The 57,671-nt window shown below is 68.1% G+C and carries 46 protein-coding genes (2 of these 46 cut by a window edge); 20 read left to right on the top strand and 26 right to left on the bottom strand.

Annotation, left to right across the window (positions count from 1 at the left end; all coding sequences use genetic code 11):
* Positions 1-289: the 5' portion of a GNAT family N-acetyltransferase gene (locus QFZ61_RS13725; RefSeq protein WP_307036920.1), read on the bottom strand. The gene continues 2,414 nt to the left of window position 1, outside the view; 289 of the gene's 2,703 nt are visible here — the first part of the coding sequence; it begins with the start codon at positions 287-289; its stop codon lies beyond the left edge, outside the window.
* A 122-nt stretch (positions 290-411) separates the two neighbouring features.
* Here QFZ61_RS13725 and QFZ61_RS13730 point away from each other — a divergent pair, with 122 nt between their 5' ends.
* Positions 412-2,946, top strand: a complete 2,535-nt coding sequence (locus QFZ61_RS13730) for a DNA topoisomerase (ATP-hydrolyzing) subunit A (RefSeq protein WP_307036923.1) — start codon at positions 412-414, stop codon at positions 2,944-2,946.
* A gap of 584 nt (positions 2,947-3,530) precedes the next feature.
* Here the strand turns inward: QFZ61_RS13730 and QFZ61_RS13735 are convergent.
* On the bottom strand, positions 3,531-3,914 hold the full coding sequence (locus tag QFZ61_RS13735) for a VOC family protein (RefSeq protein ID WP_307038211.1): 384 nt from the start codon (positions 3,912-3,914) through the stop codon (positions 3,531-3,533).
* Positions 3,915-3,978: 64 nt separating this feature from the next.
* Here QFZ61_RS13735 and QFZ61_RS13740 point away from each other — a divergent pair, with 64 nt between their 5' ends.
* Positions 3,979-4,497 (top strand): DinB family protein, encoded by a 519-nt coding sequence (locus QFZ61_RS13740; RefSeq protein WP_307036925.1) that lies wholly within the window; start codon positions 3,979-3,981, stop codon positions 4,495-4,497.
* Between the two features lie 65 nt (positions 4,498-4,562).
* On the opposite strand, the gene QFZ61_RS13745 is transcribed toward QFZ61_RS13740, so the two are convergent.
* From QFZ61_RS13745 to QFZ61_RS13760, 4 genes are read right to left on the bottom strand one after another with little or no spacing between them, the layout of a single operon-like run.
* Positions 4,563-5,558 carry a GNAT family N-acetyltransferase gene (locus QFZ61_RS13745; protein ID WP_307036929.1) on the bottom strand — a complete coding sequence of 332 codons (996 nt, stop codon included), beginning with the start codon at positions 5,556-5,558 and terminating at the stop codon, positions 4,563-4,565.
* Between the two features lie 21 nt (positions 5,559-5,579).
* Positions 5,580-9,209, bottom strand: a complete 3,630-nt coding sequence (gene cydD / locus QFZ61_RS13750) for a thiol reductant ABC exporter subunit CydD (RefSeq protein ID WP_307036931.1) — start codon at positions 9,207-9,209, stop codon at positions 5,580-5,582.
* A gap of 6 nt (positions 9,210-9,215) precedes the next feature.
* Complete coding sequence (gene cydB, locus QFZ61_RS13755; RefSeq protein ID WP_307036933.1) at positions 9,216-10,265, bottom strand: cytochrome d ubiquinol oxidase subunit II; 1,050 nt, start codon at positions 10,263-10,265, stop codon at positions 9,216-9,218.
* Positions 10,266-10,298: 33 nt separating this feature from the next.
* The gene (locus tag QFZ61_RS13760; protein ID WP_307036935.1) at positions 10,299-11,897 is read right to left on the bottom strand and encodes a cytochrome ubiquinol oxidase subunit I; all 1,599 of its coding nucleotides are present in this window, start codon (positions 11,895-11,897) and stop codon (positions 10,299-10,301) included.
* A gap of 287 nt (positions 11,898-12,184) precedes the next feature.
* On the opposite strand from QFZ61_RS13760, the gene QFZ61_RS13765 reads away from it, so the two are divergent.
* Together QFZ61_RS13765 and QFZ61_RS13770 are read left to right on the top strand one after the other, a co-directional pair.
* Positions 12,185-12,571 carry a BlaI/MecI/CopY family transcriptional regulator gene (locus QFZ61_RS13765; protein ID WP_307036936.1) on the top strand — a complete coding sequence of 129 codons (387 nt, stop codon included), beginning with the start codon at positions 12,185-12,187 and terminating at the stop codon, positions 12,569-12,571.
* A 6-nt stretch (positions 12,572-12,577) separates the two neighbouring features.
* Positions 12,578-13,567, top strand: coding sequence for a M56 family metallopeptidase (locus QFZ61_RS13770; RefSeq protein WP_307036938.1), 990 nt, complete (start codon positions 12,578-12,580; stop codon positions 13,565-13,567).
* A 90-nt stretch (positions 13,568-13,657) separates the two neighbouring features.
* Here QFZ61_RS13770 and QFZ61_RS13775 read toward each other — a convergent pair whose 3' ends face one another.
* Positions 13,658-15,766 carry a type IIA DNA topoisomerase subunit B gene (locus QFZ61_RS13775; RefSeq protein ID WP_307036941.1) on the bottom strand — a complete coding sequence of 703 codons (2,109 nt, stop codon included), beginning with the start codon at positions 15,764-15,766 and terminating at the stop codon, positions 13,658-13,660.
* 231 nt (positions 15,767-15,997) lie between these two features.
* On the opposite strand from QFZ61_RS13775, the gene QFZ61_RS13780 reads away from it, so the two are divergent.
* Positions 15,998-16,219, top strand: coding sequence for a hypothetical protein (locus QFZ61_RS13780; protein ID WP_307036943.1), 222 nt, complete (start codon positions 15,998-16,000; stop codon positions 16,217-16,219).
* A 639-nt stretch (positions 16,220-16,858) separates the two neighbouring features.
* Here QFZ61_RS13780 and QFZ61_RS13785 read toward each other — a convergent pair.
* The 5 genes from QFZ61_RS13785 to QFZ61_RS13805 all read right to left on the bottom strand — a co-directional run bounded on the left by QFZ61_RS13785 (position 16,859) and on the right by QFZ61_RS13805 (position 22,839).
* Positions 16,859-17,197, bottom strand: a complete 339-nt coding sequence (locus QFZ61_RS13785) for an IS3 family transposase (protein ID WP_307036945.1) — start codon at positions 17,195-17,197, stop codon at positions 16,859-16,861.
* Between the two features lie 171 nt (positions 17,198-17,368).
* A complete protein-coding gene (locus tag QFZ61_RS13790; RefSeq protein ID WP_307036947.1) occupies positions 17,369-18,700 on the bottom strand; it encodes an RNA polymerase sigma factor in 1,332 nt (443 codons plus the stop codon).
* Between the two features lie 276 nt (positions 18,701-18,976).
* Positions 18,977-20,470 carry a DUF4192 family protein gene (locus QFZ61_RS13795; protein WP_307036949.1) on the bottom strand — a complete coding sequence of 498 codons (1,494 nt, stop codon included), beginning with the start codon at positions 20,468-20,470 and terminating at the stop codon, positions 18,977-18,979.
* Between the two features lie 64 nt (positions 20,471-20,534).
* The gene (locus QFZ61_RS13800; RefSeq protein ID WP_307036950.1) at positions 20,535-21,866 is read right to left on the bottom strand and encodes a nitrate/nitrite transporter; all 1,332 of its coding nucleotides are present in this window, start codon (positions 21,864-21,866) and stop codon (positions 20,535-20,537) included.
* A 34-nt stretch (positions 21,867-21,900) separates the two neighbouring features.
* Positions 21,901-22,839: a proteasome assembly chaperone family protein gene (locus QFZ61_RS13805; RefSeq protein WP_307036951.1), complete on the bottom strand. Its 939-nt coding sequence runs from the start codon at positions 22,837-22,839 to the stop codon at positions 21,901-21,903.
* A gap of 314 nt (positions 22,840-23,153) precedes the next feature.
* On the opposite strand from QFZ61_RS13805, the gene QFZ61_RS13810 reads away from it, so the two are divergent.
* The 5 genes from QFZ61_RS13810 to QFZ61_RS13830 all read left to right on the top strand — a co-directional run bounded on the left by QFZ61_RS13810 (position 23,154) and on the right by QFZ61_RS13830 (position 29,349).
* Positions 23,154-24,680 (top strand): leucyl aminopeptidase, encoded by a 1,527-nt coding sequence (locus tag QFZ61_RS13810; RefSeq protein WP_307036952.1) that lies wholly within the window; start codon positions 23,154-23,156, stop codon positions 24,678-24,680.
* A gap of 295 nt (positions 24,681-24,975) precedes the next feature.
* The gene (lpdA, locus tag QFZ61_RS13815) at positions 24,976-26,361 is read left to right on the top strand and encodes a dihydrolipoyl dehydrogenase (RefSeq protein ID WP_307036955.1); all 1,386 of its coding nucleotides are present in this window, start codon (positions 24,976-24,978) and stop codon (positions 26,359-26,361) included.
* Positions 26,362-26,487: 126 nt separating this feature from the next.
* Positions 26,488-28,287, top strand: a complete 1,800-nt coding sequence (gene sucB / locus QFZ61_RS13820) for a 2-oxoglutarate dehydrogenase, E2 component, dihydrolipoamide succinyltransferase (RefSeq protein ID WP_307036957.1) — start codon at positions 26,488-26,490, stop codon at positions 28,285-28,287.
* 151 nt (positions 28,288-28,438) lie between these two features.
* Positions 28,439-28,792 carry a hypothetical protein gene (locus QFZ61_RS13825; protein ID WP_307036959.1) on the top strand — a complete coding sequence of 118 codons (354 nt, stop codon included), beginning with the start codon at positions 28,439-28,441 and terminating at the stop codon, positions 28,790-28,792.
* A 128-nt stretch (positions 28,793-28,920) separates the two neighbouring features.
* Entirely contained in the window at positions 28,921-29,349 is a 429-nt protein-coding gene (locus QFZ61_RS13830; protein WP_307036960.1) for an OsmC family protein, read from the top strand.
* A 107-nt stretch (positions 29,350-29,456) separates the two neighbouring features.
* Here QFZ61_RS13830 and QFZ61_RS13835 read toward each other — a convergent pair whose 3' ends face one another.
* Entirely contained in the window at positions 29,457-33,059 is a 3,603-nt protein-coding gene (locus QFZ61_RS13835) for a S41 family peptidase (protein ID WP_307036962.1), read from the bottom strand.
* A gap of 74 nt (positions 33,060-33,133) precedes the next feature.
* On the opposite strand from QFZ61_RS13835, the gene QFZ61_RS13840 reads away from it, so the two are divergent.
* Positions 33,134-34,027, top strand: coding sequence for a TIGR01777 family oxidoreductase (locus tag QFZ61_RS13840; protein WP_307036964.1), 894 nt, complete (start codon positions 33,134-33,136; stop codon positions 34,025-34,027).
* 17 nt (positions 34,028-34,044) lie between these two features.
* On the opposite strand, the gene QFZ61_RS13845 is transcribed toward QFZ61_RS13840, so the two are convergent.
* Complete coding sequence (locus QFZ61_RS13845) at positions 34,045-35,841, bottom strand: serine/threonine-protein kinase (protein ID WP_307036966.1); 1,797 nt, start codon at positions 35,839-35,841, stop codon at positions 34,045-34,047.
* A 107-nt stretch (positions 35,842-35,948) separates the two neighbouring features.
* Between QFZ61_RS13845 and lipB the strand changes: the two genes are divergently transcribed.
* From lipB to QFZ61_RS13865, 4 genes are all read left to right on the top strand, one after another.
* A complete protein-coding gene (gene lipB, locus QFZ61_RS13850; RefSeq protein ID WP_307036968.1) occupies positions 35,949-36,617 on the top strand; it encodes a lipoyl(octanoyl) transferase LipB in 669 nt (222 codons plus the stop codon).
* Positions 36,614-37,621, top strand: a complete 1,008-nt coding sequence (gene lipA / locus QFZ61_RS13855) for a lipoyl synthase (RefSeq protein WP_307036970.1) — start codon at positions 36,614-36,616, stop codon at positions 37,619-37,621. Before lipB ends, lipA begins: the two co-directional genes overlap by 4 nt.
* A 90-nt stretch (positions 37,622-37,711) precedes the next feature.
* Complete coding sequence (locus QFZ61_RS13860) at positions 37,712-38,488, top strand: DUF4191 domain-containing protein (protein ID WP_307036972.1); 777 nt, start codon at positions 37,712-37,714, stop codon at positions 38,486-38,488.
* A 159-nt stretch (positions 38,489-38,647) separates the two neighbouring features.
* Positions 38,648-39,094 (top strand): DUF3817 domain-containing protein, encoded by a 447-nt coding sequence (locus QFZ61_RS13865; protein ID WP_307036974.1) that lies wholly within the window; start codon positions 38,648-38,650, stop codon positions 39,092-39,094.
* Positions 39,095-39,639: 545 nt separating this feature from the next.
* Here the strand turns inward: QFZ61_RS13865 and QFZ61_RS13870 are convergent.
* Positions 39,640-40,077 (bottom strand): RDD family protein, encoded by a 438-nt coding sequence (locus QFZ61_RS13870; RefSeq protein WP_307036977.1) that lies wholly within the window; start codon positions 40,075-40,077, stop codon positions 39,640-39,642.
* Between the two features lie 293 nt (positions 40,078-40,370).
* On the opposite strand from QFZ61_RS13870, the gene glnA (QFZ61_RS13875) reads away from it, so the two are divergent.
* Positions 40,371-41,795 carry a type I glutamate--ammonia ligase gene (glnA, locus tag QFZ61_RS13875; protein WP_307036979.1) on the top strand — a complete coding sequence of 475 codons (1,425 nt, stop codon included), beginning with the start codon at positions 40,371-40,373 and terminating at the stop codon, positions 41,793-41,795.
* Positions 41,796-41,912: 117 nt separating this feature from the next.
* On the opposite strand, the gene QFZ61_RS13880 is transcribed toward glnA (QFZ61_RS13875), so the two are convergent.
* The 6 genes from QFZ61_RS13880 to glnA (QFZ61_RS13905) form a co-directional block, all read right to left on the bottom strand.
* Complete coding sequence (locus QFZ61_RS13880; protein WP_307036981.1) at positions 41,913-42,266, bottom strand: hypothetical protein; 354 nt, start codon at positions 42,264-42,266, stop codon at positions 41,913-41,915.
* 124 nt (positions 42,267-42,390) lie between these two features.
* Entirely contained in the window at positions 42,391-42,906 is a 516-nt protein-coding gene (locus QFZ61_RS13885) for a GNAT family N-acetyltransferase (protein WP_307036983.1), read from the bottom strand.
* Positions 42,907-42,965: 59 nt separating this feature from the next.
* Positions 42,966-43,715, bottom strand: a complete 750-nt coding sequence (locus QFZ61_RS13890) for an amino acid ABC transporter ATP-binding protein (RefSeq protein ID WP_307036985.1) — start codon at positions 43,713-43,715, stop codon at positions 42,966-42,968.
* Positions 43,712-45,151: an amino acid ABC transporter substrate-binding protein/permease gene (locus QFZ61_RS13895; protein WP_307038213.1), complete on the bottom strand. Its 1,440-nt coding sequence runs from the start codon at positions 45,149-45,151 to the stop codon at positions 43,712-43,714. Before QFZ61_RS13895 ends, QFZ61_RS13890 begins: the two co-directional genes overlap by 4 nt.
* A gap of 237 nt (positions 45,152-45,388) precedes the next feature.
* On the bottom strand, positions 45,389-48,400 hold the full coding sequence (locus tag QFZ61_RS13900; RefSeq protein WP_307036987.1) for a bifunctional [glutamine synthetase] adenylyltransferase/[glutamine synthetase]-adenylyl-L-tyrosine phosphorylase: 3,012 nt from the start codon (positions 48,398-48,400) through the stop codon (positions 45,389-45,391).
* Between the two features lie 9 nt (positions 48,401-48,409).
* Positions 48,410-49,750, bottom strand: coding sequence for a type I glutamate--ammonia ligase (glnA, locus tag QFZ61_RS13905; protein WP_307036989.1), 1,341 nt, complete (start codon positions 49,748-49,750; stop codon positions 48,410-48,412).
* 294 nt (positions 49,751-50,044) lie between these two features.
* Here glnA (QFZ61_RS13905) and panB point away from each other — a divergent pair, with 294 nt between their 5' ends.
* On the top strand, positions 50,045-51,031 hold the full coding sequence (gene panB / locus QFZ61_RS13910) for a 3-methyl-2-oxobutanoate hydroxymethyltransferase (protein WP_307036990.1): 987 nt from the start codon (positions 50,045-50,047) through the stop codon (positions 51,029-51,031).
* 12 nt (positions 51,032-51,043) lie between these two features.
* Here the strand turns inward: panB and QFZ61_RS13915 are convergent, their stop codons facing one another.
* Positions 51,044-51,208 carry an SPOR domain-containing protein gene (locus tag QFZ61_RS13915; RefSeq protein WP_307036992.1) on the bottom strand — a complete coding sequence of 55 codons (165 nt, stop codon included), beginning with the start codon at positions 51,206-51,208 and terminating at the stop codon, positions 51,044-51,046.
* A gap of 73 nt (positions 51,209-51,281) precedes the next feature.
* Between QFZ61_RS13915 and map the strand changes: the two genes are divergently transcribed.
* Positions 51,282-52,160, top strand: a complete 879-nt coding sequence (gene map / locus QFZ61_RS13920; RefSeq protein ID WP_307036994.1) for a type I methionyl aminopeptidase — start codon at positions 51,282-51,284, stop codon at positions 52,158-52,160.
* Between the two features lie 82 nt (positions 52,161-52,242).
* Positions 52,243-53,046 (top strand): polyphosphate--glucose phosphotransferase, encoded by an 804-nt coding sequence (ppgK, locus tag QFZ61_RS13925; RefSeq protein WP_307036996.1) that lies wholly within the window; start codon positions 52,243-52,245, stop codon positions 53,044-53,046.
* Between the two features lie 108 nt (positions 53,047-53,154).
* Here the strand turns inward: ppgK and nrdR are convergent, their stop codons facing one another.
* The 3 genes from nrdR to QFZ61_RS13940 all read right to left on the bottom strand — a co-directional run bounded on the left by nrdR (position 53,155) and on the right by QFZ61_RS13940 (position 55,857).
* Positions 53,155-53,646, bottom strand: a complete 492-nt coding sequence (gene nrdR, locus QFZ61_RS13930; protein WP_307036998.1) for a transcriptional regulator NrdR — start codon at positions 53,644-53,646, stop codon at positions 53,155-53,157.
* Between the two features lie 159 nt (positions 53,647-53,805).
* Positions 53,806-55,206, bottom strand: coding sequence for a histidinol dehydrogenase (gene hisD, locus QFZ61_RS13935; RefSeq protein WP_307037000.1), 1,401 nt, complete (start codon positions 55,204-55,206; stop codon positions 53,806-53,808).
* 30 nt (positions 55,207-55,236) lie between these two features.
* Positions 55,237-55,857: a hypothetical protein gene (locus QFZ61_RS13940; protein ID WP_307037002.1), complete on the bottom strand. Its 621-nt coding sequence runs from the start codon at positions 55,855-55,857 to the stop codon at positions 55,237-55,239.
* Positions 55,858-56,060: 203 nt separating this feature from the next.
* On the opposite strand from QFZ61_RS13940, the gene QFZ61_RS13945 reads away from it, so the two are divergent.
* Positions 56,061-56,519: a flavin reductase family protein gene (locus QFZ61_RS13945; protein WP_373427204.1), complete on the top strand. Its 459-nt coding sequence runs from the start codon at positions 56,061-56,063 to the stop codon at positions 56,517-56,519.
* On the opposite strand, the gene dnaE is transcribed toward QFZ61_RS13945, so the two are convergent.
* Positions 56,516-57,671: the 3' end of a DNA polymerase III subunit alpha gene (gene dnaE, locus QFZ61_RS13950; RefSeq protein ID WP_307037006.1), read on the bottom strand. The gene runs 2,408 nt beyond the window's last position; only the last 1,156 of its 3,564 coding nucleotides appear in the window; the start codon falls outside the window, past its right edge; its stop codon occupies positions 56,516-56,518. The two genes, QFZ61_RS13945 and dnaE, sit on opposite strands and share 4 nt — an antisense overlap.

Raw genomic sequence — 57,671 nt, forward strand, 5'->3', positions numbered from 1 at the left:
GGTCGTAGCGACCGATGCCGATGATGTCGCCGCCGATGGTGATGACGAGGGCCACCCGGTCCTTGTAATCGACCTCGGTGAAGCGCTTGAGTTCCTTGGCGGAGAGCTTGGACTTAAACGCGAAGAAGCGCATGTAGATGGACTTCTGCGACTGCCCGACATGGAAGGCCTGCACGGCGTCCGAGTCGGAGGGGTGGATGGGCCGCAGGTGCGCAGTACCGCCGTCGCGCAGCACGACATCGGCTTCCCAATGTTCCGGATATACGCCGTCCGCGGGCTGATCCACCATAGGGTTAGCCTAGCCATAAACTGGAGCGGGCCGCCGTAAGTGCCACCGTTATTGCCGCCGTTACTGCGCAGCCCGCTTTGCCCAGCATTTCCCCGTATCCCCCAGAAGGACGCACCAGCCCCATGGCACGCCGCCAAACAACGCCCCCGGCAGGGGGAGCCAGCCCGGACTCCGCAGGAGCCTACGTCGAGAACATCGTCGACATCGACGTCACGTCCGAGATGGAAGGCTCGTTCCTGGAGTATGCCTACTCGGTCATCTACTCCCGCGCGCTCCCCGACGCCCGCGACGGGCTCAAGCCGGTGCAGCGGCGCATCCTGTACATGATGAGCGAGATGGGCCTGCGCCCGGACCGCGGGCACGTCAAGAGCGCCCGTGTGGTGGGCGAAGTGATGGGCAAGCTGCACCCGCACGGGGACACCGCGATCTACGACGCGATGGTCCGGATGGCGCAGGACTTCTCGCTGCGGCTGCCCCTGATTGACGGCCACGGCAACTTCGGCTCGCTCGACGACGGCCCGGCCGCGCCGCGGTACACGGAGGCGCGGCTGGCGGCCGCGGCGCTGACCCTGACGGACCACCTCGACGAGGACGTCGTCGACTTCGTCCCCAACTACGACAACCAGCTGACCCAGCCGGACGTGCTGCCGGCCGCCTTCCCGAACCTTTTGGTCAACGGCGCCACCGGCATCGCCGTCGGCATGGCCACGAACATGGCCCCGCACAACCTGGGCGAGGTGATCGCCGCAGCCCGGCACCTGATTGAGCACCCGGACGCCACGCTCGAGGACATCATGAAGTTCGTCCCCGGCCCGGATCTGCCCACCGGCGGCCGGATTGTGGGACTGGACGGCATCCGCGACGCCTACGCCACCGGGCGCGGCTCGTTCAAAACCCGGGCCAAGGTCGACGTCGAACAACTCTCCGCGCGCCGCACCGGTCTGGTGGTCACCGAGCTGCCGTACATGGTGGGCCCGGAAAAGGTGATCGAGAAGATCAAGGACGCGGTCAACGGCAAGAAGCTGACCGGCATTAGCGACATCGTGGACCTGACCGACCGCAAGCACGGCCTGCGGCTGGTCATTGAACTGAAGAACGGTTTCAACCCCAACGCGGTGCTCCAGCAGCTCTACCGCTTCACGCCGATGGAGGATTCCTTCGGCATCAACAACGTCACGCTCGTGGACGGCCAGCCGCAGACGCTCGGCCTGCTCGAACTGCTCTCGGTGTACGTCAACCACCGCGTCAACGTGGTCCGCCGCCGCACCGCCTTCCGCTTGGGCAAGAAGAAGGACCGCCTGCACCTGGTCGAGGGCATGCTCATCGCGATCGTGGACATCGACGAGGTCATCCAGATCATCCGCTCCTCGGATGAGTCGGCTGCGGCCCGCACCCGGCTGATGTCGATCTACGACCTGACCGAAATCCAGGCCAACTACATTCTGGAACTGCGGCTCCGGCAGCTGACGAAGTACTCCCGGATTGAACTGGAGAAGGAACAGGATGAACTCCGCAGGGAGATCGCCGAACTCCAGGCCATCCTGGACTCCCCCGAGCTGCTGCGCGGCCTGGTCTCCGACGAACTCGGCGAACTCGCGGACAAGTACGGCACTCCGCGCCGGACGGTGCTGCTGGAATCAGAGGCCGTCTCCCCCACCGTCGCCGCCGCCCTCGCCGCTCCCGTGAAGGGCAAAGCCGCCCCGCTGGCCCTGGAGATTCCGGACGACCCCTGCTGGGCCATCCTGACGGCGTCCGGGCAGATCGCCCGCACGGCCAACCAGGACAGCCTCGCCGAGTCCGGGCCGCGGGCCAAACACGATGTGTTCCGCTCGGTGGTGAAGACTTCCGCCCGGGGTGAGATCGCGGCTATTACCTCCCAGGGCCGGATGCTGCGGTTGCAGGTGGTGGACATGCCCATGCTTCCGCCCACGTCCGGAACCCCCAACATGGCCGGCGGCGTGCCGGCGAAGGACTTCATCACCCTGCTCAAGAACGAGTCGCTGGTGGCGTTCGCCCCGTTGGATACGGTCCTTGCCATCGGTACCGCGCAGGGCGTGGTGAAGCGCGTCCAGCCCGACTACCCGCTGAACCGCGAGGATTGGGAAGTGATCGCGCTCAAGGACAAGGACACGGTGGTCGGCGTCGAGGCCGCCGGCGACGACGTCGAGCTGGTCTTCGTGACACGCCAGGCCCAGCTGCTGCGTTTCAGCGCCTCTGCGGTCCGGCCGCAGGGCCGCACCGCGGGAGGCATGGCGGGAATCAAACTGGCCGCCGGCGATGCGGTGCTGCACTTCGGCACGGCGCGGGCAGACGACGACGCCGCCGTGGTGGTCACCATCGCCGGCACCGAAGGCGCCCTCCCGGGCACGGCCCCCGGGACAGCGAAGGTGACCGCACTTGCGGAGTACCCGGCCAAGGGACGAGGCACGGGCGGCGTGCGGGCACACCGCTTCCTCAAGGGCGAGGACACCCTGCTGCTGGCCTGGGCCGGCCACGGCCCGGCGAAAGCATCCTCGCTGGCCGGAGTGGCCCGTTCGCTGCCCGGTGAGCACGGCCGCCGCGACGGTTCCGGCGTCCCGCTCTCCCAGGCTGTCGACGCCATCGGGCCGAGCATGGCCTGGTCTGCCGAACCCGCGCCGGAGGCGTTCGTCCTTTAGGCGCAGGAGGGTGCTACGCCCGGCCGTTTGCCACAGGCAGCCGGCAGGCGGCTGCCTTTCCGGCCATCTGCGGCAAGCGGTGGGCAGCAGCTGGCTTGGCACCACGCAACTACAAGGCTCGCGGGCGGTGAGACCACCGTGGAACCTGGGTTTTCGACTTGGAGGTGAGGTGCCACTGCCGGCATGGGCTGCAGAAATATGCTCCGGTTGGTGACGTTCGCCCCCTCGCCGAAGCGTTCCTTTGGATGGCACGCAGGGCCAGCTCCGCCGACAGGAGTGTTCGATAGGGGATTTTCGAGCAAACGGACATTCGCGTAGGTCCTGAATTGCGGCGAACTCGGCACGCTCTTAGTCGTGCCCCGCTCGAGGGTAACGCACCTCTATCGATGCTCGGCCCGCGACTGGAACTCAAGGCTGACATCCCTGACATTCCACTTGCCGAAACCATAACCGGCACTGAATCGGACCGCAAGGAATCGCTCCGGGCGTAAAGTGCCAGGCCCGACCATTCGCCAGAGACGGCCGCTATGACGGATGCCTTTCCGGCCATCTGTGGCAATCGGTCAACCATGCCCGGCGCCGGGTTACATCCCCGAGTTGATGTTCAGGATGTTGCCCTCGCTGTCCAGGAACCAGGCGGCCGAGCCTCCGTCCGGCAGGGTGGCGATGCCGTTTTCGGTCTTCAGGCCCGGGAAGTCGTACTCCTCGAACACGACGCCGGCTGCCCGGAGTTCCTCGACGGCGGCGCGCACGTCCGGGACCATCCAGCCCAATTGGGTGTTCTTGGCAGATCCGGCGTTGGGTGTCTGGTACACCATGAACTGGCTGCCGGAGCCGCAGGTGTACCGCACGTTGTCCTCGTCACCGATGTTGTCCGGTTCCAGTCCGAGCTTGTCGCGGTAGAAATCACGGGCGCGGGCGATGTCGGCGGCCGGCAAAACAGCGCCGACCGGCTGGTCTTTGAGCATGGTCATGTCCCTTTCCAGGCCCTTCCCCCGCCATGCATCCTACTCCTCGGCCTAGACTGCTGACATGCCTATCGTTCCCGATCAAAAGGACTGGACCTGGGTGCTGTCGCGGCCGTGCCCGGAGTGCGGTTTTGACGCCTCCTCCAGTACCCCCGCGACGACGCCGGGCCAGCTGGCCAACCTGCTCCCCCGCTGGCGCGCGGTGCTGCGCCGCCCGGACGCTGTGATCCGGCCGGACGAGGACGCCTGGTCGGCGCTGGAGTACGCCTGCCACGTCCGGGATGTGTTCAGCTTGTTCGACCACCGCTTGAACCTCATGCTCAGCGAGGACGGCGCCCGGTTTGCTGACTGGGACCAGGACCGGACCGCCATCGAGCAGGACTACGCCGGGGCCGACCCTGCCGAGGTCAGCGCCGCCCTGGCGGCCGAAGGCGAACAGGCGGCCGAGTCCTTTGGCCGCGTCCCGGAGCAGGACTGGGGGCGTACCGGGGTGCGGAGCAATGGCTCGCAGTTCACCGTGCTGACCCTCGCACAATACTTCCTGCACGACGTCGTGCATCACCTCCACGACGTGGACGGCTGACGGTCCCAGCCTCGAAAGGTGCTGGTGCCCCGGGCGTTCCCCGCACGAACGGCAGCGCGGGGGGCCTAGAGTTCCTTGTCCCAGGCCATGCTGCGATTGACCGTCACGTACCCCAGCTTGGTGTAGAGCGCCAGGGCTCCCGTCGGGTTCTCCGAGTCGACGTCGAGCGAAGCCTTGTCCATTCCGGCGGCGGCGAAGCGGCGCATGGCGTCGGCGAGCAGTGCCTGGGCTATCCCCCGGCCGCGGAACTCCCGGCGCACTCCGAGCAGGTCCGTGTAGCCTTCTTTGAAACCGCGGTCCGCGGCGCTTTCGGCGTCGTGGCTGGCGAGCTGGTAGCCGGCGACCCGGCCGCCAGCCTTTTCGATGACTACCGCGCTCAGGTCCGGCCGGGCCAGCGGATCGTTGACCACAAAACCCCATGCCTCCTCATCGCGGGGCTCGCTGCCCCAGTGGTTCCGGAAGGCCTCGTTGTGCGCCAGCCGCACAGCCTCGTGCAGGCCCGGCTCAAAGCACACGAGTTCCAGCCCGTCGTCGAGCACGGGCTCCGGGAAGGCGTGGCTTAGCGGCCGGTGCATCTCGTTGTAGTAGCGGACAATCCGGTAGCCGCGTCCCCGGAAGAGTGCTGCTTGGTGGGTGTGCTGTTCTTCCATGTAGAGGCGCAGCCTCGGCGCGGCCAGGCCGTCTTCGGCAAACCGCTGCCGGGTGCGTGCCTCCAGCCAGCCCAGCAGCCCGGTCCCGATCCCGCTGCCCTGCCAGGCGGGATCCACGCAGCCGAAGCCGATAGCTTTGTCCCCGGTCGGGTTTTTCGTGATCCTGCTGTAGGCCCGCGGGATGCCTTCACCATCGAAGCCGAGGATGCTGTTCCCCGCGACGGGGTTGTTCCGGGACTCCAGCAGCTGGGCCAGGTCCTCGCGGCGCTCAAACCAGACCGGTCGTTCCACCGCGGCTGTGCGGGCGATCAGGGCAGCCCACCCGTCCAGCTCGGCCGGTCCGGCAGGCCGCCAGGTCAAGCGGGGGTCAAGGTGGTCCGACGGCTCGAGCGAGTCCGGGCGTCCGTTCATGGCAACAGGCTAGTGCGGCCCCTACGCCCGCGCCAGCACCGGCGCCCGCCGGAAGGCGGCGGCGGCGTCGAGATCCAGCCGCGCATCCTCCGGGGCGACGTCGTCCGGGTTGTGCGTCACCAGCACCACCGTGCGCCCGGACAAGCCGCGTCGCAGTTCGGCCAGCATGGTCCGGCCGGCTTCGGCGTCCAGGTGGGCGGTGGGTTCATCCAGCAGGATCACATCCGCGCCGGTCAGCAGCGTGCGCGCCACCGCCAGGCGCTGCCGCTCCCCGCCGCTGAGGAAGGCACCGCCCGGTCCGATAGGGGTGCCCAGGCCGCATTCCAGCCGCTCCAGCAGCGGGTCGAGTCCGACGGCGGCCAGCGCGGCTGCCAGCTCGCGGTCGCGTGCGGCCGCGCCGGCCGCGTCCGCCGGGGGCTTCCCTTCGGGCAGTCCGAGCAGAAGGTTTCCGCGGATGGTGGAGTCGAACAGGTGCGCTTCCTGGGGGCACCAGGCGGCGCGGCCGGTGAGGAAGAGCTGGCCGTCCGCCGGCGGCAGGAAGCCCAGCAGCACGGCCAGCAGCGTCGATTTGCCTGACCCGGAGGCGCCGGTCACGGCCAGCCAGCGGCCCGGTTCCGCACGGGCGGACAGTCCGGTGAAGACCGCTGGCCCGCCCGGCCACGCAGCGGCCAGCCCGCGGAGTTCGAGGCCGGGCAGTCCGCCCGGCCGCGCGGCCACCGGCGCCGGGCCGGCGGCGGCTTCCGGGGGTTCCTGCCCCGCGAGCACGCCCGAGGCGCCGATCCGGCGCAGTACCAAACGCAGCGCCGGGTACTGCCGGACCGCCGTCGTGATGGCCGCGTACGGTTCGACGAGGGCCAGTTGCAGCAGCACGACGACGGCGACGGTCGCCGGTTCCGCCGCCCCGGTGAGGGCCAGTGGCCCGGCGAGGACGGCGCTGGCCAGGGCAGCGGTTCCGCAGGCCAGCACGGTGAGGCCCTGGCCGAGGCCCTCGGCCAGGGCCGAACGCTGTGATGCCGCCGTCGCGGCGCGGTCGGCGAGGCGGATGCCGGCCAGGACCGGCGAAGCGACGCCGTTGGCGTGCAGTTCGGCACGGGCGTCCAAGGCAGCCGCGACCCGGCGCAGCACGCCGGAGCGCAATTGCTGTTCGGCGCCGGCGGACATCCGGTCCGCGAACAGCGCCAGCGCCGGCGCGACGGCGAGGCTGACGAGGGCGGCGGCGATGACGGCCGGCAGGGCCACCGGGAGCAACAGCCCGACCCCGGCGACGGCGGCAACACCGACGGCAACGGCAGTCACCGGCGGCAGGACAACGCGCGGGAGCAGGTCGCGGACCGTGTCGACGTCGTCCACCACAGCACCGAGCACATTGCCGCCTTGCAGAAGCCGCCGCAGCGACAGTGCCCGCCGGCTCAGGGACTCCCACAGCCGGCCGCGGAGCCGGGTCAGGGCGGTGAAGACGGCGTCGTGCAGGAGCAGGCGTTCGGTGTAGCGCAGGGCGGCGCGGCCGACGCCGAAGAAGCGCACCCCCACGATCGCGGTGAGCAGGTACAGGATGGGCGGCTGCTCGCTGGCGCGGATGATGAGCCAGCCGGAGAGCCCGGACAGCGCGACGGCGAACAGCGCGGCCAGCACCCCGACCGCTCCGGCAGCGGCGAACTTGCCGGACACCGGGGCGAGCAGGCGGTACACGTGGGCCGCGGCGCTCCCGGCGGGGACGGCAGGGACGGCGGCGTGGTCCCCCGCGGCAGCGGCGTCCCCCGCAGCGGCGTGGTCCCCCCCGACAGGGGTCTCCGGCGGCTGGCCGTCGCCGGCTGCCTCAGCGGCTGCCTCAGTGGCAACGGTCCCGGCCGGAACGGCGGGCGCTGAGAGCTGCTGCTGCGGGACCGTTCCGCGGGCGGCGGCGGTGGAGCCGGATCGAACAGTGCCCGAGGGCTCGCCGACGCTCACCAGCTGGTCCGCAAGCTCGCGGGTTTGCCGGTCGTGCGCGACCAGCAGCACGGTGACCCTGCCGCGCAGGCCCACAATGGTGCGGCTGACCGCGTCGGCGGAGGCGCGGTCCAGGTGGGCGGTGGGCTCGTCGAGCAGCAGCACGGTGGCGCCGGCCGCGACCCGGGCCAGCCCGCGCGCTACCGCCACCCGGCGCAGCTCCCCCGGACTGAGCTCGGCGGGGTGCTTGGCGGCGAGGTGTTCGGCGGCGCAGGCAGCCAGGCAGCGCCGGGCCGTGGCAACGTCGTCGCGGGCAACGTCGTCGCGGGCAGCGGCGTCGCGGGCTGCGGCGTCCCCGGACCGGGCCGGGTTGGCGCCAAGGTACAGCAGGACTTCTGCCAGCACGGTGGGTTCGACCATCACCGGGTGTTGCGGCACCCAGGCCAGGTCCGCCGTCGTGAACCCTTCCAGCGTTCCGCTGATGTCGGTGCCGGCGCCGGCGCCGATAGTGCCGGCGAGCACGCCCAGCACAGTGCTCTTGCCGGCACCACTGTGGCCGTCCAGCGCGGTGATGCTGCCGGGCGCGGCGGTGAAGCTCAGCGGCCCGACGGCGGCGTCCGCGCGTCCGGCATAGCGGACGGTGAGCCCGCGCACGGTCACTGCGGGCGGCCCGGCAGCAGGCCCGGAACCAGTCGAAGCGGAAGCAGCAGAAGCAGCCGGCCCGGAACCGGCCCGCCCGCCCGCGCGGACGCCTGCCACCGGAACCAGCGGGACTGCCTGCTCGGCGTTGAGAACCTCGGTGCTGTCGGCGAGCGCGGCACGGCCTTCATCACTGGCGTGGTGCGCGGTCCCGAGCTCGCGCAGCGGCAGGTAGCAGTCCGGGGCAAGGATCAGCGCCAGCAGTCCCGCTTCCAGTGCCATGTCGCCGTTAACCAGCCGGACGCCAATGAAGACGGCCACCACCGCCACCGAGATCGTGGCGATAAGTTCCAGCGCCAGGGCCGAGAGGAACGCGGTGCGCAGCGTTCCCATGGTCTTGGCCCGGTACTCCTCGGAGATGTCTTCCAGGGCTTTGCGCTGGGCAGTGGCACGGCCCAACCCGACCAGCACGGGCAGGCCCTTGGCGAGCTCCAGCATGTGGCCGGAGAGCCGGGACAGCGCAGCCTGGGCGTCCCGGACCCGGTCCTCGGTGTAGCGGCCAATCAGGACCATGAAGACCGGCACGAGCGGGACGGTCAGGACGATCACCACGGCGCTGATCCAGTCCGCGAACAGGATCCGCGCCCCGAGCAGCAGCGGAACGGCGGCGCAGTTCACCAGGGCCGGCAGGAACTGGGTGTAGTAGTTGTCCAGGGCGTCCAGACCGCGGGTAGCCAGCACGGCGAGTCCGCCGTCGGCCGGCCCTGCGGTGCGGTTGCCGGTGCGCAGGGCGGCGTCGAGCAGCTCCGAGCGCAGCTCTTCCTTCACGCCGAGCGCGGCGCGGCGGGAGGCCACCGCCTGCGCCCACACGGTGAGCGAGCGCAGCACCACCCCGGCCAGCCCCCAACCGAGCTGATCCGCCCAGGCCGGGTTGTGCGCCATCAGGCCGGCGAGCACGGCCGCGACCGCCTGCGCCATGAGGACCAGGGACAGCGCTTTCAGGGCGGCCAGCAGCCCCAGCAGGTAGAGCGCGGAGCGGGTCGCCGTACCGGTGGGGAATTGCCCGGCGGGGAACTGCGGTTTCATCAGGTCCTAGTCTTTCGGCGCCAGTGCCCTGGCAGCAATGGCGGGCAGGAAGCTGTGCGCTTCGGGAATGTGCGCGTCGCTCACCCGGCGCCGGAAGACCCAGTAGGTCCACGCCTGGTACGCCAGCACCAGCGGCAGTCCGATGCAAGCCACCACGGTCATCAGGCCCAGGGTGTAGTCCGAGGAGGAGGCGTTGGCGACCGTCAGGCTGAAGTCCGGGTTAAGGGTCGAGGGCAGGACCACCGGGAAGGCGGCACCGAAGATCGACGCGCTGCCCAGCAGCAGGAAGACACCCAGCGACAAAAACGCCCGTCCTTCCGCTCCGCCGCGGGCGAAGTTCCAGGCCAGGACGGCCGCCACGACGGCAGCGAGCACCGCCGCTATGGTCCAGGCCTTGCCGCTGTGCAGCTGCAGCACGACCGCCCAGCCGGCGATGGGCAGGAGCAGCACCGGCAGCAGGCGCACGAACCACTGCCGTGCCCGGTGCCGGACTTCGCCGTCGGTCTTCAACGCCAGGAACGCCAGCGCGTGCAGCAGGGAGAAGCCGACGACGGCGAGGCCGCCCAGCACGGCGTAGGCGCTGAACCAGGCGAAGGGGCCGCCCTCGCGGTCGCCGTTGGCGTTGAGCGGCAACCCGGTGGTGGTCAGCGCCAGGGCGGCGCCGACGCCGAACGCGGCCACCAGGGAGCCCAGCACGATGGCCCAGTCCCAGCGGGCGCGCCACTGCGGGGTGTCGACCTTGCCGCGGTACTCGAACGCCACGGCCCGGAAGATCAAGGCCACCAGGACCAGCAGCAGCGGCAGGTAGAGCGCGGAGAACAGCGAGGCGTACCAGAGCGGGAAGGCAGCGAACGTGGCGCCGCCGGCGGTGAGCAGCCACACCTCGTTGCCGTCCCAGACTGGGCCGATCGTGTTCAGCAGCACCCGGCGTTCGGTGTTGTTCCGGGCGAAGCCCTTCATGAGCATGCCGACGCCAAGGTCGAAGCCCTCGAGGAAGAGGTAGCCCGTCCAGAGCACGGCGATGGCAATAAACCAGATAGTGGGAAGCAGTTCCATGCTGAGTATCCTCTGTCGCTAGTTCGGGTGCCGTTAGTAGGCGAAGGCCAGGACGTCGTCGGCTGCGGACTTGCCGGTGCTTCCGCCCGGCGGGGTCTGGTCCTCGTTCTCGTCCGCCGCGGCGTGCACGAGTTCGGGCATCGCAGAGACCACGCCGCCGCGGACGTACTTCACCAGCAGCTTCACCTCCACTACCAGCAGCACGGCGTAGACGGCGGTGAGCACGACCAGGGAGGTCAGCAGTTCGCCGGCTGAGACGCCCGGGGAGACAGCCGCGGCGGTGAACATGAAGACCTGATCGATGCCGCTGGGGTCCGGGTTGGGGGCCACGACGAAGGGCTGCCGGCCCATTTCGGTGAAGATCCAGCCGGCGGCGTTGGCACCGAACGGTGCCAGGATGCCGACGACGGCGAGGCGCATCAGCCCGCGGGAGGCCGGGACGGTGCCCTTGCGGGTGAGCCAGAGGGCCACTGCGGCGGCCAGGGCCGCGACCCCGCCGAAGCCGATCATCATCCGGAAGCCCCAGTAGGTGACTTCCATGACCGGGACGTACTGGATTTCCTTGCCGGCGCGGTCGCCGTAGATGGGGTTGTCCGGCAGGTGTGTCCCGTAGTCGGCCTTGTACTGCTCCAGCAGGCTGTTGACGCCTTTCACTTCGGTCGTGAAGTCCCCCTTGGCCAGGAAGGAGAGGATACCGGGGACTTCGATGACGGCGACGACGTCGTCGCAGTTCTTGGAGCCGACGTTGCCGACACTGAGGATGGAGAAGCCGGTGCCGTCGTGGCAGGCGGCTTCGGCGGCGGCCATCTTCATCGGCTGCTGGACGAACATCAGCTTGCCCTGGAGGTCTCCGGTGACGGCGGTCCCGGCGAAGGAGATCATCGCGACGACGGCGCCGATCCGCAGCGAGCGGATCCAGACGCTGTGGTCCGCGCGGTCGCGGCCGGGGATGTCGGAGTCGCCGGGAACCACCTTGCCGTCGGCGTCGATGGTGTCGATCCCGTCGTGGCGCCGGCGCCACAGGTGGTACCAGGCGATGCCGAGGAGGAAGGCACCGGCGACGGCGAGGGCGCCGAACAGGGTGTGCGGCACAGCGACGAGGGCGGTGTTGTTGGTAAAGACCGCCCAGGCGTCGGTCATCACCGGCCGTCCGTCGATCATCTCGACGCCCACAGGGTGCTGCATCCAGCTGTTGGCCACAATGATGAAGTAGGCGGAGAAGACCGAACCGATTACCGCGATCCAGAGGCAGGCCAGGTGGATGCCGCGCTTGAGTTGTTTCCAGCCGAAGATCCACAGGCCCAGGAAGGTGGACTCCACGAAGAACGCCAGCAGCGCCTCCATGGCCAGCGGTGCGCCGAAGACATCCCCGACGAAGCGGCTGTACTCGCTCCAGGCCATGCCGAACTGGAATTCCTGCACGATGCCGGTGGCCACGCCCATGATGAAGTTGATCAGGAAGAGCTTGCCCCAGAACTTCGTCATCCGGAGGTATTCAGGCCTGCCGGTGCGGTACCAGAGCGTCTGGATCACCGCGACCACCAGTCCAAGGCCGATTGTCAGCGGCACCATCATGAAGTGGTAGACGGTGGTGATGCCGAATTGCCAGCGTGCAATTTCCAAGGCGTCCAAGGCAGTCCCTTTGGCTAGGTTCCCAAGAGTTTTCTACGTTGCGTAGAACTTCTACTTCTACAGAGTGTAGAACATTGGCTTGGCCTGGCGCACCTCCGCAGCCCCGTCGTGCCCGCCGCTGCGCCGGCCATTACGACGGCGCGCGCCGGCCCAGGCGACACGCCGCGGGCGGCCCGTTCTACCGCATGTAGAAAGTAGCCGCAAAACGCGGTAAATTTAGAGCTGAAGTATCCACCTCTCCCGGGGGCACACGCAATGCCCGGGGGTTCTCAAGAAGGACGTACGGAATGGCGAGTCTCGGCGAACTGGAACGGGCAGTGATGGACCTGCTCTGGGCAGGCCAGGAGGCCGCCACGGCCAACACGCTGCGGGACCTGCTGGCGCAGAGCACGCGGGTACCCGGCGGCACGGAGGGCCACGACGGCAAGGACCTTGCGGTCACCACCGTGCTGACAGTGCTTTCCCGGCTCGAACGCAAGGGCCTCGTGGAGCGCGAACGCGGCACCCGACCGCACCGCTACCAGGCCGTCTCCAGCCGCGCCGACCACACCGCCGAACTGATGCACGAAGTGCTGGGCTCCGCCCCAGACCGCGAGGCCGTCCTAGCGAGGTTCATCGGATCGGTCTCCGCCACCGAAGCGGAAACGCTGCGCAAGCTGCTGGAGCACAGCTAACACCGGATGTTCTGGACCTCATATCTTCTGGCGGTCCTGGCGATCGTACTGGCCTGGCCGGTGCCTATCCTGCTTTCCCGCGCCCAGTGGCCGGCCCGCTCCCCGTCCACCGCGATGCTGCTCTGGCAGGCGATCGCCCTCGCCGGCGGGCTGTCGATGATCGGCGCCATGCTGGTCTACGGCCTCGAGCCGATCGGCGACAACCTGCTGGCCGGCCTCCGGTCGCTGGCCGGCATGGTGTTGCGGAACGAACCCACCACGGCGCTGGGCTTCTGGCACATCTTCGCGCTCTCGGCGGCGGCACTGCTGAGTGCCCACCTGGTCTTTACCCTGCTGCTCACGTACTACCGGATCCAGCGCCAGCGCCGGCGGCACCGGGAGTTGCTGGCCCTGCTTGCCTCCCCCTCGCCCGACGGCCCCAGGACCATGGTGATCAGCCATGACTCCCCGGTGGCCTACTGCCTGCCCGGCGGCGCCCGGTCGGTGACGGTCCTTTCGGACGGGCTGATGGCGGCCCTGGAGCCGGACGAACTGCGGGCGGTGCTCAGTCACGAGAACGCACACCTGAGCCAGCGCCACCACCTGCTGCTCTGGGCGTTCGCAGCGTGGCGGCAGGCCCTGCCGTGGCTGCCGACCACCCGCCTGGCGCAGGAAGCAGTCAACTCGCTGATCGAGATGCTGGCCGACGACGTGGCGCTCAAGACCGAAAGCAAGGCCACGCTGATCAAGGCGATCGCGATTGTGGCCAACGGCTCCCCAGGTGCCCCCGGCGCACCGGCGGCCCGGATGGCTTTCGGCACCGCGGAGCCGGACGCCAACCAGCCCGGAGCCACCGGCGGTGCCGGAGCGCTGGTGACGACGGCCTCGCGGGTCAGCCGTCTGCTGTCCCCGCGACCGCCGCTGCCGGAGGCGTTGCGCTACGCCGTGCTGGCTGCTTGCCTGCTGCTGCTGGCAGTGCCGACGGCACTCTTGATCGTCCCCGGCCTGCTCGGCTGAGCCGGCCGCGCCGGCGGCGGACGCTACCGCACAACCGGCGGCGGTGGCTGCCGCAAAACGGGCGGCGGAGGCTACCGCAAAACCGGCGGCTCAGGCGTCGATCCGCTCCCGGTCCAGGCTCGCGGCGCCGGCAATGATGAAGTCCTTACGCGGCGCGACGTCGGAGCCCATCAGCAGGTCGAAGGTCTCCTCGGCCTGCTTGGCGTTGTCGATTCCGACTTTCCGGAGGGTACGGTGCCGCGGGTCCATCGTGGTTTCTGCGAGCTGCTCCGCGTCCATTTCGCCCAGCCCCTTGTAGCGCTGGATCGGCTCCTTATACCGTTTGCCCTCTTTCTCCAGGCGCGCCAGCAGCTGATGCAGTTCGGCCTCCGAGTAGGTGTAAATCATCTCGTTGGCCTTCTGGCCGGCGTTGATCACTTCCACCCGGTGCAGCGGCGGGACGGCGGCGAAGACGCGGCCCTCATCGATCATGGGCCGCATATAGCGGAAGAACAGCGTCAACAGCAGGGTCCGGATGTGGGCGCCGTCGACGTCGGCGTCGGTCATCAGGATCACCTTGCCGTACCGGGCTGCGTCGATGTCGAAGCTGCGGCCGGAGCCGGCTCCGACCACCTGAATCAGCGCGGCGCACTCGGCGTTGGAGAGCATGTCGCCCACCGAGGCCTTCTGCACGTTCAGGATCTTCCCGCGGATGGGCAGCAATGCCTGGAAGTCGGAGGAGCGCGCCAGCTTGGCGGTGCCGAGGGCCGAGTCGCCTTCCACGATGAACAGTTCGGAGCGGGCGACGTCGTCGGTACGGCAGTCCGCCAGCTTCGTGGGCATCGAAGAGGTCTCGAGGGCGTTTTTGCGGCGCTGGGTCTCTTTGTGGACGCGGGCCGAGATGCGGGACTTCATCTCGCTGACGACTTTTTCCAGCAGCAGCGCCGACTGCGCCTTGTCGTTCCGGTTGGAGGACGTGAGCTTGGCGTTGATTTCCTGCTCGACCACCTTGGCCACGATGGCGCGTACGGCGGAAGTACCCAGGATCTCCTTGGTCTGGCCTTCGAACTGGGGCTCGGCGAGACGGACCGTCAGCACCGCCGTCAGGCCGGCGAAGATGTCGTCCTTTTCGATCTTGTCGTTTCCGGCCTTCAGCTTGCGGGCGTTGGCTTCCACGGCCTTGCGGAAGGTCTTGACGAGGGCCTGCTCGAAACCGGACTGGTGCGTTCCGCCCTTGGGCGTGGAGATGATGTTGACGAAGCTGCGCACCGTGCTGTCGTACCCGATGCCCCAGCGCAGGGCCACATCCACCTCGCAGTCGCGCTCCACTTCGGCCAGCTGGCTGTGGCCCCGCTCGTCCAGGACCGGAACGGTCTCCTTGAACTTGCCGGCACCGTGCAGGCGCCAGACGTCAGTGACCGCCGGATCCGCGGCAAGGAATTCGACGAACTCGGAGATGCCGCCGTCGTGGTGGAAGACCTCCTCGTGCGGACCGAATTCGCCCGGAGTGCCGGCTACCTTGCGCTCGTCGCGCACCGTGAGCTTCAGGCCCGGGACCAGGAAGGACGTCTGGCGGGCACGCGAGGCGAGTTCGTCGTAGGAGAATTTAGCGTCCGGGGTGAAGATCTGACGGTCGGCCCAATAGCGGATCCGGGTGCCGGTGACACCGCGCTTGGCCTTGCCCACGACGTCGAGAACGGAGCCGTCGACGAAGGGTTCAAACACTGCTGAGGGGTCCGGCCTGGTGCCGGGGTCTTTGAACCGGCCCGGTTCGCCCCGGCGGAAGGACATCTTGTAGGTCTTGCTGCCGCGGTCCACCTCGACGTCGAGCCGCGAGGACAGGGCGTTGACGACTGACGCGCCCACGCCGTGAAGGCCGCCGGATGCGGTGTAGGAACCGCCGCCGAACTTGCCGCCGGCGTGCAGCTTGGTAAAGACCACTTCGACGCCGGTGAGCCCGGTCTTGGGTTCGACGTCGATCGGGATGCCGCGGCCGTCGTCGTGAATTTCCACGGAGTTGTCCGCGTGCAGGATGACCTTGATGTCGTGGCCGAAGCCAGCCAGCGCCTCGTCAACCGAGTTATCGATGATCTCCCACAGGCAGTGCATTAGCCCGCGGGAGTCGGTCGAGCCGATGTACATGCCCGGCCGCTTGCGGACGGCCTCCAGGCCCTCCAGCACGGAAAGATGCCGGGCGGTGTAATCAGAACTTGGTGCCACGGGTTGGAAACTCCTTCAGGGGTGAAACGCCACAAATCGCGCTCTTCCCAGCCTAGTCCGCCTACGGCCGCTCTCCGGGTAGCCACTCCCCCGCACCGGCAATTGGGTGCGGGACCCGGAGCGGCCGTTACGGGGCCGTGATACGCGGACAGCGAAAGTGTCCCATCCTTGCCATGGAACTGCGGCGAATGCTGGTTATATAGATGTATCGATCTACCAAGGAGGCCCACCATGACAACAGCAGTTGCGGACCGTACACTCACCACCGCTGACCGGTGCGACCGTTGCGGAGCTCAGGCGTACGTCCGGGTTGTTCTCGGGGCTTCCGGCGGTGAACTGCTTTTCTGCGGACACCACGCACGCGCCGTAGAAACGAACCTTCGCCCGCTGAGTTCCGACTGGCACGACGAGACAGGCCGTCTCCACGAGAAGGAACCGGTTTCGGTCGACTAGACCCCTACTTAAGAAGGGCCCCTCCGCGAATGAAGTGGTTCCCGAAAGTTGGACTCTCAATATACGAGATCTCTCGATAGGGGCCAATGACCGGCTCTTCCCAGAAGTCCCCGTCCCACATGGGACGGGGACTTCTGCGTGTTGAACCACCTCCCATGCCAGGGGGTGCGAGATTTGCACCTGGTTCAGCCCGTTCATTGACCTTCATGCCGGGTTCGTGGATCGTTTGGTCTTATGAGCCGGGGGATGCGAATCGCTTTGTCATTGATGGTTTCCGTCGTGGTGCTGGCAGGAATTTTTGCCGGCATACGGGTATGGAACGTCCATCAACAGACATCGGACTGGGTCTGGTCGCCCAAGGAGGTTCCTTCCAAGGTGCAGTTTGCCGACCGCGAATATAATTGCGGTCCCCACCCGCAACCCACTCAACACGATGTGTCCGCCCTATCCTCACGGGGCAGGACAGCCGGAGGGGGCGAGATATTTGCTCAGGAGCCTTCTGCTGAAGCCCGGGTGTTTATCGTCGTGCAGACAGGTAAGGGCGCGTTCGGCTGTGGCCTTCTGGGAGGGCCATAGTCCAGCTGTGCTGACTGACTGGGACTTACGCCGCAAGCATTCGCACGCGGTACTCTACGGGGCTCAATCCCTTGAGTCTGGTGGAAATTCTTCGGTGTTGTACCAGCGCATGTACTCGCGCAGCGCAGTTTCAAGCGCTTCGATGCTGAGGAACCGGACACGGTGGAAGAGCTCTTCCTTCAGGTGTCCAAAGAAGCTCTCCATGACCGCGTTGTCGTAGCAGTTGGCTTTGCGGGACATAGATTGGACCGCGCCGGCGTCTGCCAAGAGTGTGCGCCAAGAATTGTGCTGATACTGGAACCCTTGGTCGGAATGCACGAGGGGTGTCTGCCCGTTCTCCAGCGTGGCCAAGGCACCGCGCAGCGAGGCATTGGCCAGCTCCAGGTTCGGCGACGTATGCATAAAACTGCTCCCCGAAAGTCAGAACTGTTTTCTCAGTCCAACTTTCGGGGAGCAGTTCAGAAGCAGGGGCCCAATAACAGCAACAGTTCAAACACAGCAACGCGGGGTCACTTCCGCCCATTGATCCGAAGATGATGGGCGGCAAGCGGCCCCGCGCTGCTTGCGGCGGATTTAGTCCAGGTAGTCGCGCAGCACCTGGGAACGGGACGGGTGGCGCAGCTTGGACATGGTCTTCGATTCGATCTGCCGGATCCGCTCACGCGTAACGCCGTAGACCTTTCCGATTTCGTCTAAAGTCTTCGGCTGCCCGTCGGTGAGGCCGAAGCGCATGGCGACGACGCCGGCCTCGCGCTCGGAGAGCGTGTCCAGTACTGAGTGCAGCTGTTCTTGCAGCAGCGTGAAGCTCACCGCGTCAGCCGGAACGACTGCCTCGGAGTCCTCGATCAGGTCGCCGAACTCGGAGTCGCCGTCCTCGCCCAGCGGCGTGTGCAGCGAGATCGGTTCGCGGCCGTACTTCTGGACCTCGACGACCTTTTCCGGAGTCATGTCCAGCTCAAGAGCCAGCTCCTCCGGCGTGGGTTCGCGGCCAAGGTCCTGGAGCATCTGGCGCTGGACGCGGGCCAGTTTGTTGATGACTTCGACCATGTGCACCGGGATGCGGATGGTGCGGGCCTGGTCGGCCATGGCACGGGTGATGGCCTGCCGGATCCACCAGGTGGCGTAGGTGGAGAACTTGAAGCCCTTGGTGTAGTCGAACTTCTCGACCGCACGGATCAGGCCCAGGTTGCCTTCCTGGATGAGGTCCAGGAAGAGCATGCCGCGGCCGGTGTAGCGCTTGGCCAGTGACACCACGAGGCGGAGGTTGGCCTCCAGCAGGTGGTTCTTGGCACGCTTGCCGTCGTGGATGACGAACTCAAGCTCGCGCTTGAGCTTGGGGTCCATGGAGCCGTCATCCGCCGCGATCTTCTCCTCGGCGAACAGTCCGGCCTCGATCCGCAGGGCGAGGTCAACTTCCTGCTCGGCATTCAGCAGGGCGACCTTGCCGATCTGCTTCAGGTAATCCTTGACCGGGTCGGCAGTGGCGCCGGCGGACATGACCTGCTGGACAGGGGCGTCGTCGTCGTCGGCGTCCGAGTAGACAAAACCGGAGCCGGTGGTGGCGGCAGCAGCCTTGCCGGCTCCTTCTTCGCCATCCTCGCCGAGGTCGGCGGCGTCGGGCGCCACCTCGTCGAGGTCTTCATCAGCTTCGGCCTCGGAGTCGGCGTCCTGGGACTTGCTGGCGGCTTCGGCCGCGGCTTTGGCGCCGGGCTTGGGCCCGCGCTTCTTGGGCTCGGGCTTGGCAACCGCCGAACCGGCATCCTCGCCGGCGGCAGCAGCGGCATCTTTTACAGCCTTGTTGGCCGCACGCGTGGCGGCACGCTTGGCGTTGGCCGCAGCCTTCTTGTCCTCGGGGGACAGTACGGCCTGGTCGGCGGGTTCCTTCTTCGCGGAAGACGGGGTCACAGAAAACCTTTCTAGCGGCGGTCTGTGGAATCACCATACGGGCAACACCACTATGACCCTGTCAAGTCCGTGTTTTCCATCAGGCGCAATCACGACCAGCAGAGCCACTAAGTAGAACTGCCGGGGCGACCGTAATGTTCCCTGTTTCCAAGGTTCCCTACACGCACTCGATACACGGACCCAACCGGGTCTCGCCAACCATTGTCTCACGATTTTCCCGGCCGGGCCCTCCCTGCCGGGACCGGGACGCTATAAGTCCGCCCCGGCAGCCGGGGCTCAGGCCGCGTCCGGATCGAACTTTTGCCATGCCGAGTCCCTGCGGCCCGCCCAGCCGCAGAGCGTACCGCGCCGGACCAGTTCGCCCAGCAGTTCCGCAAGCCGGTAGCCGGGTTGTTCTTCGGCGGCCGCGGTGAACAGCGCGTCGGCATACGACCCGCGGCCGCGGCACCATTCGATCCAGCCTCGGGCCGTCAGGCCGGCTGCCCTCGCTTCGCCGCCTCCGCAGTCGTTGAGCCGCAGCAGGATCCGATCGAGGCCGGCCAGCAGGGCCCAGTCCGGCGCCGGCGGCTCCAGTCCCAGGAGGACATCGCCGTAACCGGGAGCCGCTGCGGTGTCAGCTGCAGCACCGTCGGCTGTTCCGGTGTCTACTGCGGAGTCAGCTGCAGTATTTGCTGCGGTGCGGGCGTCCGCTTCGCTGTCTGCTGCAGCCAGCCGGCCCGACCGCTCGGCGGGCACCGGCACCGTCGGGGCCGCTGGAACCGGAGCCGGTGCGGGAACAAGGGGCAAACCGTCAAGCTCGGGCAACGGGGCGGCGTGCCCCCCGCCGTCGAACATCCCGAACTCCTCGGCGCCTGCAAGTGCGGCCCGGCGTCCCGCGGCGGCCATCACGAGGACCCCGTCGCGCCAGGCGGCCACGCACAGCGTGGCCCGCAGGTATCCGCTTAGACCGTCAGCCAGCGCACCGGCACCCGGCGAAGGAAAGCCCGGTGCATCCGGCCCCGGTGGGTCAGGCTCCGTGGCACCGGCACCTGCGCGTGGCGCATCAGAACCCGGCGCAGCGGCGTGGAGCACACGCTCCCACACGTCCAGCACGTCGTCGAATTGTGCCCGGACGCGCCACCGGCCGGCGAACTCCCGCGCCCACCGTGCTTCAGCCTCGAGGGCCGCGGGCCGGCACTGATCCTTTAGCCCGCGGGGTGCAGGAGTTCCGGGGGCCGCACCGACGCTGCTGCCGCGGTAGACGAGCTCGGCGTTAAGCCGGCTGTTGGTGATTTCTTCGACCGGACGGCCGGGCAGCGGGCAGCAGGAGGGGTCCACGCAGTGGGCGTTGCGCCAGTACCGTTCACCAACTATCCATGCGTCCCGCACCGGCAGCCCGGCTTCGTCGAGGGTGAGCTCGAGTTTGGCCAGCAGTCTGTCCACCGCGGGCGGGTCCGGCACGCGAACGGCTGGGTGAGCGGATGCCGGACCGCCCTCCGGCCCGTGTCCGCGGCCACCGCCCCGGGGCGGCTTGCCGAAGATGGCGAGCAGGCTGCCGTCCGCGGCGTCGTCTGCTTTGAGGTAGCCGCGGACGGTCCGCGCGAAGGCGGCCAGTGCCTGGCCCCGGCAGCGGGACGGGGCGGGAAGGTCAACGCGCAGCGTGGCGCCCAGCCGGTTGCCCTGCACCGTCATGGCCACCAGGCTGTTGGCGGGCCAGTAGCCGAGCGAATGCGGAATGAATCCAAGGATGTCTTCAGGACCGGTGATTCTCAGATGATCGGGAGTTGTCATACGATCAGCGTCGCCCGGCCCGGCAGCCGCGGTCAGCCCCGAAGAGTCGTTATGTGGATAACCCTCAGCGGTTGCGGCGGCGTTCGCTGATGTCCATGCGCTGACGGGCCAGCGCCTGCAGCAGCGGCGGCACCACCACACCCTGCGCGGCCATTTGCCGGCGCACCTTCCGCCTGGCCATCAGCATGGCCGCGGCGCCCACCGCGAGGACCAGAAATTGCACGCTCAACGCAACCCGGAAGGCCCCGAGGCTGTACAGCCCCTCCGGCGAGGCGCCGGCCAGATGCAGTGCGTCCAGCACCAGCCCGATCAGGAAGATGGACAACAGCGCTGCGATGAAGCCGCCCACGTTGACGATCCCGGTGGCGGTCCCGATCCGGTGCGCCGGGTTGAATGTCCGGGCGAAGTCGAAGCCGATCATCGAGCCGGGCCCGCCGATGGCCAGAACCACCACCAGGGCGGCAAGCAGCCACAGCGGCGACCGTGCCGGCTGCAGCAGCACCGCGGCCCAGGCTGCCGCCGTCGCACCCGAAATCAGCAGCACCATGGTCGAGCGGCGCAGCGGGTGCCGGGCCACGAAGCTGCCCATCAAGGGGCCTGCGGCGATCGCTGCAGCCACGTAGAGGGCCATTAGGGCGGACACTGTTCCGGCGTCGAGCCCCTGGGCGGAGATCAGGAACGGATAGCCCCAGGTCATGGCGAAGACGGTGCCGCTGAACTGCACCGTGAAGTGGCTCCAAAGCCCCAGCCGGGTGCCGGGCTGCCGCCAGGCGCGGGACAGCGAGGCGCCCGTGGCGCGCAGCCCCTGGGCTGGTTTCGGCGCGGCGTGGCTTGGCGGGAGGTCCTGCAGCAGCACCACAACCAGGACGACGGCGAGCCCCGACATGCCGGCCAGGGTCAGGAAGGCGGGGGTCCAGCCGGCAGCGTGCAGGATCATGGCGAACGGCACCACGCTGAACAGCTGGCCGAGTTGGCCGGACATGCCCGTCAGTTGGGTCAGCAGCGGCACGCGGCCGGGCGCGAACCACAGCGGGATTAGGCGGATCACGGAAATGAACGTCATGGCGTCACCGGCGCCCACAAGCACCCGGCCCAGGACGCCACCGGGGATACTGTCAGCGAAGGCCAGCTGGAGCTGCCCGAGGCCCATCAGCAGGGCGCCGCCGGCAATCATGGCGCGGGAGCCGAAGCGGTCCACCAGCACCCCGACCGGGATTTGCAGGGCCGCGTAGACCAGCAGTTGGAGCACGGTGAAGAAGGAGATTTCGGCGGCGCTGGCATGGAAGCGGGCTGTGGCTTCCAGCCCGACCACGCCGAAGGACGTGCGCTGGCTGACGGCTACCAGATACGCAAAGACCCCGACGATCCAGATCAGCCAGGCGCGGGGGGAGGTCACTCCCCCATTATGCCTGCGCGATCATAAAGAGTATTTATTCGCCGGGTTCGTTACGGGCGAGGTAGGCCTCCACTGCGGCCCCCAGGGTATCGGCATTGGGCAGCTGGTCGTTCTCATCCGCCAGCAGGGACCGACGCACGGTCCCCTCGGCCTTTTCGTCGTACCTTGTCTCAAGCCGGGCCACGACCTGCTGGACTTCCTCGGACGCCGCGATCTGCTCGGCGATCTGCCGGCTCACTTCCCGGCCGGCCTCGCGGAGGCGGTCCGTGGGCAGCATCAGGGAGGTCGCCGCGCCCAGGTATTCGAGGCCCGCGACGGCGGCGGTCGGGTATTCGGCTTCGGCCAGATAATGCGGCACGTGGATGACGTACCCGGTGATGTTGCGGCCGGCCTCGGCGAGGCGGAGTTCCAGGACGTGGCCGACGGCGGCCGGCACCTCGACGGTGGGCTTCCAGACGGAGATTCCTTCGATCAGTTCCGGCCGGTTGCCGTGGACGGTGACTCCGACCGGGCGGGTGTGCGGTACCGGCATCGGAATGGAATGAATCCAGGCGGCCAGATTGACGTCGAGCTCTTCCACGAGACCGACCACGGCCCGCGCGAACCGCTCCCATTGCAGGTCCGGTTCGAAGCCCGCCAGCAGCAGGAACGGCTTCCCGAGCCCGTCCAGCAGCCGGTACAGCGAGAGCCGCGGGGCCTGGTAGTCCTGCAGGTGGTCCTCGACGAAGCTCACCTGCGGCCGCCGGGAGCGGTAGTCCATCAGCTGGTCTGCGTCGAATTCGACGACCAGGTCGGCGTCGAGGGTGTCGAGCAGTTCCGCGGTGATCTGTTTGACCACGTGGCCGGCATCGGCGAATCCGGTGAAGCCCATGACCAGGTTCAGCCCGCGCAGCTCGGGGCTGCGGAACAGCGCGTCGTTACGGACGTAAAGCGTTTCGGGATCCAGCAGCGAGCCGGAAATCCGTTCCATCACGGCATTTCCTTTCGTGGTGACCGACGGAGCGGGGCCGCAGCGTCCGACCGGCGGACGGACTGCGCGCGGGCCTGCAGGCCTGTCGTTATCCACTACAACGCACCGCCTCCCGGGGTAATTCCGGGCTTAACTGTGGGCCAGCTCTCATTAATTTCAGTTCCGGCGCCGAGGAGAGACTACGATCAGAACTGGCCTGATAGCTGGCCGTGCAGACACCCGGTGCGTACTACTGCCGACGGTGCGCAGGTACCCGTGGCAGGGCGCCGAACATGCAGTTCCTGCCGAAGAATTCCAGAGAATTGAGGACTGACCTCGTGGTTAAGAATACCGAAGTCAAACTGAGTGCTGTCGCCGGTGACTTGAAGAAGTACCCGTCCGACGCCCTCGTCGTGGGAGTGGGGCAGGGCGCCGATGGTCCCGTCCTGCTGGATAACCCCCTGACCGCGAAGGCGGCGGAGGCGCTGGCGGAGTCCCTGGCCGTTCTTGGCCTCACCGGTGCCGCCGACCAGACGCACCGCCTCCCGGGGCTGCCGGAAGCAGGGGCATCCGTCCTCGTCCTCGCCGGCGTTGGCAAGGTGGCCCCCGGGACTCCCCTCTCCGAGGAAGCACTGCGCCGCGCTGCCGGCTCGGCCGTCCGCCAGCTGGCCGGCGTCACCACCGTCACCCTCGCCCTGCCGACGCCGGACCTTGCTGCCGTAGCCGCCGTCGCCGAAGGTGCCGCGATGGGTGCCTACTCCTTCAACGAGTACCGCTCTTCCAGCGATGGTCTCAAGGATCCGGTCAAGAACGTCCGGATCCTCACCGACGTCGCTGCGGACAAGGAACTGCAGTCGGCGCTGGAGCGCGCGGCCCTGATCGGCAAGGCCGTGAACGCCACCCGCTCTTTGGTCAACACGCCGCCGAGCCACCTGTACCCGGAAACGTTCGCCGAGGCTGCTCGCGACCTGGCGAAGGGACTGCCGGTCAAGGTGACGGTCTGGGACGAGAAGCGCCTGGAAAAGGACGGCTTCGGCGGCATCCTCGGCGTCGGCAAAGGCTCCGCCCGGCAGCCGCGCCTGGTGAAGGTCGAGTACGCCCCGGCGAAGGCGACCGCCAAGGTGGCACTGGTCGGCAAGGGCATCACCTTCGACACCGGCGGAATTTCACTTAAGCCGCACCTGGGCATGGGCGACATGAAGTCGGACATGGCCGGCGCCGCCGTCGTGCTTAACACCGTCCTTGCCGTCGCCGAACTCGGCCTGCCGGTCAAGGCGACCGCATGGCTGTGCATCGCGGAGAACATGCCCTCCGGTGCCGCGCAGCGTCCCGCCGATGTCCTGACGATCTTCGGTGGCAAGACCGTCGAGGTCCTGAACACCGACGCCGAGGGCCGTCTGGTCATGGCCGACGGCATCGTCGCCGCCAGCCAGGAATACCCGGACGCCATCATCGACGTCGCCACCCTCACCGGCGCCCAGCTGATCGCCCTCGGCGACCGCACCGCCGGCGTGATGGGCTCCGACTCCGTCACCGGCGCGCTTAAGGCCGCGGCGGACCGCGCGGGTGAGCTCGTTTGGCCGATGCCGCTGCCCGAGGAACTGCGACCGAGCCTGGACTCACAGGTGGCGGACATCGCCAACATCGGCGAACGCCACGGCGGCATGATGACCGCCGCGGTCTTCCTGCGCGAGTTTGTGGGCAAGGGCAAGGACGGCGAGCAGATCCCGTGGGCCCACATCGATATCGCCGGCCCGTCCTTCAACAACGGCAGCCCGTACGGCTACAACCACAAGCAGGGCACTGGCTGCACGGTGCGCACCCTGGTGGCCTACGTCGAGGACATCCTCGCCCGGACTGCCTGAGCCCCGGCGGCGCCACCGGTCCGGCCGCCTGCCTAAATAGGTGCGGCCCTGTGCCGGGGCTGATAGCCCCGGCACAGGGCCGCGTGAGACTGGACACAAGCGCTCCACAAACGCCATGGCAAGGTGGAGCATGTATTAGTGGTTCGCTAAGGTGAACCGTAGTTTCAAAGCAAAAGCTTCACGGAAGCAATTCCACACGAAAGGGAGCCGTCCTGCTGGCATAATCACGGCAGACAGGTTCCAAGACCAGATGATGCGTACTCTCGTGTCATCGTTCACGCGAGGGAGCGTTTTAGTGGCCGATCAGGCAACTGCGCAAGAATTCGACATCCTGGTACTCGGCGGCGGCAGCGGCGGCTACGCAACTGCGCTCCGCGCCGTCCAGCTCGGCCTTACCGTCGGCCTCATTGAAAAGGGAAAGCTCGGCGGCACCTGCCTGCACAACGGCTGCATCCCCACCAAGGCCCTGCTGCACTCCGCCGAACTGGCCGACCACGCCCGGGACTCCGCCAAGTACGGCGTCAATGTAACCCTGGACAGCATCGACATCACCACCGTCAATGCGTACAAGGACGGCATCATCGCCGGCAAGTACAAGGGCCTGCAGGGTCTGATCAAGTCCAAGAAGGCCATCACCGTCATCGAAGGTGAGGGCAAGCTCAAGGGCACCGACACCGTCGTCGTGAACGGGACCGCGTACAAGGGCAAGAACATCGTCCTGGCCACAGGTTCGTACTCCCGCACCCTGCCGGGCCTGGAAATCGGCGGCAAGGTCATCACCTCGGACGAAGCCCTCACGATGGACTTCATTCCCAAGAGCGCCATCATCCTCGGCGGCGGCGTCATCGGCGTCGAATTCGCGTCCGTGTGGAAGTCCTTCGGCGTCGACGTCACTATCGTCGAGGGCCTGCCGTCACTGGTCCCGAATGAGGATGCCGCCATCGTCAAGAACTTCGAGCGTGCTTTCAAGAAGCGCGGCATCAAGTTCTCCACCGGCGTTTTCTTCCAGGGCGTCGAGCAGAACGACGACGGCGTCAAGGTCACCCTCGTCGACGGACAGACCTTCGAAGCGGACCTCATGCTCGTCGCAGTTGGCCGCGGCCCGGTCACCGCCAACCTCGGCTATGAGGAAGCAGGCGTGACGATCGACCGCGGCTTCGTTATCACCAACGAGCGCCTGCACACCGGCGTGGGGACCATCTACGCCGTGGGCGACATCGTCCCGGGCGTCCAGCTCGCGCACCGCGGCTACCAGCAGGGCATCTTTGTGGCCGAGGAGATCGCCGGCCTCAAGCCGGTCGTGGTGGAAGACGTCAACATCCCCAAGGTCACCTACTCCGATCCCGAGATCGCAACCGTGGGCTACACGGAGAAGGCCGCCAAGGCCAAGTTCGGGGACGACCAGATCGAAACCCAGGAATACAACCTTGCCGGCAACGGCAAGAGCTCCATCCTGGGCACGTCCGGCCTGGTGAAGCTGGTCCGCCAGAAGGACGGCCCCGTCGTCGGCGTCCACATGATCGGCGCCCGCATGGGCGAACAGATCGGCGAAGCGCAGCTGATCGTGAACTGGGAAGCCTACCCGGAGGACGTGGCCCAGCTGGTCCACGCGCACCCGACGCAGAACGAGGCCCTGGGCGAAGCCCACCTCGCCCTCGCCGGCAAGCCCCTGCACGGCTGACCGTTCCCTCCGCAGCACCGCAAGACCTCTGGGCTTAGTGCATCCGGCCGTAAAAGCCGGGTGCACTAAGCTCGAACCAGGCAGCAACCATCCGCACTAAAGATCAATAAGGAGAACGGGGACGACATGTCTGAATCCGTTAACTTGCCCGCCCTCGGTGAGAGTGTCACCGAAGGAACCGTCACCCGCTGGCTCAAGCAGGTAGGTGACCGGGTGGAGGTGGACGAGCCCCTGCTCGAAGTTTCCACCGACAAAGTAGACACCGAAATCCCCTCTCCGATCGCCGGTGTGATCGAGGAAATCCTCGTCGCCGAAGACGAGACCGCTGAAGTCGGAGCCCCGCTGGTGCGCATCGGCGACGGTTCGGGTTCCGGGGCAGCCGCCCCGGCCGCCGAAGAGGCGCCCGCCCAGGAAGCTCCCGCCGAGTCCCCGTCCGCTTCCGAAGCGCCGGCCCCCGCTGCTGAAACGCCCGCACCGGCCGCCGAGGAAGCCGCTCCGGCTCCTGCCGCCGAAGCCGCCCCGGCCGGCGAAGGCCACGAAGTCACCCTCCCCGCCCTGGGCGAGAGCGTCACCGAAGGAACCGTCACCCGGTGGCTCAAGAGCGTCGGCGACAGCGTCGAGGTTGACGAGCCGCTGCTGGAAGTTTCCACCGACAAGGTCGACACCGAGATTCCGTCCCCGGTGGCCGGCACGCTGCAGGAAATCCGCGTCGCCGAGGACGAGACCGCCGAGGTCGGGTCCGTCCTCGCCGTGATCGGCTCCGGCGCTGCGGCACCGGCCGCCGCCCCGGCTCCCGAAGCCCCCAAGCAGGAAGCCCCCAAGCAGGAAGCACCTGCCGCTCCGGCTGCCGAAGCTCCCGCTGCCGAGGCCCCGAAGCAGGAGGCCCCGAAGCAGGAAGCCCCGAAGCAGGAAGCCCCGAAGCAGGAGGCACCTGCTGCGGCTCCGGCGTCTGCCGCCGCCCCGAAGCAGGAGGCCGCCGCGTCGGCCGAGTCCGGCTACGTCACTCCCCTGGTCCGCAAGCTCGCCAACCAGCAGGGCGTGGACATCTCCTCGCTGACCGGCACCGGCGTCGGCGGCCGCATCCGCAAGCAGGACGTGCTCGCCGCTGCCGAGGCAAAGGCTGCCCCCGCAGCCGCCGCCCCGGCCGCGTCCGCACCGGCGTCGTCCTCCGCGGCACCGGCGGCATCCGCTGCAGCGTCCTCGCTGCGCGGCACCACGCAGAAGGCCCCGCGCATCCGCCAGGTCATTGCCCGCCGCATGCGTGAGTCACTGGATATCTCCACCCAGCTGACCCAGGTGCACGAAGTCGACATGACCAAGGTCGCCAAGCTGCGCGCGCGGGCCAAGAACTCCTTCCAGGCGCAGAACGGCTCCAAGCTGACCTTCCTGCCCTTCATCGCCAAGGCTGTCGCCGAGGCGCTGAAGCAGCACCCCAAGGTCAACGCCTCCTACGACGAGGACAAGCAGGAGATCACCTACCACAACGCCGAGCACCTGGCGATTGCGGTGGACACCGACAAGGGTCTGCTGGTTCCGGTTATCGCCGATGCTGGCAACCTGAACCTGGCCGGCCTGGCCGGCAAGATCGCCGACGTCGCCGACCGCACCCGCAGCGGCAAGATCGGCCCGGACGAGCTCTCCGGCGGAACCTTCAGCATCACCAACATCGGTTCCGTGGGTGCATTGTTCGACACCCCGATCATCAACCAGCCGCAGGTCGCCATCCTCGGCACCGGCGCCATCGTCAAGCGCGCCGTGGTGGTGTCGGATGAGAACGGTGACGACTCGATCGCGATCCGCTCGATGATGTACCTCTCCCTGACGTACGACCACCGTCTGGTGGACGGCGCCGATGCGGGACGCTTCCTGCAGACGCTCAAGGCACGCCTTGAAGAAGGAGCGTTCGAAGCCGACCTCGGCCTCTAGCCTTCGCAGCACCGACGACGGCGGTGCCGGCACGGGAGCAAACCTCCCGCGGCCGGCACCGCCGTCGCGGTTTAACTGAAGCACCCCCGCAGAAGACGTTCACCGCGTGGCTTTGCTACGGGCTGTAGAACTGACTGGCTAAGCTAGGACCATGACTATTCTCTTCAACATCCTGGTCTTCCTGCACGTGGTGGGAGCCGCCATGATCGTGGGCTACTGGATCGCCACCATGCGGACCCCTACCGTGCACCCGCGCCAGCGCGACGGCGCCTTCCTGCAGCTCCTCACCGGCATTGCCATGATGGGCGTCCTTCCCTTCCTGCCTGACTCGGATCCCAACTACGCCAAGCTGGGAATCAAGCTTGTCGTGGCCGTCGTGGTCGCAGTCCTGGCCGTCATCGGAGCCCGCCGCGTCAAGCAGGGCCAGCCGGTAAGCACGGGCCTCGCCCACGGCGTCGGCGGCCTGGCGCTGCTCAACGTGGCCATCGCCACGCTCTGGCAGTAATCCTCAGCACCACCCGCGACGACGGCGACGCACCCGGGTGCGTCGCCGTCGTCGTTCACCCTAGGATGGGAAACGGCAGTATCCGCTCATCTGGCCGGATCGCTGATCAACGACGTTAAGGAGTGAAGATGGCAACGACACGCACCGCACACACTGTATGGAACGGCGACCTGATGTCCGGGACGGGCAACACCAGCCTGGACAGTTCGGGACTGGGCAACTTCGATGTCACCTGGAAGGCCCGGGCCGAGTCAGCCGAGGGTAAGACCAGCCCGGAAGAGCTGATCGCCGCCGCCCACTCCGCCTGCTTCTCCATGGCCTTCAGCCACGCCCTGGCGCAGGCCGGCCACACGCCGGAGGAAGTCAACACCAAAGCGGACGTGACCTTCGAGCCCGGTACCGGAATCACCGGCAGCCACCTCACCCTGAGCGCGCGGGTGCCCGGCATTTCCGAGGAGGAGTTCCAGCGCCTCGCCGAGGAAGCCAAGACCGGCTGCCCCGTCTCCGCGGCCCTGACCGGCATCAAGATCAGCCTGGACGCCACGCTGGCCGCCTAGGCTCCGGCGCCAACAGTGAAGGCCCCCGTCCCGGAGTTTTCCGGGGCGGGGGCCTTCGCCGTGTTCAGGCTTCGCGGGGCCTAGCCGGGCTGCTGCGTTCAGCGGGCCTAGCCGGGCTGCTGGCTGGGCTGTTGCCGGGGCGGCAGCGGCGCCGGGCGCACCGTGCGGTACCCCTCGCGCAGCGGCGGCCGGTCGGTGGGGAGTTCCTGGATCATCTCCTTGAGCGCACCGATGCCGTATTCCAGCTGAGGGTCCACCTGCGCCGCATAGGCGTGCGGCGGGAAAGTGACCTCGATGTCCGGCTCAACGCCGCGGTTCTCCACTCCCCAGCCCACCCCGCCGCCGAACCAGGTGGCATAGCGCGGCTGGGTGACGCCCGTGCCGTCGGCCAGGGCGAAGCGGTTGTCGATACCTACCACGCCGCCCCAGGTCCGGGTTCCGATAACCGGCCCGATCCCCCGCAGCTTGGACACCTGGGTGATGATGTCGCCGTCGGAACCGGCAAACTCATCGGTCAGGATGATGACAGGACCGCGCGGGGCGTGGTGAGGGTAAGTGCGCGGGCGTTCGCCGCGCGGCATGCTCCAGCCGGTCACCTTGCGGCCGATCAGCTCGGCCACCAGCTGGGAAGTGTGCCCGCCGCGGTTCCGGCGGACGTCCACAATCAGGCCGTCCAGGGAGGTTTCGGTGTCCAGATCCCGGTGCAGCTGCGCCCAGCCGTTGGCCATCATGTCCGGGATATGGAGGTACCCGAAGGTCCCCTGCGAGGCGTCCCGCACGGTGCGGCGGTTGGACGCGACCCATTCCTGGTAACGCAGCCGCTCCTCATCCTTGACCGGCACGACGGCGACGCGGCGCTGCTCCCCTGCCCGGGCGCCGTGCCCGGGACCGTTCCGCAGGGTCAGTTCGACGGCGCGGCCCGCGGCGCCTGCCAGCTGCATGGCGGGGGTCAGCGCTTCGGAGAGTTCGACGCCGTCAATCGCCAGCAGCACATCCCCGGTTTTGGCGTGCGCACCGGGCCGGGTCAGCGGCGAAGTGGCCAGCGGATCGGACGATTCACCGGCGAGGATGCGGGTGATTTCCCACCCCTCCGGAGTGTAGGCAAGGTCGGCGCCGAGGCGGCCCTGGCTGTTGCTGCCGTTCTCGGTCACCATGACGGGCCGGACGTAGGCGTGCGAGGTCCCGAGTTCGCCGTGGAGTTCCCAGAGCAGGTCCACCAGGTCGTCGTGGGAGCCGAGCCGGTCCACGATCGGCCGGTAGCGGGCGTGGACGGAGTCCCAGTCCTGTCCGGCCATGTCCTCGGTCCAGAAGAAGTCGCGCTGCAGGCGCCAGGCCTCGTCGAAGGCCTGGCCCCAGACGCTGACCGGGTCCAGCCGGACCCGGATCCGGTTCAGGTCCACCTTCACCAACTGCCCGGAATCCTCATCGGCCTTGGACGCGGCCGGCGAGACGCGGATCTGCTTATCCTGGACAAGGACGACCTTCTCCCCGTCGCCGGTCAGCCGGTAGCTGTCCAGCGCCTCGACGATCGTGGTGCTCCGCCGCTTGGCGAGGTCGAAGCGGACCAGGCTGGGGGCGGCGTTCTTGTCCTCCAGGCTGGCCCGGCCGTCACCGGTCACGCCGGCGAGTTCGTGGTCGAGCCAGAGCAGGGCCCCCGCCGTGGCGGAAAGGTGCGAGTAATTGCCCTGCGGGACCGGGACGCTGATAACCCGGTGCGCCAGCCCCTCGGCGTCGACCTTCACTGCGGGAACGGCGCCTGCGTCCTTGCTGCTGTCTTCGCCCGTGCTACCGGCGTCGGCGGCGGCGTCGGCGTCGGCGTCGGCGCTGGAAGAGAGTGCGATGTCCGGCCCGAACGGGGACGGAGTGTCCGCGGCGAGGGCAACGAGGTAGGGCTTGATCGGGCTGGGGAAGGACAGGTCGAAGGAGTGGCCGTCGTAGACCGGGTCGAAGCTGCGGTTGGACAGGAAGGCGAGGAACTTCCCGTCCGGGGTGAACGTGGGTGATTCATCCCTGAAGCGGCCGTCCGTGACGTCGATGATCGCGGGTGCGCCGGTGGCCTGCGGGATTTTCGCGAGCCGGAGCCGGGTGCGGGAACCGAAGGAGGTTACCGGTTCGGCCCAGCCCAGCCAGGCTGAGTCCGGTGACCAGCTGAAGCCCTCGATGCTGCCTTCGCCGATGCTGTCCAGCAGGGTGAGCTCGCCGGTGCGGGTGTCTGCAAGATAGATGTCGCCGAAGGAGGTGCCGACGGCGATCCAGTTTCCGTCCGGGCTCGCCTCCATGGCGCTGGCCCGGCTGGGCTTCGGGAAGTCGATCCTGGTGGGCGACCCGGCGGCTGCGCTCCCCTGGCCGGCAGTGGCCCGCGCTGCTGCTTCGGTACCGGCCGTGTTCGGCGCGGCGTCTCCGGCGAGGACTGCGGACGAGGTTGAGGCCGGAGCAGGGACGGGGGCGGTCGCGGCGGCGGCGGCGCCCTCGGGCCGGGTCAGCGCGGCGGCTGAAACCGGGCGCGGCAGTTGCGTCGCAGCGTCCTCCGGCGCCGCTTTGCCGGCATCCTGGCCGGCTGCAGGCTCCGGGGCTGCCTTGCCCGCTGAGCCTGCGCCCACGGGTGCGGAACCGCCCTGGACCGGTGCCGCGATGGGCTTGAGGTAGAGCGCTTCGGCTCCCCCATGGTCTGCGATGTAGGCGATCCGGCCCGCGCCGAAGGGACGCGGCAGGCGGGCGCGGACGCCCGGGGTTGCTTCGAGAATGCGGGAGGGGCCGTCCTTATGCCGCAGCCAGTGCAGGGTGCCGTGGGCTTCCACCGCGCTGGAATCACCGGTGCGGTCAGGAATGACATCGCCCAGATGCCGTGACGGCTTCAGTGCCGACGAGCGCCGCGCCTGCGATGCCGAACCCAGGGTGATGTCGAGCCTGACGGCGTCGGCATCGAGGCCGGTGAGCAGCCAGAGTTCGCCGGCGGATTCGAAGACCACCCGGTTGCCGTCGGTGGCCGCGTGCCGGACGTAGAAGTCCTCGTGGTCGGTGTGGCGGCGGAGGTCACTGCCGTTGGGCAGCACCGAGTAGAGGTTGCCGTAGCCCTCGTGGTCCGAGAGGAAGGCGATCCGGCCCTGGACCCACATCGGGTCGGTGAGGTTCCCGTCGAGTTCCGGCACGAGCCGCTCGAACTCGCCGTTTCCGTCCGCGTCGATCCACAGTTTGCCGGCGGTGCCGCCACGGTAACGCTTCCACCAGGCGGGTTCGCGGGACAGTACGCTGGCCAGCACCAGGGGGCGTTCGTCGCCAACGACGGTGCCGTAGGCGACGGACTCCACCGGGCCGAACGGCAGCTCCTGGGCCCAGCCGCCGTCGACAGGGAGGGTATAGGCGTGCGTCAGGCGGCTGTCCGCCTGCCGGAAGGCGCTGGTGACCACGATGTCGCCGTCAGGGGTGAACCCCTTGACCTTGGTGGAGCTGTGGCCGAAGTAGCTGAGCTGGCGGTACCCGCCGCCGTCGACGTCCGCCGTGACGACCTCCGGCGCCGTTCCCTGCACGACCGTCCAGACCAGGCGCCGTCCGTCCGGGCTGAAGCGCGGGTTGCGGGCGGGCAGCTGCAGCGAGGAGACCCGCCAGGCGCGGCCGCCGTCAAGAGGGGCGATCCAGACGTCGTCCTCGGCCACAAAGGTGACCAGATCGCCGTGCAGATGGGGGAAACGGAGGTAACTCGAAGAGGTCATCGTTCGATCATAGTCAAAAGCACACCGGCCCCCGGGGAGGTTCCCCCGCCGTGCCGGTCATGGTGAGATGGACCATGCGAATCCTTGTAGCCGGTGCCTCCGGGCTGATCGGAACGGCCATTACCAGCACGCTGCGCGGCAGCGGCCACGACGTCGTCAGCCTGGTCCGGCGGCCCCCCGCTTCGCCGGCAGAGTTCCAGTGGGATCCCGCCGCCGGCCGGATCGACGACGCCGCCCTCCGGGGCGCCGGCGCGGTCATCAACCTTTCCGGCGCCGGCATCGGCGACCGGCCGTGGACACAGGACCGGATCAAGGAACTGAGCACTTCGCGGCTGGGCCCGACCACGACCCTCGTGGCGGCGATGGGCCGGATGGACAGCCCGCCGCCGGTCTTCCTGAGCCAGTCCGCCTCGGGGTACTACGGCGACGCCGGACAGCAGGTCCTGCGGGAGGACGCCCCCGCCGGTGACGGCATCCTGGCCCGGATCTGCACGGACTGGGAGGCTGCCGCGCAGCAGGCACCGGCGGGCGTCCGGGTGGTCACGCCGCGCACCGGCGTGGTCCTGAGCCGCAGCGGCGGCGCGCTGGGCAGGCTACTCCCGCTGCTGCGTCTGGGGGTCGGCGGGCCGCTGGGCAACGGGCGGCAGTACTGGCCGTGGGTCACCCTGCCGGACGTGGCCGGCGCCTTCGAGTTCCTGCTCACCGCACCTCTGGCCGGGCCGGTCAACCTTTGCGCCCCGGAAAGCGCGGACGTCAAAACGTTGATCACCGGGCTGGCGGCAGCCCTCCACCGGCCCGCCCTGCTGCCCGTCCCCGCGCCGGTCCTGCGCCTGGTGATGGGCCAGCTGGCCAATGAATTGCTGCTGGCGAGCCAGCGGATGGAGCCTGCGGCGCTGGCGGGAGCTGGTTTCCAGTGGCAGCATCCCTCGCTGGCCGCCGCCGCAGGCTGGCTGGCTTCCGGCCGCTAGGCGGCTGTCCGCGGCGGTCACCCGCCGGTCCCTGGAAGGATCTCCTGAAGCCGCCATTTGCCGTCCACCGGCACCAGTACCAGGCGGAGCCGCTGCTCCTCAACGGCGTCGGCCTCAGCGACCACGGTTCCCACCCCGTCGCGTTCCCGGTATGAGGGGGAAACCACGCTGACCGGAAGCACAGCCCGGTCGGGGGTGCTCCCGGGCTGCGGCGCCCCCACCGACACCCGGGTTTCGAAACCTTCCAGCACGTGGCCGGTGGATGCCAGCCGCGCGGCAATCCCGGCGTCGGCAGCCGCCGCCGGCGAGGCCGGGACCGTGACCTCCGCTAACAGGCCGAGTTTTCCCGTGCCGAGGGCATAGGAGCGGAGGGCGGCGAGCCCGCGGGCCGCGTCTTCCGGCCGGGGCGAGGCCAGCAGGGACTCCAGGTCAGCCGGGAGGGCCGACGCCGCACCGGAGGTTGGTGCCACGGACCCCGGCGTCGAGGTCGCGGGGTTCGAGGTCTCCGCGCCGCCCGGACCGGCTGTGGGCCGGGCGGCCGGTCCGCCGGTGGGGCCGAACACCAGCGGCGCCTCGAGGAGTGCCGCGGTGGCGAGCACGGCCAGTACCAGCACTCCGGCCGCCCTGCGCCAGCCTGTCCGGTGACGGCCCCGGCCGGAAGCGCGGCCTTGGCCGGAAGCGCGGCGCCGGGCCGCATGCCGCGCCCCGGCCACCCCTCCACCCGCAAATTCGGGCCCGGCTCGACGGACCGGAACCGCCGATCCGGAGCGAAGCCACAAGCGCGAGCGAAGCCGCGCCTCGGAGAACGCCAGTCGCCGCCGCCAGTCCTGCAGGCGGGCCAACCGGCGATCCCGGCCGGTCACGGGCAGCGAGCGGCGGGTTAACAGTTCAGGCAGCACAGTCGGATGCACCGAGACCGACAGGTCCAGCGGGGCCGCCGGTGCGCTGCGGAACACCGCGGCGGCCAGCTCCGCAGCTGAGGGCCGCTGCCGCCGCTCCGTGCGCAGTCCGGCCTCCAGAACTTCGGCCAGCGCCGGCGGGACCCCCGGCACCAGCAGCGGCAGGGGCGGCCGTTCAGGTCCAGGTTCCGGAGCCGTGCCGGTGAGGCAGAACCATCCCAGCGCCGCTGCGGAGTAAACATCGGCTTCGGGTTGCAGCCCTGCCCGCACTGCATCCACCGGGGCGGGGTCACGGAACCCCTCCGTCCCGGCGCACAACGGATCCTGCGGGTCCGCCAGCATCCGGCCCACCCCCAGGTCGGTCAGCAACGGCTTGCCCTGCGCAGTGAACACCACGTTGCCCGGTGCCACGTCGCCATGCGTGAAGCCCTGCCCGTGCAAATAAGCCAGGACCTGCGCAATGGGCGTCAGCACGGTAACGACCTCCCCCGGGCTGAGTCGCCCCCGCACCGCGACGAGCCCAGCCAGCGATCCCCCGGCGGCGTAATCGAGCACCAGCGCCAGCCCGTCCCTGGCTTCCCCGTCGCTGGTTGCCTGGCGCGCCCGCACCACGGCGTGCGCCTTGACCAGGTGCTCGTGGTCGAGGGCGGAGAGGATCCGAACCTCTCGCCGCACGGCTTCCTCTCCACCCCACGACGACGGCGGAACAACGTCCGGTTCATCGACAGTGAAGTACTTCAGCGCCACCTGCCGCAGCGTCCTGCGGTCGGTGGCGAGCCAGACGGCGGCGCTGCTGCCGCGTCCCAGCAGCCGCCCGACGTCGTACCCGTCAACCTGCGGTGGCGTGGCTGGGTCCGGTGGTGCTGGGTCCGGCGGGGCTGGTTCCGTTAGGGCAGGCAGCTCGAAATCGTCCATGGGTTAGGAATAGCCGATCCGGAGAAACGCTGCAGAGGTTATCCACAGCCATGAGAGTTTCACCACAGAATCGGTGGGCGGGACGGCCGAGGACTAAGCTGTTGGGCATGACTCTTGAGTTCTCCCAGCTGGGTCTCGCTCCCGACTTCGTCGACTACACCCGCGGCTGGGACATCCAGCGCGACCTGCACGAGAAGGTTGTCGCCGGGACCGCCCCCAGCACTGTCCTGCTGCTCGAACACGCCGCGGTGTATACCGCCGGCAAACGCACCGAGGACCATGAACGCCCCTTCGACGGGACACCGGTGGTGCCGGTGGACCGCGGCGGGAAGCTGACCTGGCACGGGCCGGGACAGCTCGTGGGTTACCCGATCATCAAGCTGAAGAACCCGGCGGGCATCCGCGACTACGTCGAGCGCCTCGAAGCGGTCATGATCGCCGTGCTGGCCGACTACGGCATCGAGGCCGTACGGATCCAGGGCCGCGCCGGCGTCTGGATTGACCAGGATGAGAAGGGCCCGGCCCGCAAGATCGCCGCCATCGGCATCCGGGTCCACGAAGGCGTCACCATGCATGGTTTCGCTATCAACTGCAACAATGATCTGGCTCCTTACGGCCAGATCATCGCCTGCGGCATCACCGACGCCGGGGTCACCACGATCGCGCAGGAGACCGGCCGGGACGTTACCCCGGCGGACCTCGTGTCGCGGATCATCGAAGAACTGCGCAACAATGAAGAAGCCCTAGTTGCAACCCATGAAGGAGCCCCACTGTGACACTGGCACCAGAAGGCCGGAAGATGCTGCGGATCGAGCAGCGCAACGCGGCCGTCCCGGTGGAACGGAAGCCCGAGTGGATTAAGGCCAAGGTCCAGATGGGCCCGGAATTCGTCCAACTCAAAAACCTCGTGAAAAAAGAGGGCCTCCACACCGTGTGTGAAGAGGCCGGCTGCCCCAACATCTTCGAATGCTGGGAAGACAAGGAAGCGACCTTCCTGATCGGCGGCTCCGAGTGCACCCGGCGCTGCGACTTCTGCCAGATCGACACCGGAAAGCCCTCCCCCGTGGACTTGTTCGAACCCACCAAAGTGGCCCGCTCGGTGCAGTCCATGCAGCTGCGTTACGCGACCGTCACCGGTGTGGCCCGCGACGACCTCGCCGATGAGGGTGTCTGGCTTTACGCCGAAACGGTCCGCAAGATCCACGAACTGAACCCGGGCACCGGCGTCGAGCTCCTGATCCCGGACTTCTCCGGCAAACCCGAGCACATCGCCGCGATCTGCGACTCCAAACCCGAGGTATTCGCCCACAACGTCGAGACAGTGCCACGGATCTTCAAGCGGATCCGCCCGGCGTTCCGCTACGAGCGGTCCCTGGACGTCATCACGCAGGGCCGCAACCTGGGCATGGTCACCAAGTCCAACCTGATCCTCGGCATGGGCGAAACCCGGCAGGAGATCTCCGAGGCGCTGCGCGACCTGCACGAGGCCGGCTGTGACCTCATCACCATCACCCAGTACCTGCGGCCCTCCGAGCGGCACCTCCCGGTGGACCGCTGGGTCAAGCCACAGGAATTCGTTGACCTGCAGCAGGAAGCGGACGAGATCGGTTTCCTCGGCGTCATGTCCGGACCGCTAGTCCGTTCTTCCTACCGCGCAGGCCGGCTGTGGGCTACCGCGATGCGCAAGAAAGGCTGGGAAATCCCGGCCGAGCTGGCGCACATCGAAAGCTCCGGAAGCACCCGGCAGGAAGCCAGCTCGCTTCTCGCGGCGCACTCCTAGACGGTCCCCCACCTCACTGCCGCCCAGGGCCGGCGCCGGAGACATCCGGCGTCCGGCCCTGAGCTGTGCATCACGTAGAATTAAGGCACTATGGCGAATTCCCCTGACCCCCGCACGTCCAGTTCTTCAGCCCATGGCGCTTCGGCCGTTGAGCCAAAGCGCGGCCTTTTCTCCCGCAAGCCCAAGGAAGCCAAGGCCAAGAAGCCCAGCCGGCTGAAGCAGATCCGCGACGTCTTCCAGATGACGCGCCGCCACGACCCGATGGTGCCGTGGCTCATGCTGCTCGCGTTCCTCGGCGTCGTTGCGATCAGCTTCCTGGTCGGCTTCCTGCTGGATAACTGGATCACCGGCCTGATCATCGGTATTCCGCTGGGCGTCCTGGCCGCCACCCTGATTCTGTCCCGCCGGGCCGAGCGGGCCGCGTTCGCCCAGATTGAGAACCAGCCGGGCGCCTCGGGTGCCGCGCTGGGGACCCTCCGCCGCGGCTGGATCACCGAAGACCAGCCCGTCGCCGTGAACCCGCGTACCCAGGACGCGGTCTTCCGCGCCATCGGCCGGCCCGGCGTCGTGCTCGTCAGTGAAGGCCCCAGCCACCGGGTCAAGCCCCTGCTCGATGGGGAACGCAAGCGTCTCGCTCGCATCCTGCCGAACGTCACCATCCACGTGATCGAGAGCGGCCGTGGCGAAGGCCAGGTGCCGATCAGCCAGGTCGCCAAGAAGATGGGGAAGATGAAGAACGAACTGACCAAGACCGAGGTCAGCACTGTGTCCAAGCGCATCTCCTCGCTGGGCAACCGGCTGCCGATCCCCAAAGGCGTCGACCCCTACAAGGCGCGCCCGGACCGCAAGGCCGCCCGCGGCCGCTAACCCGGCACCCTTTCCGCAGCGCCCCGGTCGCCGGCACCAGCCGACCACCGGGGCGTTTTGCGTTACCCCTCGTCTATCCGGCACGAGTACCGCCTGCCGGTGCGGACACGTTAGCCACGACGCCGCCGCGCGGCCACAACCGGAGCTGGAGATTGCCCCATGAAACTGCCCCCGAAAAGCACCGTCATCCGGACCTTCCGCGCCCTGGCCGTCGCGGAAGGATTCAGCTGGGCCGCGCTGCTCGTCGGCATGTTCCTGAAGTGGGTGCTGCGGACCACCGAACTGGGCGTGGAAATCGCCGGGCCGGTGCACGGGGCTTTCTTCATCGGCTACGGCCTCGCGGCGCTGGCCCTCTGGCGGCTGCAGCGCTGGCCGTTCCGGGTGGCAGTTCTTGCCGGCCTCTCCGCGGTCCTGCCGTTCGCCACTGTCTGGTTTGAACGCTGGGCAGGCCGGCGCGGTTACCTCGCGGAGCAGTACCAGTCGCGGCAGGACCAGGCGGGGCAGGACGGCGCAGCCGCCCCGGACCGGGCCGGCCCGGACGACTACCAGTCGGGGCAGGATGGCGCAGCCGCCCCGTACCGGGCCGGCGAGACGGCCAGATTCTAGTTCCCCTGGGGTTGCCCGAATCTGCGCGGTGGGGCTGTGGCGGCGGGCTGTGGCCGGACCGGAGCTGGGGCCTGGCTGGCTGCGGCCGGAGTGGCTGCCTCAGCTCGCCGATCCGGCACAAACGGCCGCTATTCGGGTCGGATTGCGGCCTTTGGTGGAAAACCGGCACTAGTTCCGCCAGCGGCAGCACGGCATAGCGGCCATCTCTGGCAAACCGACGAAGGTTCCGCATCAACAGTTCCGACGTAGCGAGTCCCTGCCCTGAGTCTGCTCTGATTTACCGAAGTCGCGGCGCCATCACCGTCAATACTGCCGCCGATTACGCACAAACGGCCGCCATGCGGGGTCAGATAGCGGCCATCTCTGGCAAACCGGCGGAGGCTCCCACCCCGGCACGGGAGGACTGCCTAGCGGCCGCCTGGACCAACCGGGGACTGTCATCCACGGCAGGAAGCGTCCGGGGAATTCGGCTACAGCCGAAGCCAGCGCCCGGTCAACCTCATCCCCGGACGCAGGGCCGGCGAAGCAGCCAAAGCATAGCGGGCCTACATCCGGACAAGCACCGTGTTCATAGCCTTGTCGTGCAGGCCGCGGTGGTCCGGGTCGAAGATGACCGCCGGGATCACCAGGCAGAGCAGGACGCTGCGGACCAGGCCCGGGAGCGGGCCGGCCGGCCCGCCGCCGAGCCGGATGACGTGGATGCCGACGATCCGGTGGCCGATGCTGTAGCCGAGCGTTCCCACCAGCAGTGCCTGCTCAACGGCGAACACCGCCAAGTTGGCCCACGGGTCCCCGCCGAAGGCGAAGTTGCTGATCAGCAGCGCAATCCCCCAGTCGATGCACAGGGCCAGTATCCGCCGGCCTGCTCGGGCGATCGAACCGGGGCCTGACTCCGGGAGGCCCAGCCGCTCCCCCGGGTACTTGGAGATGCCGGAGGTGTCCGGTCCGCTGAGCCAGGAGCCTATGTCTTTGCGATCAACCACCCTCCAAGCCTACCGGCCCCGGGTAGGCCCGCGCGTTGTTCAGCATATGGACTTTCGAGGTCCGCCCAGCGGTACCGGATAGGCCACACTGTGGACAGCGGCTAGCTTTAACGGGTAGCTCATTTCTGTAACCTGCCCGAAACAAAGCGGACACTGAAGGGAAACCCCGTGTCCCTAGGGTGGTAACAGTTGCCGGCGCCATCCGCAGCGGGACGCATTCGTCGTTCCCCTGCTGACCCGCGCCGGCTCATACGGCCTCACGGCCTGATCTTTCATATGCGTAAGGAGCATAGATGTTCAAGACTGCGGACGAAGTCCTCAAGTTCATCAAAGACGAAGACATCAAATTCGTCGATATCCGCTTCACCGACCTGCCGGGCGTCCAGCAGCACTTCAACGTGCCCGCCAAGAGCGTTGACGCGGACTTCTTCGTCAACGGCCAGCTTTTCGACGGATCGTCGATCCGCGGCTTCCAGGGCATCGCCGAGTCGGACATGCAGCTCATCCCGGACGTCACGACGGCGTTCGTGGACGCCTTCCGCATCGAGAAGACCCTTGCGCTGAACTTCTCCATCGTGAACCCGCGCACGGGCGACCCGTACCACCGCGATCCGCGCGGCGTGGCCGAGAAGGCCGAGGCCTACCTGGCCTCGACCGGCATTGCCGACACCGCGTTCTTCGCCCCCGAGGCCGAGTTCTTCGTTTTCGACAACGTCCAGTACGAGTCCTCGCCGCAGGGCAGCTTCTACAAGATCGACTCTGAGGAAGCGCACTGGAACACCGGCCGGAAAGAGGAGGGCGGCAACCTCGGCTACAAGACCCCGGTCAAGGGCGGCTACTTCCCGGTTTCACCCACCGACAAGCAGGCGGACCTGCGCGATGCCATGTGCGTCGCGCTGGATGACGTTGGACTCGAGGTCGAGCGCAGCCACCACGAAGTTGGCTCCGCCGGCCAGGCCGAGATCAACTACAAGTTCACCACGCTGACCCACGCCGCCGATGACCTGCAGAAGTTCAAGTACGTCATCAAAAACACCGCTGACGCTTGGGGCAAGTCGGTGACCTTTATGCCGAAGCCGGTCTTCGGCGACAACGGTTCGGGCATGCACTGCCACCAGTCGCTGTGGAACGGCGGCGAGCCGCTGTTCTACGACGAGAAGGGCTACGCCGGCCTGTCCGACACCGCGCGCTGGTACATCGGTGGGCTGCTGAAGCACTCCTCCGCCGTTCTGGCCTTCACCAACCCGACGGTGAACTCCTACCGCCGCCTGGTCAAGGGCTTCGAGGCGCCGGTCAACATGGTCTACTCGCAGGGCAACCGCTCCGCCGGCATCCGCATCCCGATCACCGGGTCGAACCCGAAGGCCAAGCGCATTGAGTTCCGCGCTCCGGATCCCTCATCCAACCCGTACCTGGCGTTCGCTGCCCAGCTGATGGCCGGCATTGACGGCATCCGCAACCGCATCGAGCCGCCGGCTCCGATCGACAAGGACCTCTACGAGCTCCCCGCCGAGGAAGCCAAGGACATCCCCAAGGCCCCGGGCACGCTCGAGGAAGCCCTGGAGGCCCTGGCCGAGGACAACGAGTTCCTGCAGGCGGGCGGCGTCTTCACCCAGGACCTGATCGACACCTGGATCGAGTACAAGTACGAGAACGAGATCCGTCCGCTCTCGCTGCGGCCGAACCCGTACGAGTTCGAGCTCTACTACGGCGTCTGATCCCTGAAGATCCACGACGCCGGCCGTAAAGCCGTGTAGCACCAAAGAGTCCGCCCGGGCTGCCAGTAACTGGCGGCCCGGGCGGGCTCTTTCGCGTTCGGCGACGCCGGCGGAGGGCTACTGCGAATCGGTGTTCTGTTGCCGGTCGCGGAGGTTCTTGGCGATCTCCTCGAACTTGTCCTTCACCACTTTTCCGGCATCGGAGAGGCTCTTTTCCGCGTTCGAGAGCGGGTCCGGCTGCAGGTAGACGGTCTGGCCGGCCGGCAGGTCGTACTCATCCTTCAGGTGCATGCCTCCGGCGACCCCGAGGAGAGCCAGGTAGACCCGCGCTTCCGTCCGGGCGATGCCGGCAATGGTGCCGAAGACGACAGTGAACTCGTTGGACTGAAAGCTCACCGTCTGGCCCACATGGCGCCGGTCAAGCTCGCCGGCCGGGACGGCCTTTTCCGAGTGGGTTCCGCTGTAGTTCATTGACTGCTCCTTGGGGCTCGGGGACTTGCGTGTCCCCGCAGTCTATAAGCGTCAGGATCCCGGGGTGCAGGCAACGAGCGCTCTGCTCCGGGGAGCCGGCACCGGAAGGCGGACCGGCCGCAGCTCAAAACGACCGGTAGAAGATCCGCTGCGCGCCGGCGTCGCCGCCCAGGTACTGCCCGCAGTCCTCGAACCCGGCTTTGCGGTAGGCGGCCTGGCCGGCGGGATTGGCCTCGTTGACGGAGAGCACGACGCCGCGCTGGCCGCCGCCCAGCACCCGCGTCAGCCGGCCCGCCTCGCGCACGGCCGCGGCGGAGGCCGCGGCGCCGAAGCCCCTGCCCTGTTGCCGCCGGTCGACGAGGAAGCCGCGGAGCAGCCAGGCGGAATCATTGTCGGCCCAGCCGGCGGCGCGGGCGGCACCGCTCTGCAGCGTCGCAACGCCGACGGCGGAGCCGTTCGCGTCGAGCACGTAGGGGAAGCGGGAGTCGTCCTCAAGGCCAGCCAGGGCCATCCGAAGCGGATCCCCCACGAACCGGCCCTGCCCTTCGCCGAGTTCCAGTTCGGCGACCTCCCCCAGCTTGACGGCCCGGGCGTCGCCGTCGAGGTCCTTCAAAGCAATCAGCCAGACGTGTGCAGCCATGACAGCAGCGTAGCCGGAGCCGGGCTGCCCCTTCGTCGGGGCAGCCCGGCGGAAGCGGCCTAGAGCACCTTGGACAGGAAGTCCTGGGTCCGCTGCTGCCGGGGGTTGCCGAACAGCTCCTCCGGGGCGCCCTCTTCGCAGATGACGCCGTCGGCCATGAACAGCACCCGGTCGGCCACTTCGCGGGCGAAGCCCATTTCGTGGGTGACCAGCACCATCGTCATGCCTTCGGCGGCGAGGTCCTTGATCACCTGCAGCACCTCGCCCACCATTTCGGGGTCCAGCGCCGACGTGGCCTCATCGAAGAGCATGATGTCCGGGTTCATCGCCAGCGCCCGGGCGATCGCCACGCGCTGCTTCTGGCCGCCGGACAGCGACGCCGGCCGCGCGTCGGCTTTCTCGGCGAGCCCGACGCGGTCCAGCAGTTTCAGAGCGTTGGCCCTGGCCTCGGCCTTGCCCTGCTTCTTCGACTCCACCGGTGCCAGCATGATGTTCTCGATCACCGTCATGTGGGGGAACAGGTTGAAGTGCTGGAACACCATGCCGATGTGCCGGCGGACCTCGTTGATGTCCACCTTGGGGTCGCTGACGTCGAAGCCGTCCACCGTGACGTGTCCGGCGGTGATGTCTTCAAGCTTGTTCAGGCAGCGCAGGAAGGTGGACTTGCCGGAGCCGGACGGTCCGATCACGCAGACCACCTCCCCTTCGGCCACCTCTGCGTTGATGCCCTTGAGGACTTCATTGGAACCGAAGGACTTCTTCAGCTCCCGGACAGAGATCTTGTTGGGTGCAGCAACTGCCGTGGTCATTTGTTGAACCTCTTATCCGCGAAGTTGGCCAGCTTGGTCAGCAGCATGATCACCACGAAGTACAGCACCGCGACGATCAGCAGGGTTTCGGTGATCCGGAAGTTTCCGGCGTAGATCTGCTGGCCCTGGTAGAGCAGTTCGGCGAAGCCGATGGCGAGCAGCAGCGAGCTGTCCTTGAGCATGATGATCAGCTGGTTGATCAGCGACGGCGTCATGATCTTGAAGGCCTGGGGAACCACCACCTTCTGCATGGACTTGCTGTAGCCCAGGCCCAGGCTGCGGCTGGCCTCGAGCTGGCCGGGGTCCACGGACTGGATGGAGCCGCGGACGATTTCCGTGATGTACGCCGCCGCGTTCAGGCTCAGGGTCAGCACTGCCGCCACCCAGATGTCGATCGGCTGGCCGGTCAGCTGCGGGATGCCGAAGTAGAAGAAGAAGGCCCAAACCAGCAGCGGGGTGCCGCGGAAGATGTTGACGAAGGTGGTCGCGATGCCGCGGAGGATGACGGACGTGGAGATCTTGAAGAAGCCCAGGAAAAGACCGATCACCATGGCCAGCGCGAAGGAGATCGCGGTGACCAGGACGGTGTTGCCCAGGCCCTTCATCAGGGCCGGGAAGCTGTTCCCCAACAGGTCCCAGAAGCTGGACTGGGCAGCCTGGGCGGGGTCCTTGAGGTACTTGTCGAGGATCTTCTGGTACTCACCGCTGGACTTCAGCTCCGCCAGGCCGGTGTTGAAGGCCTTGAGCAGTTCGGCGTTTTGTCCCTTGTTGACGGCGAACCCGTAGGAGCCGCCCTTTTCCTTTTCGGAAACGGCTTTGAGGCCGTTGTTCTGGCTGATGCCGTACGCCAGGACCGGGTAGTCATCGAAGACGGCGACGGCGTTGCCGGACTTCACGAGCTCGTACATGGTCGCGGACTGGTCCAGGGACTTGACCGTGAAACCGTACTTGCCCGCGATCGACTTGGCGAAGGTTTCACCTTCGCTGCCGGTTTTGGCGGTGACGGTCTTGCCCTTGAGGTCCTCGTAGCCCTTGATCTCCGTGTTGGATTTGGCCACGGCCATCTGGACGCCGGATTCAAAGTACGGGTCGGAGAAGTCGTAGATCTGTTTGCGCGGCTCGGTGATGGACATGCCGGCGATCACGCCGTCCACCTGGTTGGAGGACAGCGCCTGCAGTGCGGCGTTGAACCCCAGCGACTTGATCTCGACGGCGAAGCCCTGGCTCTTGGCGATCTGCCGGATGATGTCCATGTCGATGCCGGTCAGTTCACCGCCGGCGTCGCGGAACTCGAAGGGGGCGAACGTGGTGTCCGTGCCGATGACAAACGTTTTTCCGGAAAGGCTCGACGGCGCGGCGGCCGGCGCGACGGCGGCGGCGTGGCCTGCGGGCGCGTCTGCCGGGGCGGCGGCGGCCCCGGTCGCACCGAGAAGCATCGCGGCGAAGGCCAACAACGCTCCGACGACGGTGGCCGTCCGCGGCTTTGCGGCCCCGGCCTGCTGAAGTCTGGGCAAGATCTAACAACCCCTAGGTAAGTGCGGCAGCCGGCCCTGGGACCGGCAAAGTACCCCTAGAGGCTACCCGCATTTGAGCGCCGGCACCGCCACGGGACCGCAACCACCCCCGCCCGGCGGGCCTCGGTCCGTTGCACCCGGGGGGTTTGAACCGGCGGGTTACTGGCCGTAAAACACCCGTTCGAAGACAGCACGCGTCCGCCGGCTGAGGCGCAGGTAATCTTCTTCGAGTGTTGCCGCGTTGCCCTGCCCGTAGCCGCACCAGCGGGCCACAGCCTCCAGGTCACGCCGCGAGGAGGGCAGCAGGTCCGAGGCCCGGCCGGTCCAGATCACGTTGGCGGAGCGGATCCGGCTCGCGAGCCGCCAGGCCCGGAGCAACAGCACCACTTCCCCGGCTTCCAGCAGGTCCAGGCTGGCAGCGGCTTCAAGGGCCTGCACGGTGGAGGTGGTCCGCAGCTCCGGGTGCTTCCCGGCGTGGCACAGCTGCAGCAGCTGGGCGAGCCATTCGACGTCGCTCAGGCCGCCGCGGCCCAGTTTAAGGTGCCGCGCCGGGTCCGCGCCGCGCGGCAGCCGTTCGGCTTCCACCCGGGCCTTGACCCGCCTGACTTCCCGGACGTCCTGCTCCGAGAGCGTCTCCGGGTAGCGGATTGGATCGATCAGCGCGGTGAAGTCGGCCGCCAGCTGATCGTCGCCGGCCATCGGCCGGGCCCGCAGCAGCGCCTGGGCCTCCCAGACCAGGGACCAGCGCCGGTAATACTCGGCGAAGGAATCGAGCGAGCGCACCATTGGGCCGCTCTTGCCTTCAGGGCGCAGATCGGCGTCCACCATGAGCACCCGCTCGGCGAGGATGGCGGGCTTCAGCGGCTGGGTCAGCAGGGCTGACAGCTTGCCGACGATCCGGCCCGCCTGTTCCTGCGCCTCGTCGTCCGGAACCCCGGGCAGGCCGCGGTGGACGTACATGACGTCTGCGTCGGAACCGTAGCCGATCTCCCGGCCACCCTGGCGCCCCATCGCGACCACCAGCACATGGGTCTTGAGCGGTTCCGACGCCGTGACGACCGTTTCGGCTACCCGGAGGGCACCGAGCACGGCGGCACGGTCGGTGTCGGCCAGCGCCGCGCCCACTTGGTCCTGGTCAAGCAACCCGGCGCTGTCGGCAATCGCAATCCGCAGGATTTCGCGCCGCCGGATCAGCCGGATCAGCCGCATGGCGCTTTCCGGTTTCGAATGCCGGGACATTTTGGAGGTGATCTCCAGCCACTGTGCCTCGAAACTGAACGGGACGAGGTCCTTGTCCGAGCCCAGCCAGGCCACCGACTCGGGCGAGACCTCCAGCAGGTCCGAGATCAGCCGGGAGCTGGAGAGCACGTGGCAAAGCCGCTCGGCCGCCGCCGTCGAATCCCGCAGCAGGCCAAGGTACCAGTGCGTGGTGCCCAGCGCCTCGCTGATCCGGCGGAAGGCCAGCAGGCCGGCGTCGGGGTCCACCCCTTCAGCGAGCCAGCCGAGCAGGATGGGCAGCAGCTGCCGCTGCAGCGCCGCGCGGCGGCTGACCCCGGCGGTGAGCGCCTCGATGTGCCGCATGGCCCCCGGCGGGTCGAGGTAACCAAGCGCGGCGAGCCGGCCCTGGGCGGCTTCCGGCGTGAGCCTGGCGTCCTCGGTGCTGAGCGCGGCTGCCGTGTTGAGCAGCGGGCGGTAGAAGATCCGTTCGTGCAGTTCGCGCACCGAGCGTTTGGTCTTCCGCCACGCGCCGAGGAGGGCATCGGGGCTCGGGCGTTCGGTGGAGAACGGGCCCAGCACCGCCTTGGCCAGGGACCGCAGCGAGGCTTCCTTGATCGGCATGAGGTGGGTGCGGCGCAGCTGGAACAGCTGGATCCGGTGTTCGAGCAGACGCAGGTAGCGGTAGGCGCGGTCGAACTCCGTCGCGTCGGAGCGTCCGATGTAGCCGCCGGCGGAGAGCGCCGTGATCGCGGAGGTGGTGTCCCGGCAGCGCAGTGACTCGTCCGACTTGCCGTGCACCAGCTGCAGCAGCTGGACGGTGAATTCGACGTCGCGCAGGCCGCCGCGGCCCAGCTTGATCTGCCGTTGCTCCTCCTCGGCCGGGATGTGTTCGGTGACCCGGCGGCGCATCGACCGGACAGACTCGACGAAGCCTTCCCGGCCGGCCGAGGACCAGATCAGCGGTGCGACCGCCGTCTCGTACCGGGCGCCGAGGGCGGCGTCCCCGGCGATGGTACGGGCTTTGAGCAGGGCCTGGAATTCCCAGCTTTCGGCCCAGCGCGCGTAATAGCTCTCGTGTGAGGCCAGGGTGCGGACCAGGGGTCCTGACTTGCCCTCCGGCCGCAGGTTCGCGTCGACCTCCCACAGGCCCGGTTCGCGGCTGGTGGACATCACGGCCCGCGAAATGCCCGAGGCGAGGGCGGTGCCGACAGTGATTGCCCGGGAATCCTCCAGCGCGCCGCCGTCGATCACGTAGATGACGTCGACGTCGGAGATGTAGTTCAGTTCGCGGGCGCCGCATTTGCCCATCCCGATCACGGCCAGCCCGACGTCGGCCACCTCCGCTGCGCTGAACTGCTCCGTGGCTTCGGCCCGGGACACCGCCAGCGCCGCCTCAATCGCGGCGCCGGCAAGGTCGGCCAGCTCCGCCCCGACGGCGGGCAGGTAATCCAGCGGGTCGGCAGCGCACAGGTCCTTGATGGCCAGCTCCACCAGGCCGCGGCGGTATGCGGTGCGCAGGGCGGCGTACCCTTCCTGCCCGGTCAGCCCGGCCACCGGCCTGGCCGCCTTGGGGTCGGCGCGCACGGACTGCAACAGCCGGGTGCGCAGCGCGGCAGCCTCGGCCGGCACCGGTTCGGGGCTGGCCCTGGTGTCGAACGCGTCGAGGTGCTCGGGATGCCGGATGAGGAACTCGCCGAGCGCCTCCGACGCCCCGAGCACCCGGTAGAGCGGTTCACTGCGGTCCGGGTCACCCGCGGCCAGTTTCCGCAGCTCCGGGTGCTTCTCGATCAACCGGACCAGGGACTGCAGCGCCGTGTCTGGGTTGGCGGCCAGCTGGAACCCGGCAAAAAGGACGTCCTGGTCCAGTCCCTCCAGTTCCGGGGCGGCGAGGAACCGCTCGCCTTTCTCGAGGTCGTCAAAACCTGCGGCGATCAGGCGCCGTGCCAGGCTCACCGCGGCCGCCTACAGGATGGCCAGGTTGCGCTGCAGCTCGTAGGGCGTCACCTGCAGGCGGTAATCCTGCCACTCGGCCCGCTTGTTGCGCAGGAAGTGCTCGAACACCTGCTCGCCCAGAATCTGCGGCATGAGCTCGGAGTCTTCCATGGTGCGGATCGCGTCGTGCAGGCTGGCCGGCAGCGGGTCGTGGCCCATGGCGCGGCGCTCGGCCGAGCTCAGCGACCAGATGTCGTCCTCGGCCGCCGCAGGCAGCTGGTAGCCCTCCTCGATGCCCTTAAGCCCGGCGCCCAGCAGCACGGCGTAGGCCAGGTACGGGTTGGCGGCGGCATCGATGCCGCGGTACTCGACCCGGGCTGACTGGCCCTTGCCGGGCTTGTAGAGCGGCACCCGGACCAGCGCGGAGCGGTTGTTGTGGCCCCAGCTGAGGTAGCTGGGGGCTTCTCCCCCGCCCCAGAGCCGCTTGTAGGAGTTCACGAACTGGTTGGTCACGGCGGTGAACTCGGGGGCGTGCTTGAGGATGCCGGCAATGAACTGCCGGGCGGTCTCGGAGAGCTGGAACTCCGCTCCCGCCTCGTAAAAGGCGTTGGTGTCGCCCTCGAAGAGCGAGAAGTGGGTGTGCATGCCCGACCCGGGGTGCGCCGTGAACGGCTTGGGCATGAACGTGGCGTAGGTGCCCTGCTGCAGCGCGACTTCCTTGATCACGGTGCGGAAGGTCATGATGTTATCCGCGGTCTGCAGGGCGTCCGCGTAGCGCAGATCGATCTCGTTCTGGCCCGGTCCGGCCTCATGGTGGCTGAACTCCACCGAGATGCCCACGGATTCCAGCATCGTCACGGCGGTGCGCCGGAAGTCCTGGGCGACGCCCCCGGGCACGTGGTCGAAGTAGCCGCCCTCGTCCACCGGGACGGGCGCGCCGTCGGGGCCGGGCTGCTGGGACTTCAGCAGGTAGAACTCGATTTCTGGGTGGGTGTAGCAGGTGAAGCCCATGTCCGCGGCCTTGGCCAGGTTGCGCTTGAGCACGTTGCGCGGGTCCGCGGCGGACGGCTCGCCGTCGGGCGTCAGGATGTCGCAGAACATCCGCGAGGTGGCTTCCGTTTCACCGCGCCAGGGCAGGATCTGGAAGGTGGAAGGGTCCGGCTGGGCCAGCATGTCCGATTCGAAAACACGGGCCAGGCCCTCGATCGAGGAACCGTCAAAACCCAGGCCCTCTTCAAAGGCACCTTCGACTTCGGCCGGGGCAAGGGCGACCGACTTCAGCGAGCCCACGACGTCGGTGAACCACAGGCGCACGAAGCGCACGTCGCGCTCTTCGATCGTCCGCAGGACAAACTCTTGCTGGCGGTCCATGGTGCCTCTTTCCGGGTCTACGTCCGTGCCCCGGACCCGCCTCGACTCCTCGTCCTGGCTGGCGCCCGCAGCTGCTCAGGACTCACTCTACCCAGCATTCCCGGCGACTGCTGGACCGGTGCTGCCGCGTAACCGCGCGTTACGGCGGGCCCCGGGCGGCTGCCCGGACGTCGCCGCCGCCCCGCCCGGACGCATGCCCGGAGGCGTGCCCGGAGGCCCGTCCGCAACGGCGTCAGCCAGGACGCCCGGCCCGCCCGGTAGCTAGGACCCCCGGTATCGCACTACGCTCGTGGCATGGCCCCCAACAGCTCCGATTCCACCACGTCCGCAGAACTCGCCGCCCCGTACGGCACCGGCCCCGCAGCCGGCGCCGCCAAGAACGGTGCGCCGGGCAACAGTGCGCCCGTGAGCGGTGCGCCCCAGGACGGCGCCGCCGCGGACAGTGCCGCCACGGACAGTGCCGCCACGGACAGTGCCCGCAAGCCGGTGGCCAGGATCCGCACCCACCACCTGCGCCAGGCCAAGCTCAGCGGGGAGCGCTTTGCCATGCTGACCGCGTACGACCAGTACACCGCCGAGATCTTTGACCAGGCCGGCATCGAGGTGCTGCTGGTGGGCGACTCCGCGTCCAACAACGTTTTTGGCAACGAAACGTCCCTGCCCGTCACCGTCGATGAGCTGATCCCGCTGTGCCGCGCCGTCGCCCGCTCCGCCCGGCGCGCCCTCGTGGTGGCGGACCTGCCCTTCGGCAGTTACGAGGTGTCCCCGCAGCAGGCGGTGGCAACCGGCGTGCGGTTCCTCAAGGAAGGACTGGCGCAGGCGGTCAAGATCGAGGGCGGAAAGTTCTACGCCGAGACCGTCCGCGCGATGGTCCAGGCCGGCATTCCGGTGATGGCCCACATCGGCTTCACCCCGCAAAGCGAGCACGCCCTGGGCGGCTACCGGGTCCAGGGCCGCGGCGACGACGCGCAGCGGCTGATCGAGGACGCCGTCGCGCTGGCCGACGCCGGCGCCTTCTGCGTGCTGATGGAGATGGTTCCGGCGCCGACGGCGGCTGCGGTGGACGCCGCCGTCGAGGTCCCCACGATCGGGATCGGCGCCGGCAACGCGACCACCGGCCAGGTGCTGGTCTGGCAGGACATGGCCGGGCTGCGCGGCGGGAAGATGGCCAAGTTCGTCAAGCAGTACGCGGACCTGAGGACCACGCTCAGCGACGCAGCGAAAGCCTACGGCGAGGACGTCCGGTCCGGACAGTTCCCCGGCCCGGAGCACTCCTTCTAGCCGCGGACCCCGCTAGTCGTCCTCGCCCTTGTCCCAGGCCTCGTTGCGGGCCTTGACCTTCTCGAGGGCGTGCGCGGCTTCTTCCCGGGTCTTGTAGGGGCCGATCAGCTGGCTCCAGTCAGACATGGCGTCTTCTTCAATCTCGTGGGTGTTGACGTTGTACCAGAACTCGGTCATCGGGGCTCCTTCTGTGCGTGCCGGGGGCGCGGCTGTATTTCTGGGCTTCGCCCACTGCTTATAGAATCAATCTATGCCTTCCCTCACCTCGACTGCACCCATTGGCACCCTCGTCCCGGGGACAGTCAGCCCGCAGCTTCCCGTGCCGGCGTCCATTCCGCGTCCCGAGTACGTCGGCAAGGCCGCCCCGGCGAAGTTCACCGGGTCCGAGGTCAAGTCCGCCGAGACGATCGAGAAGATCAGGATCGCGTCGCGGATCGCGGCCCAGGCGATTGTCGAGGTGGGCAAGCACATTGTCCCCGGCGTCACCACCGACCAGCTGGACCGGGTGGGCCACGAGTTCCTGCTGGACCACAACGCGTACCCGTCCACCCTCGGCTACCGCGGCTTTCCAAAGTCGCTCTGCTCGTCGCTGAACGAGGTCATCTGCCACGGTATCCCGGACACTACGGTGGTGCAGGACGGTGACATTCTCAACATCGACATCACCGCCTTCATTGGCGGGGTGCACGGCGACACCAACTTCACCTTCCTGGTGGGCGAGGTGGACGAAGAGTCCCGGCTGCTGGTTGAGCGCACCCAGGAGTCCCTGCGCCGCGCCATCCGCGCCGTTGCACCGGGCCGTGAGATCAACGTCATCGGCCGGACCATCGAGTCCTATGCGAAGCGGTTCGGTTACGGCGTCGTCCGTGATTTCACCGGCCACGGCGTCGGCGAGGCGTTCCACACCGGGTTGATCATTCCGCACTACGACGCGGCCCCTGCCTACAACACGGTGATCGAGCCCGGCATGGTCTTTACGATTGAACCCATGCTGACGCTGGGAACGGTGGACTGGGACATGTGGGCCGATGACTGGACCGTGGTGACGCGTGACCGTAAGAGGACCGCGCAGTTCGAGCACACGCTGCTGGTCACCGAGTCCGGCGCCGAGGTCCTGACTCTCCCCTGATCCGGCTGCAGCCAAAGTCGCCTCCGGCCCTGTGCTGCCCCCAATCCCTGCCCACCTGCCCCCTGCCACGAACGGAACCCCATTGGCCAAGAAGGACGAGAAGTCGAAGAAGAACGCCCCGCTGATCGGTATCGACATTGGCGGGACCGGCATCAAGGGCGGCATCGTGGATCTGAAGAAGGGCAAACTGGTCGGCGACCGGCTGCGCGTCCCCACCCCGCAGCCCTCCACCCCGGAAGCCGTCGCGGAGGTCGTGGCGCATGTCGTCGCCGAGTTGTCCAAGCGTCCCGACGCCCCGGCTTCCGACAGCCCGGTGGGCGTGACGTTCCCCGGCATCATCCAGCACGGCGTGGTCCACTCGACCGCGAACGTCGACCACGCCTGGTTGAACCTGGACATCGATGCGCTGCTGACCGCACGCCTGGGCCGCCCGGTGGAGGTCATTAACGATGCCGATGCCGCCGGACTGGCCGAGGCCCGCTATGGTGCCGGCGAGGGCATCGCCGGGACTGTTCTGGTCATCACCCTCGGCACCGGCATCGGCTCCGCCTTCATCTTCGACGGCAAGCTGGTTCCCAACGCCGAACTGGGCCACCTTGAAATTGACGGCTTCGACGCCGAAAGCAAGGCCTCCGCCGTCGCCCGTGAACGCGACGGCCTGAGCTGGACCGAATACAGTGTGCTGCTGCAGCGCTACTTCTCCCACGTCGAGTTCCTCTTCTCCCCCGAACTCTTCATCGTGGGCGGCGGCATCTCCAAGCGCGCCGACGAGTACCTGCCGCACCTGTCGCTGCGCACTCCGATCGTCCCCGCCGAGCTGAAGAACGACGCCGGCATTGTGGGCGCCGCGATCGAAGTTGCCCTCACGCACAAGCTCGCCAAGTAACCCCGGACGCAAAACAACCCAACCGTGCCCGCTCGGGCGGCCGGTTGGGTTGGAGCCGGTGGTGGCCGCGACTTCCCCTCCGCTGCCACCACCGGAGCTTAAGTGAGCCTAGAGCGGGCTCTTCTGCGAGCTCTTGCCACCGGTCCCCTTGGACTCCGCTTCGTGGCGGAGCAGGGCGATAGCCGACTCGAAGTCTTCCAGCGATTCAAATGCCTGGTAGACGCTGGCGAAGCGCAGGTAGGCGACCTCGTCGAGGCGCTGCAGGGGGTTGAGAATGGCAAGGCCCACCTCGTGGGCGTCGATCTCGGCGGCTCCCGAGGCGCGGATGCTCTCCTCGACCTCCTGGGCCAGCATTGCCAGGTCGTCCTCCGTGACGGGGCGGCCCTGGCAGGCCTTCCGGACACCATTGATGACCTTGCTGCGGCTGAACGGCTCACCGACCCCGGAGCGCTTGATGACCGTCAGGCTGGTGGTTTCCACCGTCGTGAAGCGCCGTCCGCACTCGGGGCACTGCCGGCGCCGGCGGATCGCGGAGCCGTCGTCGGCGATGCGGCTGTCCACCACCCGCGAATCAGGGTTACGACAGAACGGGCAATACATGTCGGTTCCTCCCCTGCCGCAAGCGTGGTCCCATGTTGGAGCCGAAGCACCGCGGGCAGCGCTTCCGGGATCAGTCTACGACTAGATGTTGCTAAATAACAAGCCTGTAATTACTACATGTTGTGGTTGCGGAGTGTCCGCAGCGGTCCGACCGGCCCGTCAGCTTCCCGCGGCGAACCGAGCGGTGACCGCCTCGCCGTGCCCCGGCAGGTCCTCGGCACCGGAGAGGCTCACGATGTGCCTGCTCACGTCCTCCAGCGCGGCCTTGCTGTAGTTGATCACCTGGATGGCGCGCAGGAAGGTGGTCACGTTCAGCCCGGAGGAGAACGCAGCCGTTCCGCTGGTGGGCAGCACATGGTTGGACCCGGCGCAGTAGTCGCCCAGGCTGACGGGGCTGTAGTCCCCTACGAAGATGGCGCCGGCGTTCCGGATCCGGGCAGCCACGGCGGCGGCGTCCGCGGTCATGATTTCCAGGTGCTCGGCGGCGTAGGCGTCGCAGGCGGCAACGCCCTGCTCCAGGTCCTCGACCAGGACGACGCCGGACTGCGGGCCGGAGAGGGCTTCGCGGACCCGGCCGCTGTGCTTCGTTGCGGCGGACTGGACGTCGAGTTCGACCCTGACGGCGGCGACGAGGTCCTCGGAGTCGGTGATCAGCACGGACGCGGCCTTGGGGTCGTGTTCGGCCTGGCTGATCAGGTCGGCCGCGACCAGGGCCGGGCGGGCCGTGGCGTCGGCCAGGATCGCGATTTCCGTGGTCCCGGCCTCGGAGTCGATGCCCACCACGCCCTTGACAAGCCGCTTGGCGGTGGCCACGAAGATGTTGCCCGGTCCGGTAACGACATCGACCGGGTCGATGCCGGCGGCCGCCTGGTCTCCCTCGCCCGGATCAGTTCCGGGGATGCCGTAGGCGAAAGCGGCGATGGCCTGGGCGCCGCCGATGGCGTAGACCTCCTCGATGCCCAGCAGGCACGCGGCCGCCAGGATTGTCGGGTGCGGGAGGCCGCCGAAGTCCTTTTGCGGCGGCGACGCCAGGGCGATGGACTGCACGCCGGCGGCCAGCGCCGGAACAACGTTCATGATCACCGAGGACGGGTAGACGGCGAGTCCGCCCGGGACGTAGAGCCCGACCCGGGCCACCGGCACCCAGTTCTGGCTGACGACGGCGCCGTCGCCGAGTTCGACGTCGGTGTCGGCCGGGCGTTGCGCGTCGGCAAAAAGGCGGGCCCGTCGGATGGACTCCTCCAGCGCGGCGCGCACGGCCGGTTCCAGGTCGGCCAGGGCAGCTCTGAGGGCCTCGGCGGGCACGCGCGGGTGGGCCTGCTCGACGCCGTCGAAGGTCAGCGCCAGCTCGGTGAGCGCCGCGAAGCCTCTGGTGCGGACGGCGGTGATGATGTTCAGGACCTTCTGCTCGGCGTCTGCCACCGTGCCGTGCTGGGCCCGCGGGACGGCGGCACGGAGGCCGGCAAGGGACAACCGCTGCCCCCGGACGTCGACGGTGCGGAAGTCCACGGTGCGGGTAGCGGCGGCGGAGGGCACAGGGGTGTCAGCAGAAGGGGTCACTCGTCCATTTTACGCGCCGCTGGCGCGTCGTCAGGCCGCCTGCCCAGAAGGCTGCTCCCGCTCCAAAGGCTGCTCCGGCTCCGTAGAGTGCCCCGGGCGCGCGAACACCGTGGCGAAAAAGATTGCCAGCGCGGTCGCGGCGGGCCAGATCAGCAGGACCGCGTAGGCCCGCAGCGAAAAGGCGATGCTCGGGTTGGCCGAGGCGTCCGCAGCGGCACCCCACCAGCTGCCGGCGGCGAGCCCGGTCCCCCATGCCAGCAGGGCCCCCGCGGCGCCGGCGGCGACGGCCAGGAGCACTGTCCCGGTGACCAGCCGCTCGGGCCGGTTGCCGGCGATGAGGACACCGGCAAGGCAGCCGGCCAGCAGGGTCAGCCCGGCCAGGACCAGGTCCCGCGGCAGCCAGGTCTCGGGGTTGCTCCCGGCGTCCAGCGCCGGGTTTCGGGTGAGCAGGTTCATCCCGGTCGGGGCCAGCAGCCACCAGAGCAGGCCGACGGGAACTCCGGCCGCGGCGATCGCGGCCAGGCCCTTCCACGGCAGCTGCTCCCGCCGGGGGGCATCCCCCCGCGGGTCCTCACCGGTCCGGGAGGCCCCTGCAGCGGTGCGGCCGCCGTCGTGGTCGTCAACGGGCTGGTGCACCGCGGAGTGTGTCATGATCCCACCTTAACAAAGGAACGGCGGCGCCGGACATTACGCCGCCGCCCGCCACGTGACGCCCGGATTACCGGATGCGGCGGCTGAATACCGCGGGGCTGCCCGGCCGGAATACGCTTGCAGGAGACGTCGTCGCAACAAACAGCAGGGAGATGAAGCACGTGGCCTCAGCCGAAGAAGCCTTTGAAGGAACGTTCAAGGAGATGTTCCGCCGGCATGCGGCCGGCGTCGCGATCATCACCGCGAACTATAACGGTGTCCCTTACGGCTTCACCGCCACCTCGGTGGCCTCGTTGTCGGCCAAACCGCCGCGGTTCACCTTCAACATGGCACGCACGTCCAGTTCGTGGCCCGCGGTGGCGAACACCGGTTACATCGGCGTGCACATGCTGGGGCTGGGCAACCAGGGGCTGGCCGACCGCTTCGCCCGCACCCGCAACCGCTTCGAAGGGGACCACTGGGAGCTTGGTCCGCACGAGGTGCCGATCCTGAAGGATGTCTCCGGCTGGCTGATCGGCAAGATCCAGATGCGGCTCTCCTTCGAGAACAACGCCGTCGTGGTCGTTGAAGTGGTCGAAGGCGCCCTCGGCGGCGAAGGCGCGCCGCTGCTGTATCACGGCGGCAGCTACGGCCAGCCGGTGCCGCTGGACTACGAGATCTAGACCTGGCTGTCCAGGCAGGTCGGACCGAGCAGCACCTTCAGGTCACCGAACAGCGACGGGCTGGGGTTGACCCGCAGATGCACGGGCAGCCCCATCACCTCCACCCGTGAATCGCCGTGCAGGTGCAGCCGCACCTCGGACTTGCCGCGGTGGGTCTTGAGCACCTCGCCGAGTTCGTTCACCACGGCTTCGGTGGCCTTGTGGGTGGGCATGGCGATCACCAGCGGCCCGTCGAGGCCTTCGCTGAGGTCCGGGACGGACAGTTCCATGCAGTTCAGCGCCACCGCCCCGTCGTCGCGGCGCTGCAACCGGCCCTTGACCACGACGATCAGGTCCTCTGCCAGTACCGAGGCGATCGGCCCGTAGACCTGCCCGAAGAACATCACTTCCACCGAGCCGCCGAGGTCTTCGATCTCGGCCCGCGCGTAGGCGTTGCCGCTGGCCTTGGCAATCCGCCGGCTCAGCGACGTGATCATGCCCGCGATGGTGATGATGGCGCCGTCGTGCGGTCCGTCCTCGGCGATGATCGAGGTGATGGACTGGTCGGCGTGCTGTGTCAGCACCCCTTCGAGTCCCTGCAGCGGGTGGTCCGAGACGTAGAGTCCCAGCATGTCCCGCTCGAAGGAGAGCTTGTCCTTCTTTTCCCACTCCGGAAGCTCGGGGATCTCGATGCTCAGCGAGGACTCGGACTCGCTGTCCTCGAAGCCGGCGAACAGGTCGAACTGTCCGATCGCCTCGTTGCGCTTGAGCGTGATCACCGAATCGATCGCTTCTTCGTGGATCATGGCCAGGGCCCTGCGGTGGTGTCCGAGTGAGTCGAAGGCTCCGGCCTTGATCAGCGACTCGATGGTGCGCTTGTTGCAGACAACAGCCGGCACCTTCATCAGGTAGTCCTTGAACGAGGTGTAGGCGCCTTCACGTTCGCGGGCGGCGACCATGGCGTCGACCGCGTTGGCGCCGACGTTGCGGATGGCGCCCATGCCGAAGCGGATGTCGTTGCCCACCGGGGTGAAGTTCAGGGCTGATTCGTTCACGTCCGGCGGCAGCACCGTGATGCCCATGCGCCGGCATTCGTTCAGGTAGATGGCCGATTTGTCCTTGTCGTCGCCGACGGAGGTCAGCAGGGCCGCCATGTATTCCGGCGCGTAGTGT

The organism is Arthrobacter sp. B3I4, from assembly GCF_030816855.1.
GTDB lineage: Bacteria > Actinomycetota > Actinomycetes > Actinomycetales > Micrococcaceae > Arthrobacter.

Coding starts and splice junctions, on each gene's coding strand:
- QFZ61_RS13730 (WP_307036923.1), top strand. CDS start 412: ATGGCACGCCGCCAAACAACGCCCCCGGCAGGGGGAGCCAGCCCGGAC.
- QFZ61_RS13735 (WP_307038211.1), bottom strand. CDS start 3,914: ATGCTCAAAGACCAGCCGGTCGGCGCTGTTTTGCCGGCCGCCGACATC.
- QFZ61_RS13740 (WP_307036925.1), top strand. CDS start 3,979: ATGCCTATCGTTCCCGATCAAAAGGACTGGACCTGGGTGCTGTCGCGG.
- QFZ61_RS13745 (WP_307036929.1), bottom strand. CDS start 5,558: ATGAACGGACGCCCGGACTCGCTCGAGCCGTCGGACCACCTTGACCCC.
- cydD (WP_307036931.1), bottom strand. CDS start 9,209: ATGAAACCGCAGTTCCCCGCCGGGCAATTCCCCACCGGTACGGCGACC.
- cydB (WP_307036933.1), bottom strand. CDS start 10,265: ATGGAACTGCTTCCCACTATCTGGTTTATTGCCATCGCCGTGCTCTGG.
- QFZ61_RS13765 (WP_307036936.1), top strand. CDS start 12,185: ATGGCGAGTCTCGGCGAACTGGAACGGGCAGTGATGGACCTGCTCTGG.
- QFZ61_RS13770 (WP_307036938.1), top strand. CDS start 12,578: ATGTTCTGGACCTCATATCTTCTGGCGGTCCTGGCGATCGTACTGGCC.
- QFZ61_RS13780 (WP_307036943.1), top strand. CDS start 15,998: ATGACAACAGCAGTTGCGGACCGTACACTCACCACCGCTGACCGGTGC.
- QFZ61_RS13785 (WP_307036945.1), bottom strand. CDS start 17,197: ATGCATACGTCGCCGAACCTGGAGCTGGCCAATGCCTCGCTGCGCGGT.
- QFZ61_RS13795 (WP_307036949.1), bottom strand. CDS start 20,470: ATGACAACTCCCGATCATCTGAGAATCACCGGTCCTGAAGACATCCTT.
- sucB (WP_307036957.1), top strand. CDS start 26,488: ATGTCTGAATCCGTTAACTTGCCCGCCCTCGGTGAGAGTGTCACCGAA.
- QFZ61_RS13825 (WP_307036959.1), top strand. CDS start 28,439: ATGACTATTCTCTTCAACATCCTGGTCTTCCTGCACGTGGTGGGAGCC.
- QFZ61_RS13830 (WP_307036960.1), top strand. CDS start 28,921: ATGGCAACGACACGCACCGCACACACTGTATGGAACGGCGACCTGATG.
- QFZ61_RS13835 (WP_307036962.1), bottom strand. CDS start 33,059: ATGACCTCTTCGAGTTACCTCCGTTTCCCCCATCTGCACGGCGATCTG.
- QFZ61_RS13840 (WP_307036964.1), top strand. CDS start 33,134: ATGCGAATCCTTGTAGCCGGTGCCTCCGGGCTGATCGGAACGGCCATT.
- QFZ61_RS13845 (WP_307036966.1), bottom strand. CDS start 35,841: ATGGACGATTTCGAGCTGCCTGCCCTAACGGAACCAGCCCCGCCGGAC.
- lipB (WP_307036968.1), top strand. CDS start 35,949: ATGACTCTTGAGTTCTCCCAGCTGGGTCTCGCTCCCGACTTCGTCGAC.
- QFZ61_RS13860 (WP_307036972.1), top strand. CDS start 37,712: ATGGCGAATTCCCCTGACCCCCGCACGTCCAGTTCTTCAGCCCATGGC.
- QFZ61_RS13865 (WP_307036974.1), top strand. CDS start 38,648: ATGAAACTGCCCCCGAAAAGCACCGTCATCCGGACCTTCCGCGCCCTG.
- glnA (WP_307036979.1), top strand. CDS start 40,371: ATGTTCAAGACTGCGGACGAAGTCCTCAAGTTCATCAAAGACGAAGAC.
- QFZ61_RS13880 (WP_307036981.1), bottom strand. CDS start 42,266: ATGAACTACAGCGGAACCCACTCGGAAAAGGCCGTCCCGGCCGGCGAG.
- QFZ61_RS13885 (WP_307036983.1), bottom strand. CDS start 42,906: ATGGCTGCACACGTCTGGCTGATTGCTTTGAAGGACCTCGACGGCGAC.
- QFZ61_RS13890 (WP_307036985.1), bottom strand. CDS start 43,715: ATGACCACGGCAGTTGCTGCACCCAACAAGATCTCTGTCCGGGAGCTG.
- QFZ61_RS13895 (WP_307038213.1), bottom strand. CDS start 45,151: ATGCTTCTCGGTGCGACCGGGGCCGCCGCCGCCCCGGCAGACGCGCCC.
- glnA (WP_307036989.1), bottom strand. CDS start 49,750: ATGGACCGCCAGCAAGAGTTTGTCCTGCGGACGATCGAAGAGCGCGAC.
- panB (WP_307036990.1), top strand. CDS start 50,045: ATGGCCCCCAACAGCTCCGATTCCACCACGTCCGCAGAACTCGCCGCC.
- QFZ61_RS13915 (WP_307036992.1), bottom strand. CDS start 51,208: ATGACCGAGTTCTGGTACAACGTCAACACCCACGAGATTGAAGAAGAC.
- map (WP_307036994.1), top strand. CDS start 51,282: ATGCCTTCCCTCACCTCGACTGCACCCATTGGCACCCTCGTCCCGGGG.
- nrdR (WP_307036998.1), bottom strand. CDS start 53,646: ATGTATTGCCCGTTCTGTCGTAACCCTGATTCGCGGGTGGTGGACAGC.
- QFZ61_RS13940 (WP_307037002.1), bottom strand. CDS start 55,857: ATGACACACTCCGCGGTGCACCAGCCCGTTGACGACCACGACGGCGGC.
- QFZ61_RS13945 (WP_373427204.1), top strand. CDS start 56,061: ATGTTCCGCCGGCATGCGGCCGGCGTCGCGATCATCACCGCGAACTAT.